The sequence below is a fragment of the Caldicoprobacter faecalis genome (assembly GCF_900115765.1).
GTDB classification, from domain to species: domain Bacteria; phylum Bacillota; class Clostridia; order Caldicoprobacterales; family Caldicoprobacteraceae; genus Caldicoprobacter; species Caldicoprobacter oshimai.
In genome coordinates, this window is record NZ_FOXR01000020.1 from 1 (window position 1) to 42,074 (window position 42,074).

The window sequence follows — 42,074 nt, forward strand, 5'->3', positions numbered from 1 at the left end:
GTCATTTCTTTTTGTGTCATGTTGAATATCTCCTCTCTCATGTATGACATTATATCAGAATAATTTCAATATGACATTATCACAGAATAACAACAAACGTTCGATTTTTTTATTGACATTAAAGCCGATCACTGTTAATATAATACTAGAAACACCGAATAATATCGTTAAATCTCGCAATAATGTATCCATTTTTGAGTTTCAGTGTCTAAACTGCCTGATCCTTTGATACAGCTTTCACAGTGGTTTGCATTGACTGACAGCAAGTGCTCACTGATAGCAAACGTTGGAGGAAATGGACAAAACGGAAATCCGGTTAGCTAGGGCCAATGGGGTTTAAACAGCCTAAAAAGCTACGCGAGAGGGAGGGATAAGGGATGCCTAAAGTTGGCATTGTAATGGGAAGCATATCCGATCTGGAAGTGGTAAAGGGCGCCAAAAAGGTTTTGGAAGGCTTTGGAGTGGAAGTGGAGATGCGGGTGCTTTCGGCTCACCGCACGCCCGTCGAAGCTGCCCGGTATGCTCAGGATGCAGAGAAAAATGGCATAGAAGTATTGATCGCCGCCGCCGGCAAAGCAGCGCACCTGCCGGGGGTTTTAGCGGCTTATACCACTCTACCGGTTATCGGTTTGCCCATCAAGTCTTCTACCCTCGATGGGTTAGATTCGCTACTGTCCATAGTGCAGATGCCATCGGGAGTGCCCGTGGCAACCGTGGCCATCAACGGGAGTGAGAATGCTGCTCTGCTGGCTGTGCAAATGCTGGCTTTGCGCTATAAGCACTTGGCAGATAAGCTAAGGGAGCATAAACAGCGTATGGCCCAGCAGGTGCTTGAGCAGGATAAAAAGCTTCAGGAGGAGGTTATATCATGAAAAAATTACAGCAGCTTTATGAAGGCAAGGCCAAAAAGGTGTATGCCACAGATGACCCCAACTATGTCATTGTAGAGTACAAGGATGATGCCACAGCTTTTAATGGCTTGAAGAGGGGCACTATTGCCGGCAAAGGCGTTGTCAACAACAAGGTGTCCAACCACCTGTTTCAGCTTCTTGAAAAGCACGGAATTCCCACCCATTATGTACAGGAGCTGAACGATAGAGAAACTTTAGTTAAAAAGGTTCAGATAATCCCTGTGGAGGTCATTGTGCGAAACATAGCTGCTGGCAGCTTGTCAAAGCGTTTGGGGATTCCCGAGGGTACAAGACTAAAGACCACCGTTCTTGAGTACTGCTATAAGAATGATGAACTGGGAGATCCAATGGTGAACGAGTATCACATCTATGCCATGGAACTGGCTACCAAAGAGGAGGTGGCCAGGATTGCCGATATGTCGCTTCGAGTAAATCAAATCCTGTCTGATTATCTGAAATACGTCAACGTGGAGCTCATCGATTTTAAGCTGGAGTTTGGGCGCTTCAACGGTGAAGTCATACTGGCCGATGAGATATCGCCCGACACCTGCCGCTTCTGGGATACCCGTACAGGTGAGAAGCTCGATAAGGACAGGTTCAGACGAGATATGGGCAAAGTTGAGGAGGCATACCAGGAAATACTCAATCGGCTTATGGGCAAATCTGCTGAATTAAACGCCAGTGGCATAAATTGTGTATGAGGTTATTTTTCAGTTTGATGATGTTCAATTACATTGCAGTAGTGATACTTGATTAGAGGGATGATGAGGAATGTATCCCAGGGATCCATTTTTAGCAGATAAGTTAAACGAGGAATGCGGGGTTTTTGGCATATTTGATCAGGATGGGCTGGCTGTCGAGGAGATAACCTATTACGGGCTTTATGCCCTGCAGCACAGGGGACAGGAAAGCGCCGGCATTGCGGTGGCCGATGGCCACACTATACGTTATCACAAGGGGAGAGGATTGGTCCCCGAGGTATTCGACGAGGACACGCTGGACACGTTGAAAGGCGGCAAGATCGCCATAGGGCATGTACGCTATCCAACTTGCGGTGATACCAGTTTGTACAACGCCCAGCCACTGGTCATTAAGTATAAAAAGGGATTTCTGGCTTTGGCGCACAATGGGAATTTAGTAAATGCCAATGCACTCCGTACCGAGCTGGAGGAGGCGGGTGCGGTTTTTCAAACCTCGGTGGACAGCGAAGTCATAGCAAACCTCATTGCCAGGCATATCGACGAAGGGCTGGAGACTGCTATACAGAATACCATGTCAAAGCTGAGAGGGGCGTATGCCCTGCTTTTGATGACAGAGGATAAGCTCATTGCAGTCAGGGACCTTTACGGCATGAGGCCTTTGGCCCTGGGAAGGATCGGTCATTCCTATGTGGTGGCATCTGAATCATGTGCTTTTGATGCGGTGGATGCCGAGTTTATACGGGATGTGAAGCCGGGGGAAATAATAATCATCTCGCAGGATGGGCTCAGAAGCATACAGACACCTGTGCCGCTAAAATCTGGGCTGTGCGTGTTTGAATTCATCTATTTTGCCAGGACTGACAGCACCATAGACGGGGTCAGCGTGTATACGGCCAGAAAGGAAGCGGGCAAGATACTGGCAGCCGAACACCCAGCCGACGCCGACCTGGTAATAGGGGTGCCCGATTCGGGAACCACTGCCGCCCTTGGATATGCCGAGGCCTCGGGCATTCCGTTTGGAGAGGGACTTATCAAAAATCGGTATGTGGGCCGAACCTTTATAAAGCCCAGCCAGGCTATACGCGAGCAGGGGGTCAGGATAAAGCTCAATGCTTTGAGAAAGATCGTCAAGGGCAAGCGGATAGTTATGATAGACGATTCCATAGTGAGGGGTACCACCAGCAAGAAGATAGTGGAGATGCTCAGGTTGGCGGGCGCCAGAGAGGTTCACATGCGCATCAGCTCGCCACCGGTTCGCTTCCCATGCTATTTCGGCATCGATACGCCCACAAAGGAGCACCTTATTGGTGCCAGGTACAGCGTTGAAGAGATATGCCGTATAATAGGCGCCGATTCGCTGGGATATTTGAGCATTGAGGGGCTGCTCAAGACGGTGGAGGGCAGCGGTTGCGATTTCTGCCTGGGGTGCTTCAGCGGCGAATATCCAATAGCTGTAGAGGGAAAAGCCGAATAACGGCAGCGCTGGTCAGGCTGTGGGTGATGGCTCAAAGCGCTGCCTTGTGCGGGATGTTTTATAATATAATTTACAAAAGGGATGAACACCAATAATATAAAAGATGGACGGTACAAACCTGTCTTTGACTAGAGGTATGCCATCGTTATGATGATGAACAAAAATAAAGATGAACGGCCAGCGCTAGAGAAAGGGGTAAGGGCATATGGGCTATACTTACAAGGATGCGGGCGTTGACGTAGAGGCAGGATATACAGCTGTTAGGCTTATGAAGGAATTTGTGAAAAGGACATATGATAAAAACGTCATAGGCGATATAGGCGGCTTTGGAGGCCTGTATTCCCTGGATTTGGAGGGCATGAAGCAGCCTGTGCTGGTGGCCGGAACCGATGGTGTAGGTACCAAGCTGCAGCTTGCTTTTATAATGGATAAACACGATACCATCGGCCAGGACTGCGTGGCCATGTGCGTAAACGACGTGGTGTGTCAGGGAGCCAGGCCTTTATTCTTTCTTGATTATATAGCGACGGGCAGGCTTAAGCCTGAGAAAGTAGCGCATATAGTAAAGGGCGTTGCAGATGGATGCATTGAAGCGGGGTGTGCCCTCATAGGCGGTGAAACGGCCGAGATGCCCGGGTTTTATAAGGAGGAAGAATATGATATAGCCGGCTTTGCGGTGGGAATAGTGGATCGGGCAAAGATAATAGACGGGTCCACTATCAGGGAAGGCGATGTGCTTGTAGGTCTGGCTTCCTCGGGCGTACATAGCAATGGCTATTCCCTGGTTAGAAAGCTGGTGCTAGAAGCCAAAAACCGCCTTGGGGAGCGGTATGACGTGCTGGGGTGTACGGTGGGAGAGGAGCTCCTCAAGCCCACCCGGATATACGTAAAGGGTATTCTCAACGTGCTCAAGCGGTATCGGGTAAAGGGAATTGCCAATATAACGGGAGGAGGGTTTATTGAGAACATACCCAGAGTTTTGCCTGAGGGCCTTGTGGCCGAAATTCAGGTAGGGAGCTGGCCTGTACTGCCAATCTTTGAGCTCATCAAGCGGTGGGGCGACATAGAAGACAGGGAGATGTTCAATACTTTTAACATGGGAATAGGCATGGTGCTGGTATGTAGCCCTGAAGAGGTGGATGGCATCATTGGCCAGCTGAAAGGCGATGGTTACCCTTCCTATGTGATCGGAAGGGTCGGGAGAGGAACCGGCGGGGTGGTGTTTATCCGGTGACCCGTATAGGAGTGTTGATTTCTGGAGGTGGCACAAATCTTCAGGCGCTGATCGATGCCATTGAGGCTGGCCGTATACCGGATGCGAGAATTGTAGTGGTCATATCCAATCGTAAGACGGCTTATGGCCTGGAAAGGGCGAGAGCCCATGGCATTCCCGCCGAATGCGTACTGAAGAAGGACTTTGAAAGTGAGGAGGCTTTCAACGGGGCGATTTTGGAGCGGCTTAAATTTTACAGGGTGGATTTGGTTGTGCTGGCCGGGTATTTGAGCATTCTATCTCCGGAGGTTGTGCGGGCTTATCCGAATCGCATCATCAATATACATCCGTCCCTGATTCCCGCTTTTTGTGGGAAGGGATTTTATGGAGAGAGGGTGCATCGCGCGGTTTTAGATTACGGAGTAAAAGTAACAGGCGCAACGGTGCATTTTGTGGATGAAGGCACCGATACGGGGCCGATAATACTTCAGCGTCCCGTTGAGGTGAGGGATGACGATGATGTGCACTCGCTGACCGCAAGGGTACTGGAGGTGGAGCACCAGCTTCTGCCAGAAGCGGTCAGGCTGTTTGTGGAAGGAAGGCTTGTGGTGGAGGGACGCAAGGTCAGGATTTTGGGAGGGAGTGAACGAGAGCATGAGAAGGCGTGCTATAATCAGCGTATCGGACAAAACCGGCATTGTAGAGTTTGCCAGGGCGTTAAGCAGTATGGAGGTGGAGATAGTATCCACCGGAGGGACGGCTAAGACGCTGGCCGAGGCTGGTATTCCTGTAATAAACGTAAGCGATGTTACTGGCTTTCCTGAGTGCCTGGATGGAAGGGTGAAAACGCTGCATCCCGCAATTCATGCCGGGGTGCTTGCCATCAGAAAGAATGAGCAGCACATGAGGCAGCTTAAGTCCCTTGGCATCCAGCCCATCGATTTTGTGGTGATAAACCTGTATCCTTTCAAGCAGACAATACTTAAAGGAAATGTACAGCTTGAAGAGGCCATAGAGAACATAGATATCGGTGGCCCTACCTTGCTCAGGGCTGCTGCCAAGAATTATCAGGATGTGACGGTGATTGTGGACCCTGCTGATTACAGCATGGTGCTGGGCGAACTGGCAAAGTATGGTGAAGTGTCGCAAGAGACCAAGTTTAAGCTGGCGGTTAAAGTGTTTGAGCACACCGCACATTACGACGCGCTTATTGCCGGCTATTTGAGAAAGCAGATTAAGGACGCTGGTTTCCCTGAGCTGCTCACTCTTACCTATGAAAAGGTGCAGGATTTGCGTTACGGGGAAAACCCCCATCAGAAGGCGGTGTTTTACAGGGAAGTGCTGCCGGTACCTGGCAGCCTAACGGGGGCCAAGCAGCTCCATGGCAAAGAGCTTTCTTTCAACAACATCAGCGATACTAACGGGGCTTTGGACCTCTTGCGGGAGTTTGATGAACCCACCGTGGTGGCTGTCAAACACGCCAATCCCTGTGGGGTGGCCAGCGCTCCAACCATATATGAGGCATATATGAAGGCATATGAGGCTGATCCCATATCCATCTTCGGTGGGATTGTGGTAGCCAATCGCGAAATAGACGCGCAAACCGCAGCTGAGATAAACAAGATATTCATAGAGATTGTGGTGGCGCCTTCCTATACCGATGAAGCTCTCGAAATATTAAAGAGGAAAAAGAACATTCGTATACTGCAACTTGAGGATATTTCAGCCAGGCCGCCGAAAGGAATTTGGGATACCAGGAAGGTGCTGGGCGGTTTGCTGGTGCAGGATATGGATACAGAGCTTTTGCCCGATATGTCCCAGCTTAAGGTGGTAACCGAGAAAAAGCCCACAGATGCCGAGATGGAAGACCTGATATTTGCCTGGAAGGTGGTAAAGCACACCAGGTCCAACGGCATTGCTATAGCCAAGAACAAGCAGTCGCTGGGCATAGGGCCGGGTCAGGTCAACCGCATCTGGGCAGTGGAGCAGGCCATACAGAGAAGCGGGGATAAGGTAAAGGGTGCGGTTCTGGCATCCGACGCGTTTTTCCCGTTCCCGGATTGCGTGGAGGCTGCCGCAAAGGCCGGCATTTCAGCCATAATTCAGCCGGGCGGTTCGATCAGGGATCAGGAGTCCATAGATGCCTGCAACAGGTATGGAATTGCCATGATATTTACCGGCATGAGGCATTTCAAACACTGATTGTGATGCGATGTGCAGGCTACTGGCGTACTATGTAATACAGAAGCTGCAGTGCCCAAATACAGGGTTAGATATAATGATGGTAATGATGGGGTGAATCGAATGAAGGTACTGGTTGTGGGAGGTGGCGGGCGCGAGCATGCCCTGGTGTGGAAAATAAGCCAAAGCTCCAGGGTTTCCAGGATTTACTGCGCACCGGGCAATGGCGGTATATCGGAGCTTGCGGAGTGCGTCAATATACCTGCCACCGATGTGGAGGGAATAGTGCGCTTTGCAAAGCAAAACAATATAGACTTAACCGTTGTGGCGCCCGATGACCCTCTGGCAATGGGGATGGTGGATGCGCTGCAGGCCGAAGGCCTCAGGGCATTTGGCCCCACCAGGGATGCTGCCATGATAGAGAGCAGCAAGGTATTTGCCAAGAATCTGATGCACAAGTACGGCATCCCTACTGCAAAGTACAAAGTTTTCGATAATTATGACCAAGCGGTCAAATACGTGGAGCAAATAGAATATCCCGCTGTTATAAAAGCTGAGGGGCTGGCCCTGGGCAAAGGCGTTATAATTGCCAAGGACGTTTATGAGGCAAAAGGCGCATTAAGGGCCATGATGGTGGACAAGGTATTTGGCCAAGCTGGCCTGCGGGTGGTCATTGAAGAGCATTTGACTGGCCCGGAGGTTTCGGTTTTGACCTTTACTGATGGGAGGACCGTCATACCCATGGTCAGCGCCCAGGACCACAAGAGGGCATACGACGGAGACCAGGGCCCAAATACGGGTGGTATGGGGGCTTTTTCGCCCAGCCGCGTATATGCGCCTGAGGTAGCAAAAGAAGTGGAGGACTGCATAATCAGGCCCACTATCAGGGCTATGGCTGAGGAGAGAAGGCTATTCAAAGGGGTGCTGTATTTTGGTTTGATGCTTACCGAGCAGGGCCCCAAAGTACTGGAATACAATGCAAGGTTTGGCGATCCCGAAACACAGGTGGTGCTGCCGCGCCTTAAGACCGATATAGTGGATATATTTGAAGCGGTGATCGATGAACGGCTTGATGAGATAAACATCGAATGGGAGGACAATGCGGCCGTCTGTGTGGTTTTGGTATCGGGAGGTTATCCCAAATCGTATAAAACGGGATATGAGATTTCGGGCATTGAGGAGGTATTGAAGGAACCTGGTATTATGGTATTCCATGCCGGGACCAAGAAGATAGGCGGGAAATACTATACCAGCGGGGGCAGGGTGCTGGGCGTAACGGCCATCGCAAAGGACCTGGATACGGCCATACAGAAAGTTTATCAAAATGTAGAGAAGATACGCTTTGAGAATATGCATTATCGCAGGGATATAGGAGGAAAACGTAACTAATGCTCAAAAATGAAGAATATTTTTATTTGGTTGATTACGGAGGTTTGGTTATGGAAGTTGGCTATGTGCAGGTATACACCGGGGAGGGGAAAGGTAAGACCACTGCTGCGTTGGGACAGGGGCTAAGGGCTGTGGGCAGGGGGCTTAAAGTTGTGATGGTGCAGTTCCTCAAGGGGATCGAATCGGGAGAGCTGGAAGCGGCAAGGAGGCTTGAGCCCGAATTCACCATTATGCGGTTTGCCGAGACCAAGAAGTTTTTCTGGCAGCTTACCGATGAGGAAAAAGCGCAGCTTAAGGAGAAGACTCAGGAGGAGATGCAAAAGCTTGAACAATTGATGGAAGAGGGCTCATGCGATGTGCTAATACTTGATGAGATTATGGCGGCCATACACAATGGGCTGGTGGGCGTAGAGCAGGTATGCCGGCTTATAGACAATAAGCCCAAAGGGATGGAGCTTATCTTGACCGGCCGTGACGTGCCCCGTGAAATTGCCGACAGGGCTGACCTGATAACTGAGATGCGCAATGTCAAGCATTATATGGATAAAGGCGTTCCGGCAAGAAAGGGAATTGAGTATTAGTGCTCTATTAGAGCTGTTTTAGAATTATGTCTGTTTAACAAAAAACAAATTAAAATGGCATAAAATAAAAACAAATAAAAGCGCTCCTTAAATCCACAATGTATCAGGGAGCGCTTTTTATTTGTTTTAAAGTTTTCATATTCTTGAGATGGTCTGTGCTCAAATTTTTACGGCGTACTAGCTTAAGAGGCCGCACACCTTAAAGCTTGAATACCGTGCCACCTTACTACAGTTCAAATGCCTCCATGAGCGCTTCCAGAGCCTTCTTTTCGTCCAGTTGATGGATTATATAAGAAATTTTGGTTTCAGAGGTGGTTATGGCCATAATTTTGATGTTTTGCTGTGCCATGATGCTGAACACCTTTGCGGCTATACCAGGTTGCTGCGCCATCCCCGGTCCTTCAACCGATAGCTTTACTATGCCCTCATACGTGTTAAGGCTTATAGTGGGGAGCAAGGTCTCAAGGTCGTTGACCACCTCTATGGCTTTTCCTACGTCTTTGCGGGGCACCGTAAAGGATATGCTGAGCTGACCGTTAACGGGAGTGGTGTGGCTTATCATGTCTATATTTATATCTTGCTGAGCAATGCTCTGGAATATCTTAGCAATGGCTGCTGTGTCGTCAGGTATGTTATTTATGGTGATTAAAGCCTGCTGGTTGTCGGAGTTGATGTTTGTGACAGCCGCCTGTTCGTTTAGCATATCCTTCATGCCATACAGGCCGGGAGATTTTCTCACTATGTATTTGCAGGCGCGCAGTGCGCCCAGGGCAAATATTTGCCTTGAATAGGCGGTATGGGTAATCTCCAGCACTTCGTCGCTGCCTGCAAACAGTACTGTGTGCTGGCCGGGTATGGTACCTCCTCTGACGGCATGTATTCCTATTTCTGACTTGGAGCGCCTTTGGTTTTTGGAGTGCCTTCCATAAATATAATTCTTTGAATTGAGCAGGGTCTGGTTTATGGCGTCGGCTAAGGCGTATGCGGTGCCGCTGGGTGAATCGACTTTTTGGTTATGATGTTTCTCGATAATTTCGATGTCAAATTCATCGCCCAGGGTGGATGCGGCTTTTTGCGCCAGCTCCAGCATAACGTTAACCCCTAAAGACATGTTGGCCGAGCGAAAAATTGGAATGCTTCGGGAAGCCTGCTCTATAAGCTTTATATCGTCTTGCGAAAAACCTGTGGTTGCAATCACTGCTGCTATTTTACGCTCGTTTGCAAAGGCCAGCAGGTCGGCAAGAGCCGCTGGGGTGGAAAAATCCACAATTACATCGGCCGTTTCTTTGCATTGGCTCAGAGAGCCATAGGTGGGGAATGGGTTTTGTTTGCTGTCAGGGAATTTATCTATACCGGCTACAACCTGGATGTCAGGGTCGGCGGCTGCAGCCGAAGCAACCGCCTGACCCATTTTTCCATTGCAACCGTGAATGATGATTCTTATCATTGGTGTATTTTCACTCCATTTCTCTAATTGGATTTGATTTTATTTGAGCTTGGAAATCCGACTTTGAAAACCTATTTTTCCTAGTAAAATCAGCAGCTTAGAGACAAAAATGATGGATTGTAAGCAAAATCTCAGGCGAAATTCTGTATTTTAATGACTGGCTCTTATGGGCAAGCTTTTATGTTAGCGAGGCTATGCTGTCAAGCCTACTGCTGTATGGTAAGGCCGTACTCCACCATCCTCTTTTTGAGGATTTCCAGGTTTTGTTCCGACATATCGGTCAAAGGCATTCTGAGCTTACCGGCATTCATTCCCATGAGGTTCAAAGCGGTCTTTACCGGTATGGGGTTGACCTCTAAAAACAAGGCTTCGATCAAAGGGTTCAGCTTAAATTGAAGCTTTCGACTTCCTTCAATGTCTCCGTTTAGGAACTTGGCTACCATTTCATGGGTATCCCGGGGAGCTATATTTGCCACCACCGATATGACACCTTTTCCTCCAAGTGCCAGTATGGGCACTACGATGTTGTCATCTCCCGAGTATATGTCTATCTTATCACCGCATAGCCTAGCCATTTCGGTTACCTGGGCTATGTTGCCGCTGGCTTCCTTTATGCCGACTATATTGTCTATCTTTGAAAGCTCTTTTAAGGTTGAAGGGGCTACGTTGAGGCCCGTTCTGCCCGGCACGTTGTATATTATGATGGGGATATGGACGGCATCGGCTATGGCTGCGTAGTGCTGGATCAGGCCTTTCTGCGTGGTCTTATTGTAATAGGGGGTTACGATGAGCAGCGCATCGGCACCCAATCTCTCGGCCTCTTTTGAGTCCTCGATGACGGTGGCGGTGTTATAACCACCCGTCCCGGCGATGACCGGAACCCTTTTTGCCACCTTTTCAACGGTGAAGCCTATGACAGAATACTTTTCATCCCTGGTCATGGTGGGCGGCTCTCCGGTGGTACCGCACACCAGTATGGCGTCGGTACCTTCCCGTATTTGGAACTCTATGAGGTTGGCTAAGGATTCAAAGTTGACGCCCTCATCTGTAAAGGGTGTAACCAAGGCAACGCACGACCCGGTAAATACGCTCACTATTAATCACTCCCTGATATTTTTTACTAAAATTTCCTTACCTGGCAAGCTGACCATTTTCCCAGTATTCGACAACCTTTTGTGCTATTTGTACGGCGTTGGTAGCTGCTCCCTTTCGTATATTATCTGCTACTACCCATAAGTTTACACCGCTGGGTACGCTTTCATCCCTTCTTATGCGCCCCACAAACACTTCGTCCTTGTTTTCTGCGTAAATGGGCATGGGGTACTGGTTGTTCTTCGGGTCATCCACTACAATGACGCCAGGCGATTTTGCTAAAAGCTCTCTCAGTTCGTCGAGGTCGAAATCCTTTTCAAACTCGACGTTTATGGATTCGCTGTGCCCGTAAAATACCGGTACACGCACCGTAGTTGCGGTGATTCTGAGGCTGTAATCTCCCAGGATTTTTTTGGTTTCCTGGATCATCTTCATCTCTTCCTTGGTGTAGCCGTTATCCAGGAATACGTCTATATGTGGAATGCAGTTGGCAAATATGGGATGAGGGAACTTCTGCAGGGTCTTTTCGCCGCGTATTCCGTTTTGCAGGTCCAAATAGCCCTCCATGCCAGCGCCCGACACCGCCTGGTATGTGGAATATACGATTCTCTTTATTTTATAGTGGTCGTGCAGCGGCTTGAGCACCACAACGGCTTGAATGGTGGAACAGTTAGGGTTGGCGATTATCCCTTTGTGCTTGAGTATTTCCTGTGGGTTGACTTCGGGGACCACCAGCGGTACATCTTCTTCCATCCTCCAGGCGCTGCTGTTGTCGATGACCACGGCACCTCTGGATGCGGCTATCGGCGCAAACTTTTTGCTGACGGTTGCACCGGCTGAAAACAGGGCTATGTCGATGTTTTTGCCATCAAAGCTGGTCTCGGTCAGCTCTTCCACAACGTGGTCCTCTCCCATGAATTTTATACGAGTTCCTGCTGAACGCGCCGATGCAAATAGATAACAATTGGCTATCGGGAATTGCCTCTCCTCTAAGACCTCTAAAAATTTGCGCCCTACCATCCCGGTTGCTCCGACAATGGCTATGTTGTACTTTTGCATGGCTTTCTCCTCCTCACATTTTATAAGATGCATAATTTTTGTGCTTTTATCTTGCAGAGTTTACCTCATTATCCATCATATGTCGTTACAGGTTATGGTGCCTCATTAAATTCCGCCTTATATATAATCACGAATAAAGCGGCTGATGGATGACCAGCCGCTTTCGTATCACAAATACAACCTTTTTGCAGATGAGTTAAACCCTGCAAAACGCTTGCGATTCGAAAGCAGTTAGCGCTCCATCATTGGCTTCCAATGATGACAGTCCCAGGGCTCTTAACCCAGGGCCCAGGAGGTGGATGGCGGGGACATACCACATCCTTCGGCACCTTCCCCTTTCGACAGCTTTCATCGAACCCCGTATTCTCCAGCTGCTTACTCTTGAAAGGTGCGCCTCTAAACTGCTTCGCATATATTCATTTTCTAAAATCATATCATTTATAGCTTTAATTGTCAAACGTTTTTTGCTATTTTCCTCGAATAGGTGTAAAGATATTTACCACCACGAACAGGTGTTCGAAAATGTCAAAAATGAAAAACTTATAAGGCCGTGTAAAATTTCAGTAGGTAGTAGCAGGAGAATAGGGGTGTAATAGAGAAAAAGAGACCTCACCGGGAAAATAAACAAAACCACTTAGACGAAGTTTTAGGCTGGCCTTCTCGAGCGAAGGTTACTCCAAAGCTAAAGGAGCTACTTATCAAACTGGGTAGTGAGTTATCCTTTGGCCGGGCGGCGGAGATACTGGGATATTTAGCACCTGGGGTAAGCGTCATGAAGATATGGCAGACTTTTCAACAAGTGGGCGAGTGTTTAAGGGAGGGATAATTAATTCACTTGGTGCGAAGCGACTAGGTACCATAGAAGGGCAGATACAACACAACATAGCCCGGCGTATGATACGGGAACTTATCCGGCCAGCCTTTGGGCTCTTGTGAGATAGTTGGATGCTTTTTAGCTTTGGAAGGTGAAGAGGTAGAACCACGGCCAGTATAGCCTTTTAAGGGGTGAAGGGCTAGGAGGGGGTGTATTATTACCTTTGTGGAGGGATGGAGATAGGAGTTTTCTTTTACCGTTTTACCAGGTCAATTCCAGGGTTTGCTGTGGGTAAGATAGTAGCTAAAACTTATATGGCAAAGCTGTTCTATCAAATGGTGGGTTCTCATAGGAAAAAATTTTTCTAAAGGTACCTACTAAATCTTGACACGAACTGCTTTCCCATACTTCTTGATTTTTCCATACATATATGCTAGGATAAATTTAAAAGATGTGAGGGCATTAGTCATCCGTGAAATGGGCATAACTTGAGTGCCAAATTTCTCATTAAGTGTTCACATCAATAGATGTATAATGGTTCACATATTTACTAATTAAAATTGGGAATAGGGGGAAGTGGATTATGGAAAATTTTACATTTTTAAGCCCTACAAAGATCATATTTGGTAGGGGTGTAGAAGATCAGGTAGGAGAAGAGACTAAGGTTTACAGCAAGAAGGTTCTTTTGCACTATGGCGGGGGGACCATCAAACGCATAGGGCTTTATGACAGGGTGGTTAAATCTCTCAGGGATGCTGGCGTAGAATTTATTGAGCTGGGCGGGGTACAGCCCAATCCGCGTCTTAGCTTGGTGAAACAGGGGATCGAGCTTTGCAGGAAGCATAACATCGATTTCATCCTGGCAGTGGGGGGTGGCAGCGTCATCGATTCGGCCAAAGCCATCGCCGTTGGCGTACCCTATGAAGGCGATGTGTGGGATTTCTATAGCGGCAAGGCAGTGCCAGAAAAGGCGCTTCCGGTTGGCGTGGTACTTACCATCCCAGCGGCAGGTAGCGAGGCTAGTAAGAGCTCGGTAATTACCAATGAGGATGGGTGGTACAAGCGGGGATTAAACGTTGAGATAATACGTCCCAAGTTTGCCATAATGAATCCCGAGATTACCTTTACGCTTCCGCCCTATCAGACGGCCTGCGGCGCTGCTGACATCATGGCCCATGTGATGGAGCGGTATTTTACCCATCAAAAGGATGTCGATTTCACCGATAGGCTGTGCGAGGCCACCCTTAAGACTATAATTAAGAACGTGCCCATAGCGCTTGAGGAACCGGAGAATTATGAGGCCAGGGCTGAGATAATGTGGGCAAGCACCATTGCGCACAATGACCTTTTGAGCACCGGCAGGATTGGCGACTGGGCGTCCCATGCAATAGAGCATGAGCTGAGCGGGATATACGATGTGCCTCATGGAGCTGGGTTGGCCGTGGTATTTCCTGCCTGGATGAAATACGTCTATAAGGAGGATGTGGACAGGTTCGTGCAGTTTGCAACCAGGGTTTGGGACGTAGAGATGGACTTTGCAAATCCTGAGAGGACAGCTCTGGAGGGGATACACCGTCTTACCCAGTTCTTCAAAAAGATTGGCCTGCCAGTGACGCTGGAAGAGCTGGGTATACCGGATGACAGGCTGGAGGAAATGGCCGATAAGTGCACCAACAATGGCACAAAACAGATAGGCAACTTCAGGAAACTGGGTAGGGAAGACGTGCTCAACATACTCAAAATGGCCCGTAAATAGGGATAAAAGGCTACATTAAAGCAATTTTTATAAAACAGGCAAGATCCAGACTATGTGCAATCCCTCTTCATCATAAAGATGGAGAGGGATTGCTTTAAATTGCAGTTTTGTAGTGGAGGAATCCGTAATGCATATAGATGCAGAAATTTATCAGCTTAAAGACAGGTTGACCCAATACAGGAGGCATTTGCATAAGTATCCTGAGCTTGGGTTCGAGGTGACAGCTACCCGGGATTATATTTTATCCCAGCTTGAAAAGTGGGGCTTTGACGAGATAAGGATACTGGCCGGCAGCGGCATAAAAGCCGTCATGAAGGGCGGGGATGGAGGCACAACCCTGGCTTTCAGGGCGGATATGGATGCCCTACCTTTGCAGGAGGAGACGGGTGTCGAGTTCGCTTCGGTTAACTGCGAAAGAATGCATGCCTGTGGCCATGATGGGCACATGGCTATTCTGCTCGGGCTTGCTGAATGGCTGAGCTTGCACAAAGGGGAATTGAAAGGCAACGTCGTCCTCATCTTCCAGCCGGCTGAGGAGACAGTGGGGGGCGCTCTACCTATGATCAAGGAGGGGGTGCTGGAAAGCCCAAAGGTAGATGCCATTTTTGGTTTTCACCTGCTGCCCGATATTCCTCAGGGCAAGATAGGGCTTAGGGCCGGGCCTGTGATGGCTCAGACCTGTGAATTCATGGTAGAGATTATTGGCAAAAGCGCTCACGGGGCAATGCCCCATCGTGGGGTTGATGCGCTGTTGGCGGCCTGTTATTTTGTGAACGCTGTACATGGACTTATAAGCCGGTGGCTCTCTCCTGATGATAAGGCGCTGTTGACCATCGGGAAGCTTCATGCTGGGGAGAAAAGGAATATAATTGCAGGTAAGGCAACCATAGAAGGAATCATACGCACGTTTGACGAAGGAGTTTATGAACGCATAAAGGAAAACATTCAGGGGCTTTTAAGTGGCCTTGAGCTCTCACACCAGGTAAAGGCGCAGTATCGTGAAGATGTATACTATCCTGTAGTGAATAACGATGCTAACCTGGTAAGCCAGCTGAAGGAGTGCCTTCCGCCCGATGCGATTGTGGACGTACATCCTTTGATGATAGCCGAGGATTTTTCGTATTATCAGCAGAAAGTGCCTGGTGTATACATCTTCCTTGGCTGCAGGAATGAAAGCAAAGGCTTTACCGCTCCGCTCCATAGCAGCAAGTTTAACTTCGATGAGGAAGCGTTGCTGTACGGGTTGCAGGTCTATCATGACATTCTAAAGGGGTTTGGTGTTGTCCGTTAGGGTTTAGGTAGCTATCTCCTGCTATCTGCAGTGATAAAATTCTTCTATTGAATAAATAAGAGTTTATTGTTAGAATTAAAATGCAGGAAGTTTAATAAATAATATAAAACAATAAGAAGGGATTGTTGATATGTTTGGCGGTTTTTTTGAAAGGATGTATTATGGTAATCCCCATAAACCCGATTTGAAGTATGAAAATCTCAGGGAAAAGCCCATTAAGCTATTTTTTACCGTTTTGCAGGTGCGGTTCTGGAATCTCATTAAGCTGAATTTGCTGTATTCGATTTTTTGGCTTCCAGCGTTTATTTGGACGTATATTCAGTTGCAGGTTACTGCACAGACCGGGGAACCCATAAGCGTATTTTACTTCTTGGTACTGATTCCCTGTCTCCTTTTTGCTGGGCCTGCGACGGCGGGTGTCACTTATGTGCTCAGAAACTGGGCGAGGGATGACCATGCCTGGGTTTTCAGCGATTTTAAAGATGCGTGGAAGATGAACTGGAAAGAAAGCTTGATCGTCATGTTCATCAATGGGCTTGCGCTGATGATATTCTATGTAAATTTGACTTTTTACCGCGCAATGGCGGCACAGAATATCTTGTTCCTCATGTTGTATTACTTTATGTTGATGATCGGGCTTATTTACGCCATGATGAATATCTATATCTTCCCGATGCTGGTCACTTACAAGTTAAAGGTAAGGCAGATATTCAAGAATGCACTGCTTTTTACCTTGGCAAAACTCCCTCATACTTTTATAATCTTTGTGTTGATGGTGGCTTTGTTTATAGCCAGCGCCTGGTATATATTTCCTGTATTTTTTGTGGGATTGACTTTCCCCATGTTCATAGGTGTTTCATTGGCCAACTGGGTGTTTTATAAGTACATGGACAGACCCGCCAATAACGCGGCCGAGAGTGATGCCGATAGAGAGAAGCAAGATGAGCAGTGACGGCCGTGAAAGGGATGTACGGCTGCCCGTGGTTATGATGGGGGGAACAGAGTATTAAATCGAATTGAGAAGGGGTAGATGGATATTTACAACGGTTTTGCTTATATTTACGATGCATTGATGCAAGATGTAAATTACCCAAGGTGGGTTGACTATATTGAGCTGTTATTTAAACACTACGGCGTAAAGCCACGGCAAATAGTGGATCTGGCGTGTGGCACGGGTAATGTCACCATCCTTTTGAAAGAGAGGGGCTATGAGGTCATAGGCATTGATCAGTCGGAGGATATGCTGTTCGTTGCACGGGAGAAGGCGCGTAACAGAGGGATGAACATCCCTTTTATATTTCAAGATATGCGCTATATCAGCCTTCATCATCCTGTGGATGCCATGACGTGCATTTGTGACGGCATCAATTATATCCCTTCAGAAGAGGAGCTTGATCTGGTATTTGAAGGCGTATACAGGTATTTAAACCCTCAGGGAATTTTCATATTCGACATCAGTTCCTACTATAAGCTTTCTTCGATATTGGGAAATAATACGTTTGTGAGGACCGCTGAGAATATAAGCTATATATGGCAGAACTATTTTGATAGGCGCTCTAGGATATGCGAGATTGAGCTGTCATTTTTTGTTAAAGAAGGGGAATATTACAGGAGATTTGATGAGATTCACTACCAGCGCGCTTATGAGGTGGATGAGATCGTCGAGCGCCTTAAAAAGAACGGCTTTGAAGAGATAGGGGTATATCAGCCTTTTACGCTGAAGCCACCAAAGAAGAGGGCTGAGCGTATTTTTTTTGCAGCTAAAAAGGTATGAGCTGCAGTGTAAGGATTGGTAAAACTCACAAAACACTACTATACTAAAGGAGAAAAAGGAGGTCGCGGATGAAAGATTACGTAATCAGGGTTACAGCTGCCAACGGATTTATTCGCGGCTTTGCTGCTAGGACCACCGATTTGGTACAGGAAGCCCAAAGGCTTCATGGGTTGTCTCCCATAGCCAGCGCTGCATTGGGACGTGCCATGACCGCTGCCGTTATGTTGGGCATCGACATGAAAGGCAAAAGGGATACCCTTTCGCTCATCGTAAAAGGGGATGGCCCGTTGGGCAGCGTTGTGGTGGTGGCAACTTCCGGCGGTGATGTAAAGGGGTATGTTGCAAATCCCAAGCTGGATTTACCGCTTAATGTTCACAATAAACTGGATGTGGCAGCTGCTGTAGGTAAAAATGGCAGGATAACTGTTATAAAGGATCTGGGATTGAAAGAACCGTATATAGGACAAGCCAAACTGATATCGGGTGAGATAGCCGAAGATGTGGCTTATTATCTCACGGTGTCGGAGCAGCAGCCTTCAGCGGTGGCGCTGGGCGTGCTTGTCAATCCCGATTATACCGTAAAGGCTGCTGGCGGTTTTATCGTACAGGCCATGCCGGGGGCGCCGGAGGATGTTATCGCTGCCATTGAAAAGAGGATTAACAATAGCCCCCCCATCTCCCGCCAGTTTGATGAAGGCAAGACCCCCGAAGAGGTGCTTGAAAATATCTTGGGTGAGCATGGGATGAAGATAAATGCTGTAGTGGATGCACGGTTCAAATGCGATTGCAACAGGGAACGCCTTAAGGGCATTTTGATGGGCATGGAAGAGAAAGAGCTTATCGATATTATAGAGAATGATAAGAGGGCTGAAGTGGTATGCCATTACTGCAATAAAAAATACATCTTCGAACAAGAAGAGCTAAAAGAGCTGTTAGAACAGAGAAGAAAAGGTCAACAACCCACCGCTTAAAGAAGCGGGGGCTTGCGAAAGGCCCCGGTTGACTAGCCTCAGCCACCAGCAAAAAGCTGACGGGGCTACGTTAGACAGGTCATGACACCCCGGGGTGCTGCTCAAGCTCCGGGCTCTGTCGTACAGGTTTAAACAGTCCTGAGGGGTAGGGGCAGTGACCTGTACATGACAAGCCTGTCTAACATTGGCGATGAGCACCTAACTCCGCAAGGAGGCTTACCGCATATGGTGTATGTAATCTCAAAGGCAGGGTTGGGATAATAGCGGGTTTAAGGGGTAGTGAATATTTTGCTATAAGAAGTCTTTCAGGGGAGAAGATACGCGATAGTGCAAAGCATAGCAAGTTAAGGTTTATAGAAAGGGCGAAGACGTTAATGTTAGAAAGGAGGAAAGAGCGTATTTCTCTCCATCTTGAAGAAGATGGAGTCTCCTGTGCTCGGTTATGATGAAGAAAACCCGGATAATGAGCAGTAATCCGAAATCTCGATGCAAAAAACTAGCTGGCTGTATAGAGCTTTTCGGGATTATATGCTATAATAATTCCCAAGAATTATGTTGAGTAAGGAGCGGAATATGGCGGGAGGATTATCTGCAAGGACCAAAAGGAAGGTCATTCCTTTTGAACAGAATGGGCAGTTTTATTACAGAAAAGCCAGAAAATACGTTGAAAGCAATAATTATATAGACGCGCTAAGCTTTTATCGCAAGGCTGTTGAAAAAGACCCTGACAATCTGGAATACAGGTTGGATTTGGCCCAGGTCTTTACCGAAATGGGCTACTATGAAGAGTCCAATCAGATATTGCTCTATATACTGCAAAGGGATGAGAACAAAGCCGATTGTTATTTCTGCCTAGGGTGTAATTTTTTAGGGCTGCAGGAGTATGAAAGGGCAAAGGAGTGTTTCGAAAAATACCTCCAGCTGGACCCTGACGGGATCTATTCCGAGGATGCCGAAGATTTGCTGGATATACTTCAAAGCCACGAAATTTATTTTGACAACGATTTGGAGATTATGCTGAATCCAGGCAGGGAGCGGCTCTATAAGCTGGCTAACAAGGGTAAAAACTTTTTGGATATGGGGGATTACAAGAGGGCTATACGCTGTTTGGAAAGCGTGATAAAAAAGGATCCCTCGTTGATATTTGCAAGAAACAATTTAGCTCTGGCTTATTTCTGCGTGGGACGATTGGATGACGCTATTCGTGTCTGTCAAGATGTGCTGAAGGAGTATCCGCAGAACATCCATGCCAACTGCAATATAGCTATATTTTACCATGAGAAGGGATTGGAGGAAGAGAGCGAAAAGCACCTGCAGACCATACTGGGCATAGAGACCAATGACCCCGAAGAGATTCACAAGATCGCTGTGACGCTGTGCGAGTTGAAAAGGCATAATGAGGCTAATAGGCTGCTTAAGCGATTGTTACAATACAAGCCGTATGACATAAAGATACTCCACTATATCGCGGTTTCTTATTTTAATACTCAGAGGTATAAGGAGGCGCTGAAATACTGGAGCAAGATCGACAAGATAGCGCCCAACAATACCATAAGCAGCTTTTATAAGAGGTTAACACGGGCTATAATGACAAACGAAAGGGAATTCAGCGAGATATCCTATCATTTTCAGGTTCCGTATGAAGAGATCATATATCGTATAAAGAAGATTAACGACTTGCTTAAACTTCCACATAAGGACTTGAAGAAGAGATGGAACAGCAGTGATGAATTGTTGGGTTTGCTGAAATGGGGGCTGGAGCTCAACGATCCTTCAATAAAGAGGGCTATTTTGAGCGTCATCGCCTCGTTTAAGGATGAAAAGGCTGAAAGCTTCTTGAGGGAGTTTATACTGAAGAAAAGCGTGGATGATGAGCTGAAGAGGGAAGCGGTTATGCTGCTTAAGCAGATGGGCGCTCCTGAGCCATATATAGCCTATCTGGACGATAATATAGTGCAGATCAAGATAGACGTCGTGGCTAAAAATCCTCCTGGTGACCTCCCTCAGGTCTTTCGTGATGTGGTAAACATGGCAGTTGAGATGATGAAGGAGCGTTATCAGGAAGGCTTTGAGGTCCAGGTGCGTGAAATATGGAATAATTTTGTTTCGGCGATGTTGCCCTATGGTTTGCCCAGGATAAGGAAGCCGGAAGCGTGGGCTGCAGCGCTGGAACTATATTATTGTTTAACTTCTGGCTTTGCTGTGGATAAGATGGAACTAGCCCATCGCTACGGCGCTGCATATTCTACCGTATTGAATGCTTGCAGGCGCATCAGCCTTACATTGCTGGAAAACGAGTACAACAGGGTCACCCCTTATCTGCAATAAAAAAGGCTGCTGAAATCATTTCAGCAGCCTTTTTTATATTAAACACTATGAAGGGGTACGTCAGTTGCTTTGGCTATAGGCTGTTAATTCTGCGTGTTTTCATCAGTGGTTTCGGTTGCCTCGCTGTCGCTGGAGGATTCCTGGTCGGTTTCCTGTGTCTCTTCAGTGGTCTCCTCGCTGTCAGAAGCTTCTTCGTTTTCTACGCTTTCTTCGCTATCAGCAGATTCGTCATCTTCATTTGCTGTTTCTTCTGTTGATTTATCAGAGGTTTCTTCAGTTGCTTTGTCAGAGCTCTCTTCAGTGGTTGTAGTTTCCTGGCCAGTACCCTCCTGCGAATCTGTGGATTTGCTCTGGCAGCCTGTGAATACCACTGCTGTGATTAAGAACAGAGCCGTTAGTAAGACCGCTGCCCACTTTTTCAAGATGTTTCCCTCCCTTCGAGATATTTATGTAACGTTGGCCAACGCATGGCATATTATAGTAAGAAAGTATGAACAAAGTGTGAACAAATTGTAAATACCTTATGAATTTTTTGGAGAATTTTACCCTTTTAAAATGGGACATAAAATGGTATCATGAATTGGTGGGGAGAGGAGGAATTGGCGTGCAGTGGGATGTAGTGGTAAAACGCGTTGAAGGCCATCAAGCGGTGGTATCATTCCAAGACGGGGAAGAGGTTGTCATACCGCTGAAATACTTGCCGCTTCAGTGTCGCGTTGGTGATGTGCTCAAAATTGAAGTGTATTTTAACCCCTTTGAGACATTGGAGCGTTTATTCAATGGGCCTGAAAGCGTATAAAGCATATGGGGCGTTAAATCCAAAATAAGGCATGACAGCTCTGCCTTCCGAATATTCATACTTATAGAAGGTTTCATTGTGTGAATGTTTGGAAGGTGGAGTTGGGCATTGAGCAGATATAGCCGTGTCATGTTGGGCGTAAGAATTGCTTTTGCATACGTGGGCACCGTGATAGGAGCCGGCTTTGCATCCGGCCAGGAAATATTGCAGTTTTTTACCATGTATGGGAAGTATTCTGTGTTTTCCATCCTGCTGGCCACTTTTTTGTTTGTATGGGTGGGAATAAGCGTTTTGAAGATGGGCTTTGAGCTGAGGTCTAGGTCGTTTCGGGATACCATGAAGCTAGTTTTCGGAAGGGTATCCCCTTTCGTCAACGCGTATATGATGCTGGCGATAATGACGATCGCAGCGGCCATGCTGGCCGGAGCAGGCGCGCTGTTTGAAGAATATGTCTGCATCCCTTTTTATATAGGGGTAGGCATAACGGCCCTTGTGGTGTGGGTGATCGTGGCTTTTGGGTTGAAAGGTATCTTTGCAATAAATACCTGGATCATCCCCGTCATAGTGATCTTTAACGTTTCTGTGTTTGTATACAGCCTCCAGGTTGATGGCTACGCAGTCGATGCTGCCCCAGGGTTTGATGTGACGGTTTTCGATATCGTCAAAGCCGGCATATCGTATGCTTCTTTCAATATTGTGCTGGCGGTGGGAGTCCTGACCTCCGCAGGCTCTGGGGTGGATGACCCACGGGTTCTGAAGATGGGAGGCGTTTTGGGAGGCGTCATATTGGGGGCAATGCTCCTTATGAGCAACTATTCTTTGATGCGATATGAGCCTGAGATTTACGAGTTTGAAGTTCCCATGCTGTACATAGTACACCGGATGGGGCCTTTTTTTTGTGCGGCTTTTGCGGTGGTGATGTGGGGAGCCATACTTACCACTCTTGTGGCCAACGTGTTTTCGGTGGCGTGTGCGGTCAATGACATTTTTAAATTGCCTGTGCGCATAGCTCTGTTGCTTACTATTGTAGCCTGTGCTGTGCTGTCTTTTATAGGTTTTTCACGCATTGTGGCTTTTATTTACCCCTTACTGGGGGTTATAGGATTTATTGTAATCTCGGTGATGTTGTTTTTGACCAAAAAATGAGGACCAGCCGGAAAAGCTGCTCATCTTTTTTCTTCATCCTTGTCCTGTTTGTACAACGCTTTGAGCTTGGACAGGAGAAGCTTTTTGTCGTTCCATTCGGGGTGCATGAGCACCCATTCATAGGCCTGCTGCAGGGCTTTGCCGATGTCCCGCGGGTCATCCGCACCAATTCCTATGGCCATTACGTCATGGCCGTTGATGGCTAGCTGCGAAAGGTTTAAAGCGTCCCCCCTTGCTAAAATCTCACGGGCCGTTGATGTAAGCGCAGCTATCCTTTCTGATTGTTCTTTTTGCCCTGCAGCTAAAAGATAGGCGCGCTTGAGGTCAAAAAGATTGAAGGCGTCCTGGACGCCCAGGTTGCCCATGAGCTTCCTTATCTGATAGGCCGCTTCGGCCGTATTGCTACTGAATTGCACCGGAAAGCTGGATACCAGCTGCGTCACCCTATGCACGGTTTTGTTGTCATAGCGCAATCGTCTCAGGGAGCGCTCCACCGATTTGACCTTGTCTGGCAGCTCGGGAGCGTAGCCCTTTATCGTTTGATCCGGTGTGCTGTCCGGTCGTGCAATCATGCAGCAGTACAGCGCAGCAAGCCGCAGCACGCCATCGGCCCTGCACAGCTTTACCGCTTTGAAGGCTAGCTGCCCTGTATGGGACAAGTACTGGCTGAATTCTGGGAGTATCACTTCAAATGTGCCGGTTTCGTAAAGCAGCACAAGAGACTCAAACGGGTCGGGAGCAACCATTATTTTGTTGAGCTCATCGCGGATTCTCTCGGCGGATATCCTGGAGAGCAGGTGATGGTGAGCGCAGGCTGCCTTAAAGGTATTCTCCTCCAGTCTAAAGCCCAGTTCGGCGCAAAACCTGATTCCTCGCATTATACGCAGCGGGTCTTCCGCAAAGCGGCGTTCTGGTTGGCCCACTGTCCTTATAAGCTTTCGCGACAGGTCCCCAAGCCCGTCAAAGGGGTCTATCAAAGGTTCAGACAAATAGGGATTATATGCCATGGCGTTTATGGTGAAGTCGCGCCTGGATAGGTCTTCAATGATATCTGATAGAAAGGTTATTTGGGCTGGATGGCGGAAGTCGTTGTACTGTCCCTCTCCCCTGAATGTGGTCACCTCAACAGGCATATCGTTTATGATGACCGTTACGGTGCCGTATTTTTTGCCGGTGGGAATGGTGCGGGCAAACGAGAATATCCTCTCGATATCGTCAGGGTGAAAGGATGTGGCCACATCCCAGTCGTTTACGGGCCTGCCCAGGAGGGCGTCGCGAACGGCACCGCCCACAACGTACGCCTGTCCACCCTTTTCCATTATTCGGTTCAATATTATTTCGACTTCCTTGGGAAGGGATATATTGATGCTGGAGTTCATCATCAAAACAAATACCCTCTGTGGCTATTATATATTTATTTTTCAGAAATATGATTTATTATGCTAATTTCATATCAGCTCTACTTAAAATTATGATATGCCTAATATGATTAGTCAATGCCTTAAGCACCATATTTATCTTCTAACTTCTCTAACTTATCAAATATTCCCTGGACCCAGTCATTGTCATTCCAGATATCTGGGTTATCAATGACCTGCGCCTCGCCTCTTACAACTACATCAATACTATCCAAACCATTGGTATACCAGTCTAGAATCACAAGCCTTCCATCCTGATTTCCTACCAGGAATTCTGTCGGCTCTGCTGAATAACCAACTCCACTATCTATACGTGCTCCTATTTTAAAATAAATCACGGCATTATCAATATAATTAACTTCATAAACACCACATGAGACATCATCGATTAAGCTGGTTACATTAGCTTTTTTACGTATAGATTGTTCCACTTTTATTTTCCGTTCAGTATAAGCCTTGAGATTTTCATTGGATATATAAAGGTCCAGATTTATATCAGAATTATTTCTTGCTGCATAATAATAATCAGTTAGAGCGGATTGACACAAATCATACGCCATATTAAAATCCCAAAAGCCTATTTTATCGTCTTCTTTTGCATAATAGTAGGGTTCTCCATTGTCATTTTCTGCTGTTTTGGCACTCTCATTCAAGTGGTTGGTGCCAATTATATCGCCAGAGTTTTCTCCATCTGAAGGAGTATCAGGGGGAGTGGCCTCCGAGGCACTAATATGGTTTGAACCTGAGCAGCTTGTCAGTAAAATGAAAATCAATACAAGGCATAATCCGATTCTCATTCCTGGGCTGAGTTTTTTATAATGCTCTCTCATGATTTACACCTCTTTCATTTTTGGTTTTTAGTCTCCCCCAGATAGATGTCTTCAGCCTTTTTGGTACGATCCAGATTCGTTTTAGCCTCCTCATTGAATGATAGTTGTGATCAAAACCTGCCCTCGTATATATTCTTGAGCTGGCAACCGGGATAAAAGTGCTGAAATATCTGCTCAAATGAATAACCCAGAAGGGACAGGCCATAGGTGCCGTACTGGCTCATACCAACGCCGTGGCCATACCCGCCACCCGATATGGTTATCTCTTCGATCGTTCCCTCGGAGTTTCTGTGTATGTCTATGTAGGCAAAAGCGCTGGGCAGTATAGGGAAGTTATCCCTTACCGAGCCATCATAGCAGTATAGCTTTATTGGCCGGTTTGAATCAAGGTAGTTAACCGGCTGGAGCACCTTTCGTATATTGTACTCCTTTATGACTTTAAATACTCCATGGGTGGTGGTTATTTCAAGCTCCATCATGTTTCCGCCCTGGCCACGGCGGGTCACAACCAGGTTCTGCAGCTCTCCAATATCCTGCGGTATTTCCTGCTGCACGAATTCGCTTTCACCTTTTCTCGTGAGGACAAATGCGGGCTCCGAGCGCTGTACCAGCGGTAGATTGCGCTGAATGCTGGCTTCCAGTTCCTTACGCTTCATGGTGACGCTCCAGCGGAAAAACGGCGAAAAGCGGTCATAGCCGTCTAAATCCTTCTGGTTTATGAATGCCCTGAAGTTTTCTTCGTTGTGAAGGTCGGGGATGTTGCTGGGAAACTGGGGCTTAGCTATCAAATACGGTACTTCCTGCGATGGAAATCTGTTGTTTTTATCGCTCCATACCTCGTGAAAATTGGCGGTATATCCGCAGGACGTTGAGAAGAAGCGGGCGTCTATCACCTGGTCGCCGAAAAAGCCTACCAGCCCGCGGGTTTCATCCACCGCCTGTACGGCTATGGGCTGTTCCGCTATGGAGTTGTACACCTGGCTGGCTGTACTGTCATCGACGTGGGCTCCAAAGGGCGCATAGCCCTCAGATTTGAAGCATCGTATGGCATAGGATCTAGAGGCTATGGCCTGTACCTTCAAGGCCTCCAGACCAAATTTTATGGGCATTTCGCTGGGTACCACGGTGTAGAGGTATTCTTCGAGGCTCAACTCGTTTACCACGATGAGGCCATCGTTATTGTTATCGTCTAAGGCTACCTCCAGAGTCCCACGATAGGGTATGCTGCTTGATTTTTTACGCGAACTTCTGTGGTTATCCAGGATGCTAAGCCTGCCGCCCTCCATAGGGCGTATGTACCACCTGTTGGGGGAGGAGGCCAGCTTTCGGCCGTTTAGATACAGGGCCATGCCCTCGGCATCAGGTTTCAGGGTTATAACCTCGCCCGCCTTGAAGGTATGGGAGACCGGCTGTATCAATGTTTGAGCGGTAAAATCTGCATTGCAGGTGATGCTGATCTGGCTGTGAAGCACGCCATTGTCTTCTTTGTTTTTTATGAGCACGCGTATTCCGTCCCTTGGTATAAGCTGGTCCTGGGTGATAATCGTTCGTCCGATACCATCATTATCGCAAAACAGTGTTGAATCGGTACGGCCCACCAGGCCCGACATTATGCCCTGATATGAGATAGAAGTGTCTTTGATGGAATACACAGGAATATCGCCTGTAGTTGGGATCCTGCCCAGGCGGGCATCTTCGATATAACGGCCCAGGCGGGATGCCGCCAAGACTTTTGAAAGCTTTACGGGTTTGAGGGGATTTATATACACAATCTGATTTTCCACCAGTATTATCTCGGAAGGCGTTAAATTTTGAATCCTATCGGGAGGCAAGGGATTGGTGCACAGGAGGCGGTCCTGGGCTACGTAAAGCAGGACCTCCGTTGAGCGCCCGCTTGACCTGTTTTCCATTACCGGTATTGCGGCTGAAAAATGGATTACGCTGGGCAGGTATTGTATGTACCATTTACCGTTGGTTTGAGCTACCGTAAAGGGAACGCTTATACAGCCCTGTTCCAGACACAGCAAAGCCCTTACTCGATAAACGCCTTTTGCTATGGATTTTGACTCTGCTATTTTAAAATTTTTAAAGGGCGCTTGTTCAAATGCTAGCTTTAAAAAAGGATGGGCTTTGTCTATGTGCCTCTCTAGCAAATTGTAAAGCCTTTTATCGGCAGTCAATAGATAATCAAGGAATTGTTTGACTGCCCTTTCAGGAGGGGATGGATACAGCATAAATACCGCCAACAACACGGTGGCAATGAGAACGATTGATATCAATATATGGGAAAATCGAATCTTCTTCACCGGTGTAACCCCCTGTTTCCCCCTAAACTCTGGCTTTATTTTATCATATGCCGTATGTTCATAGGAAAAATTTTTAAGATTTTTATATGTGGAAATTCCACTGGCTTTCGTGTTACAATAGAGACAGACGGGGGGTTGTATATAGTGAAAAAGGTTTTGTTTGAGCTGGCGCTGTTGATAGGTTATGCTCTTGTAACATTTACAGTATATGCTGATACACCGCCTAAATATTCTGTGCGGGAATGGCATATCTCGGCGGTGGTAAACCCAGATGGTTCGATGAATGTGGAGGAGTACATAACTTACGACGTTCCGCGCAGCCATGAAGGTCCTGTGGTGCGGCATATCGACATTGCTCATTCCTCCAGCATGGAAAATTTAGAGGTCTTTTCGGTGATCCCTACCGATACAGAAGATAGCGACCAACCTGAGCTTGCGCCCTATGAATTTGTGGATGAGCCTGACCAGAATATGAGCAAGGTTTATACCACAAAGCCGGGGGACAGCCCAGAAGAGGTTCAAGAGGTCCTCATGTATCTCCCAGCTGACGGCGGTAAACACACCGTTGTTTTAAAGTATCGGCTCAATGACCTGGTGTCTTTGTATCGCGATACGGCGGTGCTTTACTGGAACCCCGTTATAAAGGGTTATGATTTGGGTGTGCGAAACATGGACATGCGCATTGCTTTGCCTCAAGGAACAAAGCCCGATGGCGTTAAGCCCTTTGTGTACGGGGCTTTAGAAGGCAGCTGCGAAGTTTTGGAGGATGGCGCAGCCGGCATAACGGCAAAAAAGTTGGGTTCAAAGGAGTTTATGGAGGTTACGCTGGTATTTCCAAAGGACGGTGTGGTGCAGGGCAGAAAGCTCATTGACAACGATGGGCTGGGAAGAATTTTGGAAGAGCAGCGCTTGAAGATGGAAGAGATGGAGCTTCTAAGGCATCAAAAAGAGCAGGAGCGAAAGCTGCGATTGGCCGCTATAGCAGGGGCAGTAGCTGGGATTGTCGGTATAGGCGTTTGCGTGTGGGTATGGATGAGAAAGCGTCGCTCAAGGTTGCCCGGCGTTTTTTCAGGGTTGGAACGAGAGGTGCATGCTGATAAACCTGATTTAAGGCACGGAGTTGTACCGAAACAACGGGCTGAAACATTTGAAACACCAACGGCTGAGCAGCAGAAAGAGATGCCCGCCGTCGATTTGCCGGCCGATTATTATACCCCTGCAGAGCTCAGCGTATTGCTGCATGGGAGAAAGATCACGCCAAGGGATATGGTAGCAACGCTGATCGATTTGGCTGTGAGAAGGTATCTGGATGTTGAGGCATCTGGTGATAAATGTTATGTCCTCTCTTTGAGGGATTTTGAGCCCACCAGCTTGAAACCTCATGAGGAGTATCTCTTAAACTGGTTTTTTAAGGATATTGGGGATGGAGAGAAAGTCTCAACGCAGGCAATATTACAGGTTGCGTCTGGTATAGGCTTCAATAACCAGTTTTATAACCGATTTATCATATGGAAGAAGCTGGTTTTGAGACAGGCTGCACGCTGGAGATTTAATAAGAGGGTAACCCCTTTTAAGCTTTACAGGAGGACTCCTTTTGGACAGCAGCACTATAAAGCGTGGATCAAATTTAAAAGAGCTTTAAAGCAATTGAGCAGCCGGGGCGATACCCTTTCGCCTGCAGATTGGGAGAGGTTTTTCGCATACGCTTTCAGCTTGGGGATAGCTCGGCAAATCGTCAAGGGGCTAAAGAAGGCCTATCCTGACGGTCTATCTTGCGATGGCGATTTGGTCGTTTTCGGCAGAGACAATTTTGTTGCGATTGATCACTGGTTTGATTTGACAAAGAGGTTTGACCTTATATGGTACAGGCTATTCAGGTCAATCCGTCAGTCTGCTGTTCAGCCTTTGGGGGTTGGACAAAACAAGAAGAAAAGCGTGTAAAGGTAGAGAAATACGATGCGGAAGATTTGACGGCCCACAGGTTGAATAAGCTGTTGATAGTTTCTATAGAAAACATAAGGTAGATTATGCTAAAATAAAACTTGGCAATAAAAAATATGGGGAGGAATAGGAGATGGGCAAAATCACATTTCCAAAGGACTTTATATGGGGTGCTGCTACTGCTTCTTATCAGATAGAAGGAGCGGTAAACCAGGATGGGCGCGGCGAGTCCATATGGGATAGGTTCAGCCATACGCCCGGCAAGGTGCTGAACGGAGACACCGGCGATGTGGCCTGTGACCACTACAACCGTTATAAGGAAGATGTGCAGCTGATGAAAGAGTTGGGCCTCAAAGGATATAGATTTTCCGTAGCCTGGCCCAGGATTTATCCGCAAGGGAAGGGGCAGGTTAACCAAAAAGGTTTGGACTTTTACAATTCGCTTGTGGATGAGCTTTTAAAGGCTGGTATAGAGCCAATTGTTACCCTGTATCACTGGGATTTACCTCAGGCGCTCCAGGATATTGGCGGTTGGGACAACAGAGATGTAACGGATTACTTCGCTGACTATGCATTCAAGATGTATGACGTCTTGGGGGATCGGGTCAAAAAATGGATTACCCACAATGAGCCGTGGGTGGTGGCTTTTGTAGGCAATGCCTTTGGTGAGCACGCACCCGGATATAAGGATTTTGCGCTTGCCGTTAGGATTACCCATCACTTGCTGTTGTCCCATGCTAAGGCGGTGCAGGCCTATCGCCAGTCGGGGAATGACGATGGTGGGCAGATAGGGATTACCCTGAACTTAACGCCTGTTTACCCTGATTCTGACAGCCCCGAGGATAGCGAAGCGGTGCAGTTCCAGGACGGATTCCAGAATCGATGGTTTTTGGACCCCGTTTTCAAAGGCGCTTATCCCGAGGACATCCTGGAATTTTATCAGGAGAAATATAATGCGCCGGTGATACGTCCAGGTGATATGGAGCTCATTGCAGACAATCACATCGATTTCCTTGGAATAAATTATTACACCAGAGCTGTGGTTAAGAAAGGGCGAGAAAGCGGTTTTGACTCGGTAGAACACGTACATCCCGAAGGTAAATATACTGAGATGGGATGGGAGGTTTACCCCGAGGGATTGTACGACCTGCTCATGAGAATTCACAGGGATTACAACGCTCCCAATATCTATATAACTGAGAATGGCGCTGCCTTCAAGGATGATAAAGTGGTGGATGGCATAGTGGATGACCAGGATAGGTTGGAATATCTGAAGAGCCATTTTGAAGCGGCCTACAGAGCCATACAGGATGGGGTAAATCTCAAGGGCTACTATGTTTGGTCGTTTATGGATAATTTTGAATGGGCTTATGGATACAGCAAACGGTTTGGCATCGTGTATGTGGATTATGAGACGCTGAAGAGAACTCCCAAAAAGAGCGCATTGTGGTACCGCGATGTAATCGCAGACAACGGGTTTTAATCAAAACCCGTTTTCTTTTTTGTTCACAAATAGTTCAAAGTTTATTCATGATTTTACCAAAAATTGTTATTATACTGTATACTGGAAATATGATATGTGGTTTTAATGGATAGTTGTTACATGTTCAATTATGGGATTTGATACATTGAAACAATGTTGCAATTCAAATAATATACGTTAAGCTAAAGGTAACTATGCAATCATTTCTGCTAAGCGTTGCAGAAACACATGTATTCCGAATTGAAGTTGGCCGCAATTTTACGCTTAATTCAAACGTAATTCAAATCCAGTTATATAAATGAGTGGAGGGATGCAAAATGAACAGAAAATGGATAAAAAGAATGATAGCAATAGCTCTAGTGGTTTTATTGCTTGTGGGTGGATATGCAGTTTATCGCAGGTTACAGGCTCCCAGAGCCAATGCCAATGCAAATTATATGGTGGCGAGGGCACAAATTGGCGATATAGAGCTCAATGTTTCTGCAAGCGGAACTGTGGTTGCGGCGGTGTCGCAGGAGGTAGTTCCGCTGGTAAGTGGAGCGGTGGAAAAGCTTGAAGTTAAAGAGGGCGACAGGGTTAAGGAAGGAGATGTGATAGCCGTTATTGATGATGAGAGCCTGCAGCAGGAGATAGAGAAGATTGAAAGCAATCTTAAGCAGCAGAACCTTTCTCTGTCAAAGTTAAAAGCCAGCTTAAGCGATTTCTATATAAAGGCACCTGCAGATGGTCGGATTAAATCGCTCAAAGCAAGGGTGGGCGAAGATGTTGGAATTACTACCAGGACGTACGGTGCTTTGGCTATTATCTCAACTGATGGAAAGATGAAAGTGACTATCAAGCCGCAGGGAAACATCTCTTTGACTGAAGGGGAAAAGGTCTTGGTCAGGTTAGATGATGGTACTGAGGTGGAGGGAACTGTGGTGGATACATCTTTAAGCCAGCCGACGGGTCCCTCAGGCCAGCAGGACAGCCAGGCTGGGCCCAGCACGGGAAGCGTACAGGTTCAGATTAACAGGGACGACCTGCCCATTGGAGCGAAGGTCACCGTTTTAAAGCGCGATGAAAATTCCGGTGAATACGTGGTCATAGGTGAGGGTACGCTGGATGTCAATCAGGGGGTTAGTGTTACCGGTAATAACGGGAAGATAAGCGTTATTTATGTCAAAGAAAACAGCGTGGTTAAGCGTGGCGACAATCTATTTAAACTTGATGATTCTGATGTTAAGGCTAATATAGAGTCGCAGAACCTTGCCATTGAACAGACTCAAAAAGAGCTGGAGAGCAAGAAAAGTCAGCTTGAGGTCAAAAGCCCCATCAATGGCATCATCACTTCTTTGACAGTGAAGGTTGGAGATCAGGTGCAGCAAGGTAAGGCAATTGCTACTATTATAGACCCTACGCAGCTCAATGTAGTGGTTGCGGTGGATGAGCTTGATATACCCAAAGTGAAAATAGGTCAAAAAGCTAAGATTAAGGTAGATGCTTTCCCGGATACGGTTTTTGAAGGAGAGGTTATAAAGATAGCTGACATAGGGCAATCCTCAGGCGGAGGAGTAACAACTTTTGATGTAACCATTTCTATAAAAGACCCCGGTGATGTTAGGATTGGGATGAGTGCAACTGCCGAAATTCAGGTGGAAAGCAAAAAAGGAGTGGTGCTTCTTCCAATAGAAGCTATTCAGGAGAGAAATGGTGAAAAATATGTGATCATAGCACCGAGCTCTTTACAAGACAAGTCCGGGAGTGAAGAGGTAACAGCGGAAAAACAAACATCTGAAGGTGCAACTGCAAGGAACAGGAATCGGGCATGGGGGAGCCTTGTAACAGGAGATGGGAGAGGTACACAATCTGGAAACTTCTTTGGTAGATCCAGTTTTCGTAAGGTAGAGGTTGGCCTTACAAATGAGACTTATGCTGAGATAATAAGCGGGGTTGAAGAAGGAGAAGAAGTGATTATTCCGCTATCCAGTACGGTCAGTACTCCAAACAATTGGCGAGGCATGTTCCCTGGCTTTGGTGGCATGAGGGATGCATTCCCGCAGGGGGGATTTAACAGATCCAGAGTTCCCGCAAACATCCGTCGATGAAGATAGATATGCGGATGGAATCAATGAGAAAGAAGGTGCTTTTGGGTACATGATACGGCTTGAAAACCTAAGCAAAATATACAGGATGGGGGATAACAGGGTTGTGGCCTTAAACAATATATCCTTATCCATCAATAAAGGCGAATTTGTTGCCATTATGGGGCCTTCGGGTTCGGGCAAATCCACCCTTATGAATATAATTGGGTGTCTGGATGTAGCCACGGAAGGAAAGTATTACCTGGATGGACGTGATATAACCTCTTATAATCAGAACCAATTGGCAGAAGTACGCAATAAAAAGTTTGGGTTTGTTTTTCAAGGGTTTAATTTACTGCCTAAGCTGACTGCCCTGGAAAATGTGGAGCTTCCGCTTATATATGCAGGCGTAGGAGCCAAAAAAAGAAAGGAAGAAGCAGTTCGTGTCTTAAAAATGATGGGGCTGGAGGAACGAATACATCATCGCCCTTCAGAGCTTTCAGGAGGACAGCAGCAACGGGTGGCAATTGCGAGAGCGCTTGTTAATCGTCCCTCGGTCATACTGGCAGATGAGCCTACCGGCAATTTGGACAGCAAATCCGGTATGGAAATTCTGCAGATATTTAAGGAGCTTCATTCTCAAGGCAATACCATTATCCTCATTACGCATGATATGAACATAGCTAAGCATGCGAGGCGAATGATCATAATACGCGACGGGCAAATTGTATCTGATGAAGAGGTGGAGATGTAATGAATTTTACACAGGCCATCAAAATGGCTTTTAGCTCGATTTTGTCAAATAAGATGCGTTCGTTTTTGACCATGTTGGGAGTAATTATTGGCGTTACCGCTGTAATTACCCTGATCGCCCTTGGGCAGGGTTCTACCCAGCGTGTATCCAGTCAAATTGAAAGTCTCGGTACCAATTTAATTACCATCAATATCACAGGTGGGAGAAACCGCGGCGTTAGTGAGGAGGATTTGGAACGCATAAAAAGCATGCCTGGCGTCAGCGAAATAGCCCCTGTATTGAGCGGTGGCGTAACGGTAAAGGCGGGCAATAAGAATACCAACTCTTCTCTTGAAGCCACTACGCCTGGTTACCAGCAAGTGAGAAATAGGCATGTTCAGCTTGGTAGGTTTTTGCTTCAAAACGATTTGGATATGCGGTTTAGAGTGGCGGTGGTAGGAGTCGATGTTGCCGATGAGCTGTTTGGGAGAAGAGATATAGTTGGCGAGAAGATTTCAATAAACGGAGTGGAATTTTCAATTGTGGGTATACTGGAAGAAAAGGGGAGTTCCATAGCCGGTTCCGATGACAACAAGGTTATAATACCACTGACTACCGGGCAGAGGCTTCTTAGGAATACGGAAGTCCGGACTTTTTATGTTTCAACGCAGTCACCTGATGTCGTAAACCAGGTGGTTGGAGAGATACAGCGCTTTTTAACCAGGAAGTTCAACGATGAAAACAGCTTCAGGGTGTTTAACCAGACGCAGTTACTCTCTACGATAAATGAGGCAACCGCAACCCTGACCATGATGCTGGGTGGCATTGCGGGGATATCGTTGCTAGTGGGTGGTATTGGCATTATGAACATAATGCTGGTATCTGTGACCGAGCGAACCCGGGAGATTGGAATAAGAAAGGCCATTGGGGCGAAGAGGAGGGATATACTCATCCAGTTTCTCATAGAATCGGCTGTGCTCAGCGGATTGGGCGGTGTACTGGGGATTATGCTGGGCTTTGTGGTGGTAGGTTTTTTGAGCAGGATTTTGAGCATTCCTGCAACAATTTCTACTGGCGTAGTGCTACTGGCGACGGGATTTTCAGTTGCGGTGGGGATTATATTTGGGTTGTATCCGGCCAGCAAAGCGGCCAGCTTAAATCCAATTGATGCACTGCGCTATGAGTGATACAATGATATGGAGATTTAAAAAAAGGGGAATTTGGCCGTTGTTGTTGGCTATAGGCCGTAATGAAGCGGGTCAATTATCATGGAATAATCAAACAAACTGTGAAAGGGTGCTGTTGTGCAATGAGAATGCTTGATATCATATTGAAAAAGCGAGATGGTGAAGAGCTTACCAAGGATGAGATCGATTTCTTTGTTCAGGAATATGTGGCAGGCAGGATGCCGGATTATCAAGCATCTGCGCTGTTGATGGCCATATATTTTCAGGGTATGACCAGCCGTGAAACCGCAGACCTTACCCTGGCCATGGCTTATTCAGGAGAGACGGTGGACCTATCGCCCATACCGGGTATAAAAGTGGATAAGCACAGCACCGGTGGGGTCGGGGATACCACTACGTTGGTAGTTGCACCTCTAGTGGCCGCCTGCGGCGTGCCTGTAGCCAAGATGTCGGGCCGGGGGCTGGGGCATACAGGTGGCACCATAGACAAGCTAGAGTCTATTCCTGGGTTTAATCCCTTTCAATCCATTGAGGATTTTATTCGTATAGTGAAAGAAGTTGGGGTGGCTGTGGTCGGGCAGACTGAGAATCTGGTACCTGCTGATAAGAAGCTATACGCGCTGCGGGATGTGACTGGGACCGTTGAACATAAGTCCCTCATTGCCAGCAGCGTTATGAGCAAAAAGATTGCTGCCGGAGCTGATGCTATAGTGCTGGATGTAAAGGCGGGCAGCGGCGCTTTTATGGAATCGGTAGAAGAGGCTTTTGAACTGGCGCAGGAAATGGTTAGCGTGGGTATTCGCGTGGGACGCAGTACCACCGCTGTTGTCACAGATATGAGCCAACCCCTGGGCATGGCTATAGGCAATGCGTTAGAGGTTAGAGAAGCTATTGAAATATTAAAGGGTGAGAGGACCGGCGCGCTTAAAGAGGTTTCATTGTTGTTGGGAGCTTACATGTTATATACAGCGGGACGCTGTCAAACTGTGAAGCAGGGCCGTGAGATGGTAGAGGAGGCCCTGGATAGCGGCAAGGGCGCGCAAAAGCTTAAGGAGATGATTCGCGCTGAAGGAGGAGATGAGCGTGTGGTGGATAATCCCTCCCTTTTGCCAGTGGCAGAAGAGGTCATCGCCATAAAAGCGCAGCGAGGGGGCTATATAAGTTCGATGGATGCGCGCAGCATAGGCCAGGCTGCTCGATTGCTTGGAGCTGGCAGGAACACTAAAGAAGACAAGATAGACCATAGAGTGGGCATTGTTTTGCACAAACGAGTGGGTGAAAGGGTAGAGAAGGGTGAGACGCTGGCGGAGTTTTATTTGACCAAGGAGGAAAATTTGCAAGAGGCTATTGATACATTCAGCAGAGGGGTAATTATCGATGAGCAGCCCCCTCAGACCAAGCCGTTGGTGTACGGCGTGGTAACACGCGAGGGCGTTGAGAGGTGGTGATGTTGCCAAACGCGGCGATAAAAACTTTTTAGGCGCAATTGATGTTCAAAAGGGAAATCCCTGTGCTGTGTAGAAAGTAATTGTAAGAGCAATTAATAAAGGAAGTAGTTTGTGTTGCATTTGTAGCGCTAAAGTAAGAAACAGTTTGATGGTTCAATTCGAGTATAAACGAATGCAACCTTTGAAGTTTTAAGGTAAAATTTGGATTATATTTTAGCGTATGGGAGGTGTAATTGTATGTTAAAAACCGCTGACCTGCCCGAAGTGATGAAAGCGGCGGTTTTGAGAAAACCTTTTGAAATTGTGATTGAAGACAGGCCTGTTCCAGACATAGGTCCCGATGAGGTGCTTATAAAGGTTATGGTGGTGGGCGTATGTGGTTCGGATGTGCACTATTATGAAACCGGCAGAATCGGCAGGTATGTGGTTGAGAAGCCAATAATACTGGGGCACGAGTGCGCCGGCATTGTTGCGGCGGTAGGGGACAACGTTACTCGCTTAAAAGTGGGTGACAGGGTAGCAGTTGAGCCAGGTGTCACCTGTGGAACCTGTGAATATTGTAAGCAAGGACGATATAATCTATGTCCTGATGTTGAATTCCTGGCTACACCGCCTTTTGATGGGGCGTTTGTTCAGTATTTCAAGCACAGACAGGATTTTGTGTTCCCTATCCCAGATCACCTGACATTTGAGGAAGCTGCTATGATTGAGCCTCTTTCAGTCGGGATACATGCTGCCACCAGAGCCAACATAAAACCTGGGGCAAAGGTTGTGGTTTTTGGATTGGGACCGGTGGGCTTGATGGCCGTGGTTGCGGCAAGGGCTTTTGGTGCCAACAATATTATAGCCGTAGACCTGGAGGAGATAAGGCTGGAAGCCGCCAAAAAGCTGGGAGCAACCCTGGTAATAAATGCTAGAGAACATGATACGCTCAAGGAGATTTTGGATTTCACAGGCGGGCGGGGAGTTGATGTGGCCATAGAGGCTGCGGGGCATCCAAAGACGCTTCAGGATGCGATGGCTTGCTTGTGTCGCGGGGGAAAACTGTTGGTTGTAGGGTTGCCCGTGCAGGACAGCATCCCAATTAATGTTCCCGAGATTGTCGATAAGGAAGTAGCCATATACGGGGTATTTAGGTATGCCAACACATATCCCAAAGGAGTCGAGATATTGTCCTCGGGTATAGCCGATGTCAAATCGTTGATCACCGGAAAGTTTACTTTGGAGCAGACCGCTCAAGCCCTCGAGGAGGCGCGGGTGAATAAAGCAAAGCATATAAAGATAATGGTTTACCCCAACGGCATATAAATGTACAAATGGGGAGTTAAATGGCCTGGGCAACTTTAATGAGGGTATGTAGAATTTATAAGAGGACCTTGTATAAGGAGATTTTAGCTTTTAATAAGATAGTGGGAAAGCGAAAAAATGGCAATCTTCTCCGGTTTGATGGGAAAGATGAAATAAAATGGAAAGCACAAAATGGTATAAGTCAAAGTATGATTTTGCTGTAAATTTAATCTGTAGAATGTTCGTTGAAATCAGTGATGCTTATTGTATGCAGTTTTTCTTATAATTTTTGCTTCAAGATTGTGGATTTCGTTTTGACCAGCAAAATAGACCTTTTTACACTAAAATCAAGGTATACAAATAAAAAGAAGGTGTCGCCATGAAAGAAGATGGCTTGATAGTGGTATTTGATGTAGGTACAACGGGGGTAAAGTGTGCTGCCTTTGAGCCGGATGGGGAGAGAGCCTGTGCACATACTGTCAATTACGATACCGTTTATCCCAAGCCGGGATGGGCCGAGCAAAACCCGGAGGATTACTGGAGGGGTATAATTAGGGGGACCAGGGCTTTGCTGGAGAAAGGGAGTATCTGCCCCTCTAAGATTTCGGTTATTGGCCTGAGCGGGCATATGAATGGATGCATTCCTGTGGATGCAAGTGGCAATGTCTTACATCCAAATATAATCCATTCGGATTGTAGGAGCCAGGCAGAGGCTTCTTATCTTAAGCGAGTATTTGATGAATGGTATTTTTACAGCATTACTGGTAACAGAATAGATCCTCATTACACCTTTACCAAGATACTATGGTTAAAGAAAAATTACCCACAAATATATGAGCAGACAGCGTATTTTTTGAATTCTAAGGACTATGTGGGATTTAAGCTGACCGGTAATTTGGGGTTTACCGATTTTTCTGATGCCTCGTTGACCTGTATGCTGAACATCAACGAAGGAAAGTGGGCAGAAGATGTTTTGAGTGAAGCAGGTGTAGATGTACATAAGCTACCTGAGCTGGTGCCTTCCTTTCACGTCCTGGGGGGCCTATCGAGGCAGGCGGCAGATATCCTGGGTTTGAGGTCTGGAACGCCAGTGGTAGTGGGCGGAGGGGACGGCGCATGCGCCACCAAAGGAGCCGGCGTGGTTAAAAAGGGGCAGGCCTATAATTACATTGGAAGTAGCGCCTGGATATCAACCATAAACGACCGACCTGTATTGGACAAAGGCGCTAGGATATTTCATTTTTATGACCTGGATGGAACAAATTATAATGTCACTGGGACGGTGCAGTGCGCCACCATTGCCTATGATTGGGCTATTGAGAATATAGGCGGTTATGAACTGGAAAAAGTCGAGGCGAGGGATAGGGTATTTGATATTATTGAGGATTTGGCGCGGCAGGCGCCCGTCGGTTCAAACGGGGTGTTTTTCGTACCCTACATGATGGGCGAGAGGACGCCGCACTGGGATGAAAATACCAGGGGTGGGTTTGTAGGTCTTACGCTGTATCATGGGAAGAGCCATCTCTTCCGCTCGGTCTATGAAGGCGTTGCTTTTGCTCTTAAGAATGTTCTGGATGTCTTTGAGGAAAACGGTTTAAAAGTGGAGGTGCTGACGCTGCTTGGAGGGGGAGCCAAGAGCAGGCTGTGGAACGAGATCATGTGCAACGTATACGGCAGGCCTATAAGGGTGCACAGCTTCCCGGGTGAAGCCACTTCTCTGGGTGCTGCCATTGCAGCGGGGGTGGGTGTTGGCATCTTTGAGAGCTTTGAGGATGCTGCCAGCATTATCAGATATCAGCGCTCGTGCCAACCGGTCCCAAGCGAGGTGCAGGCCTATCAAAGCTACTACCGGATCTATAACATGATGTACAGGCAGCTAAAACCCATATATGATGAAATAGCAACGTTGGTCGAGGATTTATAGGGAGAGATTCATTGTAAAGAGGACATTTTAATGGTTATTCATATGGGTATAGAAAAAGGCGTTTCTATATTGGGTAGGGGTAATATTCTCCATTTTTTTAAACAGTTTCATGAAATACTTTTCGTCAGTGAATCCAAGTTTATAGGCAATTTCCTTAATGCTGTTATCTGAACATAATAACATCTTCTTAGCTTTAGTAATTTTTAAGCTATTAATGTATTTAATTAAGCTTATACCTATCTTCTGTTTGAACATTCTTGAAAGATAATCAGGGTTATAATTAAACTCCCGTGCTATATCACAAACAGAAATGTTGTTTTCTATATTAATGCGAATCCATTCGAGCATTTTAATAAATTTACCATTGGTTTCATCGTCTTTTAACTTTTGAATATGGTCAGATATTGTCTGTTGAGTTAGTTCCATCATGATCAGAGTAAGTAAATAGCTTGCACCATAAGATGTATAATAGTCAGAATAGGCTACATGAAGTAACTGGTTAAAAAGAATGTTAATCCTATCAGTATTTGTATATGACGAATATATAGGAACCATAACATAATTACAATCATTGTGTATGGATGCTTCGATTTTAGGCACAAATAGTTCTTTTGTAAAAGTGGATTCATCAACAATGCTTGAATTTTTGCAGTAGAAGTGGCACCAGTAGTAAGACACACTTTCTTTGGAAATTTCGTATCCGAAATGTGTGGTGTATGGAAGTAAAATTAATACATTCCCTGGTTTTACTTCATATTTTTCTTTATCTTGTTGGATATAGGCGGTACCTTGCAAGCCAACGATTAGGACAAAGCTATCAATGTTTCTCTTACTATGACTCCAGTTAATAGGTGATACAAAATGTCCACTAGAGACATGTGTCAAAGGTTTATCTATAGGTATTTTTAAAAATTTCATTTGATTTTCACCCCGTTTCATAGAGGTGTGGTTATTTTTCTGTACTGCTGGTAGTATAACTATTATATACCAATTAGGGACACAATACAATTATGAATATTAATATTCGTAACTTCGGTAAATATTATCGAAATCTAATGCTATTGTAAAATTAATGCAAAAGTTTTGCATTAATTTTATTGTACACATATTTTGTCAGTTTTGCCCACCTATTATGTTGTTTAGTTCATTGCCAGGAATATATTGAAGATGTTAAAAAATGAGTAGAAAGATTTTTAAGTATATATTGTTAATGCTACGTTTTTCTACTTAGAGAGGGGGTACATATATCATGAGTAATAAACAAATGTGCATTATTTTTGGAAACGGCTTTGATGTCAAAGTTAAAAACGGTGCTATTGTAAGTCTCAAATATTATAATGATTTATACAATACTGAGTATATCTGGGAAGGAAAACGGTTTGGTGATATATTTGTTACTTTTAGAAAGATAGAAAGTGATTGGATTAAGGTAAATACTTCTGAGCTTGCTAAAAGTGGACAGATAGATTGTGAATTTTATGAGACTGATATGTGGTATTCAGCCAGTTATATTGTAGGAAATGGGCGTTCGAAAGACATTACTATCAATGTCGATTACTTATTATGCGATAAAGCTTTACTGTATACAATTAAAATTTTGAATAATAGTATTCAACCGGTAGAAATAGGTGATCTTGCGATACCATTTCCGATGAATTCATCATTTGCTTGGGGGAAGAATCCAACAGAATGTGTTATTCGTCATAGTTTTGTGTCAGGACATAATTCTTATATGTTTTGGACACGGTGCAACGGTGTGGGACCATATCTTGTGATGACCCCCGTAGGCAATACAAAACTTGAATATTTTGATATGTACATTGATGATATTTCTGGAAAGCGTCCACAATATCGTGCGTATATTCATTCTGCTTTCCAAGGTCAAATTGCCAAACAAAAAGGTTGTAAATGGCGTCAACCCAATACCAGCATTATTTTAGCTCCAAATGGTTTGCAAGGAGATTCAGTGTCGTATACATTTAAATTTCAATGGGCTCCGGACTATGAAGGTGTACGTAAAATTATTGTAAAAGAAGGACTAATTGATATTCAGGTAATTCCCGGAATGACAGTACCCGAGAATCTTTATGCAATGTTTTACCTTAAGACAAAATTGCCAATTCATTCAGTAGATCCGGAATTTCCTTTTATGACACAGTTGGAATATTTGGGAGAAAAAGAGCAAAATTTATATCTATATAAAGTTAAGTTTTCCAAACTTGGTGAAAATTTAATTACAGTAAGATACGGAGACAATAAATGGATGATACTTGAATTCTTTGTAACTGAGCCTATCGAAACTTTGATTGAAAAGAGAGCTGCGTTTATTACCAAGTGTCAGCATCGTGATCCCCAGAAATGGTAGATCAAGTCCAAATTTTTGTGTAAAATTCCCTCTGGCTAGAATCAGGTTAAATTATCACCACTAATCTTTAAATTTTACTGCTTCCGGCTTCTTTTAGGTCAAGGATTCGCTATCGCCGGGCTGCGCCCGTCCTTGACCTAAAAGAGCCTCCAGCAGTTTTAT

General features: G+C 46.3%; 32 protein-coding genes, 3 pseudogenes and 1 riboswitch. Of the genes and pseudogenes, 26 read left to right on the forward strand and 9 right to left on the reverse strand.

What is annotated here, in order from left to right; all coding sequences use genetic code 11:
* Nucleotides 1–377: 377 nt before the first annotated feature.
* From purE to BM241_RS08175, 8 genes and pseudogenes are all read left to right on the forward strand, one after another.
* Nucleotides 378–872, forward strand: a complete 495-nt coding sequence (gene purE, locus BM241_RS08140) for a 5-(carboxyamino)imidazole ribonucleotide mutase (RefSeq protein WP_025747503.1) — start codon at nt 378–380, stop codon at nt 870–872.
* A complete protein-coding gene (purC, locus tag BM241_RS08145; protein WP_025747502.1) occupies nt 869–1,612 on the forward strand; it encodes a phosphoribosylaminoimidazolesuccinocarboxamide synthase in 744 nt (247 codons plus the stop codon). The genes purE and purC overlap by 4 nt, the downstream gene beginning before the upstream one ends.
* 70 nt (nt 1,613–1,682) lie before the next feature.
* Nucleotides 1,683–3,086, forward strand: a complete 1,404-nt coding sequence (gene purF, locus BM241_RS08150) for an amidophosphoribosyltransferase (RefSeq protein ID WP_035146602.1) — start codon at nt 1,683–1,685, stop codon at nt 3,084–3,086.
* A 205-nt stretch (nt 3,087–3,291) separates the two neighbouring features.
* Nucleotides 3,292–4,320: a phosphoribosylformylglycinamidine cyclo-ligase gene (purM, locus tag BM241_RS08155; protein WP_092282484.1), complete on the forward strand. Its 1,029-nt coding sequence runs from the start codon at nt 3,292–3,294 to the stop codon at nt 4,318–4,320.
* Nucleotides 4,317–4,934: pseudogene (purN, locus tag BM241_RS08160) on the forward strand (phosphoribosylglycinamide formyltransferase); the annotation flags it as partial. The gene purM and the pseudogene purN, both read left to right, overlap by 4 nt.
* A 19-nt stretch (nt 4,935–4,953) precedes the next feature.
* Nucleotides 4,954–6,501, forward strand: coding sequence for a bifunctional phosphoribosylaminoimidazolecarboxamide formyltransferase/IMP cyclohydrolase (gene purH / locus BM241_RS08165; RefSeq protein ID WP_092282486.1), 1,548 nt, complete (start codon nt 4,954–4,956; stop codon nt 6,499–6,501).
* A gap of 102 nt (nt 6,502–6,603) precedes the next feature.
* The gene (gene purD / locus BM241_RS08170) at nt 6,604–7,869 is read left to right on the forward strand and encodes a phosphoribosylamine--glycine ligase (protein ID WP_092282487.1); all 1,266 of its coding nucleotides are present in this window, start codon (nt 6,604–6,606) and stop codon (nt 7,867–7,869) included.
* 50 nt (nt 7,870–7,919) lie between these two features.
* Nucleotides 7,920–8,450: a cob(I)yrinic acid a,c-diamide adenosyltransferase gene (locus tag BM241_RS08175; RefSeq protein WP_025747497.1), complete on the forward strand. Its 531-nt coding sequence runs from the start codon at nt 7,920–7,922 to the stop codon at nt 8,448–8,450.
* 226 nt (nt 8,451–8,676) lie between these two features.
* Here BM241_RS08175 and BM241_RS13145 read toward each other — a convergent pair whose 3' ends face one another.
* The 4 genes and pseudogenes from BM241_RS13145 to BM241_RS08190 form a co-directional block, all read right to left on the reverse strand.
* The gene (locus BM241_RS13145) at nt 8,677–9,162 is read right to left on the reverse strand and encodes an ACT domain-containing protein (protein WP_394328179.1); all 486 of its coding nucleotides are present in this window, start codon (nt 9,160–9,162) and stop codon (nt 8,677–8,679) included.
* Nucleotides 9,142–9,897, reverse strand: a pseudogene (gene dapB / locus BM241_RS13150) (4-hydroxy-tetrahydrodipicolinate reductase); the annotation flags it as partial. The pseudogene dapB and the gene BM241_RS13145, both read right to left, overlap by 21 nt.
* A gap of 206 nt (nt 9,898–10,103) precedes the next feature.
* A complete protein-coding gene (gene dapA / locus BM241_RS08185; protein WP_025747495.1) occupies nt 10,104–10,991 on the reverse strand; it encodes a 4-hydroxy-tetrahydrodipicolinate synthase in 888 nt (295 codons plus the stop codon).
* A 37-nt stretch (nt 10,992–11,028) separates the two neighbouring features.
* A complete protein-coding gene (locus BM241_RS08190) occupies nt 11,029–12,048 on the reverse strand; it encodes an aspartate-semialdehyde dehydrogenase (protein WP_092282489.1) in 1,020 nt (339 codons plus the stop codon).
* Nucleotides 12,049–12,272: 224 nt separating this feature from the next.
* A riboswitch (Lysine riboswitch) is annotated at nt 12,273–12,455 on the reverse strand.
* 191 nt (nt 12,456–12,646) lie between these two features.
* Between BM241_RS08190 and BM241_RS13155 the strand changes: the two are divergent.
* From BM241_RS13155 to BM241_RS08225, 7 genes and pseudogenes are all read left to right on the forward strand, one after another.
* Nucleotides 12,647–12,871 (forward strand): annotated as a pseudogene (locus tag BM241_RS13155) (ISLre2 family transposase); the annotation flags it as partial.
* Nucleotides 12,872–13,445: 574 nt separating this feature from the next.
* Nucleotides 13,446–14,618 (forward strand): iron-containing alcohol dehydrogenase, encoded by a 1,173-nt coding sequence (locus BM241_RS08200; RefSeq protein WP_092282490.1) that lies wholly within the window; start codon nt 13,446–13,448, stop codon nt 14,616–14,618.
* A 127-nt stretch (nt 14,619–14,745) separates the two neighbouring features.
* Nucleotides 14,746–15,909, forward strand: coding sequence for a M20 metallopeptidase family protein (locus BM241_RS08205; protein ID WP_092282491.1), 1,164 nt, complete (start codon nt 14,746–14,748; stop codon nt 15,907–15,909).
* A gap of 130 nt (nt 15,910–16,039) precedes the next feature.
* A complete protein-coding gene (locus tag BM241_RS08210; protein ID WP_025747490.1) occupies nt 16,040–16,861 on the forward strand; it encodes a YesL family protein in 822 nt (273 codons plus the stop codon).
* A 78-nt stretch (nt 16,862–16,939) separates the two neighbouring features.
* Nucleotides 16,940–17,683, forward strand: coding sequence for a class I SAM-dependent DNA methyltransferase (locus BM241_RS08215; RefSeq protein WP_025747489.1), 744 nt, complete (start codon nt 16,940–16,942; stop codon nt 17,681–17,683).
* Nucleotides 17,684–17,751: 68 nt separating this feature from the next.
* Nucleotides 17,752–18,654 carry an Hsp33 family molecular chaperone HslO gene (hslO, locus tag BM241_RS08220; protein WP_092282492.1) on the forward strand — a complete coding sequence of 301 codons (903 nt, stop codon included), beginning with the start codon at nt 17,752–17,754 and terminating at the stop codon, nt 18,652–18,654.
* Nucleotides 18,655–19,227: 573 nt separating this feature from the next.
* Nucleotides 19,228–20,982 carry a tetratricopeptide repeat protein gene (locus tag BM241_RS08225; RefSeq protein ID WP_177206128.1) on the forward strand — a complete coding sequence of 585 codons (1,755 nt, stop codon included), beginning with the start codon at nt 19,228–19,230 and terminating at the stop codon, nt 20,980–20,982.
* 83 nt (nt 20,983–21,065) lie between these two features.
* Here the strand turns inward: BM241_RS08225 and BM241_RS08230 are convergent, their stop codons facing one another.
* Nucleotides 21,066–21,404, reverse strand: a complete 339-nt coding sequence (locus BM241_RS08230; protein ID WP_025747486.1) for a hypothetical protein — start codon at nt 21,402–21,404, stop codon at nt 21,066–21,068.
* A gap of 182 nt (nt 21,405–21,586) precedes the next feature.
* Between BM241_RS08230 and BM241_RS08235 the strand changes: the two genes are divergently transcribed.
* Both BM241_RS08235 and BM241_RS08240 read left to right on the forward strand, forming a co-directional pair.
* Nucleotides 21,587–21,781 carry a DUF3006 domain-containing protein gene (locus BM241_RS08235; protein ID WP_169729736.1) on the forward strand — a complete coding sequence of 65 codons (195 nt, stop codon included), beginning with the start codon at nt 21,587–21,589 and terminating at the stop codon, nt 21,779–21,781.
* Nucleotides 21,782–21,889: 108 nt separating this feature from the next.
* Nucleotides 21,890–22,927: a YkvI family membrane protein gene (locus tag BM241_RS08240; protein WP_025747484.1), complete on the forward strand. Its 1,038-nt coding sequence runs from the start codon at nt 21,890–21,892 to the stop codon at nt 22,925–22,927.
* Nucleotides 22,928–22,947: 20 nt separating this feature from the next.
* Here the strand turns inward: BM241_RS08240 and BM241_RS08245 are convergent, their stop codons facing one another.
* The 3 genes from BM241_RS08245 to BM241_RS08255 all read right to left on the reverse strand — a co-directional run bounded on the left by BM241_RS08245 (nt 22,948) and on the right by BM241_RS08255 (nt 27,481).
* Complete coding sequence (locus BM241_RS08245; RefSeq protein WP_092282494.1) at nt 22,948–24,309, reverse strand: CCA tRNA nucleotidyltransferase; 1,362 nt, start codon at nt 24,307–24,309, stop codon at nt 22,948–22,950.
* 119 nt (nt 24,310–24,428) lie between these two features.
* Complete coding sequence (locus tag BM241_RS08250; protein WP_025747482.1) at nt 24,429–25,175, reverse strand: hypothetical protein; 747 nt, start codon at nt 25,173–25,175, stop codon at nt 24,429–24,431.
* A 110-nt stretch (nt 25,176–25,285) separates the two neighbouring features.
* Nucleotides 25,286–27,481: a SpoIID/LytB domain-containing protein gene (locus BM241_RS08255; protein WP_177206129.1), complete on the reverse strand. Its 2,196-nt coding sequence runs from the start codon at nt 27,479–27,481 to the stop codon at nt 25,286–25,288.
* 144 nt (nt 27,482–27,625) lie between these two features.
* Here BM241_RS08255 and BM241_RS08260 point away from each other — a divergent pair, with 144 nt between their 5' ends.
* The 8 genes from BM241_RS08260 to BM241_RS08300 all read left to right on the forward strand — a co-directional run bounded on the left by BM241_RS08260 (nt 27,626) and on the right by BM241_RS08300 (nt 39,547).
* Complete coding sequence (locus tag BM241_RS08260) at nt 27,626–29,422, forward strand: DUF2207 domain-containing protein (protein ID WP_177206130.1); 1,797 nt, start codon at nt 27,626–27,628, stop codon at nt 29,420–29,422.
* Nucleotides 29,423–29,555: 133 nt separating this feature from the next.
* Nucleotides 29,556–30,905, forward strand: coding sequence for a GH1 family beta-glucosidase (locus tag BM241_RS08265; protein ID WP_092282496.1), 1,350 nt, complete (start codon nt 29,556–29,558; stop codon nt 30,903–30,905).
* Nucleotides 30,906–31,222: 317 nt separating this feature from the next.
* A complete protein-coding gene (locus BM241_RS08270; protein ID WP_092282497.1) occupies nt 31,223–32,992 on the forward strand; it encodes a biotin/lipoyl-containing protein in 1,770 nt (589 codons plus the stop codon).
* A gap of 49 nt (nt 32,993–33,041) precedes the next feature.
* Nucleotides 33,042–33,722: an ABC transporter ATP-binding protein gene (locus tag BM241_RS08275; RefSeq protein ID WP_092282506.1), complete on the forward strand. Its 681-nt coding sequence runs from the start codon at nt 33,042–33,044 to the stop codon at nt 33,720–33,722.
* On the forward strand, nt 33,722–34,888 hold the full coding sequence (locus tag BM241_RS08280) for an ABC transporter permease (RefSeq protein WP_092282498.1): 1,167 nt from the start codon (nt 33,722–33,724) through the stop codon (nt 34,886–34,888). Before BM241_RS08275 ends, BM241_RS08280 begins: the two co-directional genes overlap by 1 nt.
* Nucleotides 34,889–35,010: 122 nt before the next feature.
* Nucleotides 35,011–36,336, forward strand: a complete 1,326-nt coding sequence (locus tag BM241_RS08285) for a pyrimidine-nucleoside phosphorylase (RefSeq protein ID WP_092282499.1) — start codon at nt 35,011–35,013, stop codon at nt 36,334–36,336.
* Nucleotides 36,337–36,573: 237 nt separating this feature from the next.
* Complete coding sequence (locus tag BM241_RS08290) at nt 36,574–37,644, forward strand: NAD(P)-dependent alcohol dehydrogenase (RefSeq protein WP_092282500.1); 1,071 nt, start codon at nt 36,574–36,576, stop codon at nt 37,642–37,644.
* A 358-nt stretch (nt 37,645–38,002) separates the two neighbouring features.
* Nucleotides 38,003–39,547 carry a xylulokinase gene (locus BM241_RS08300; RefSeq protein WP_092282502.1) on the forward strand — a complete coding sequence of 515 codons (1,545 nt, stop codon included), beginning with the start codon at nt 38,003–38,005 and terminating at the stop codon, nt 39,545–39,547.
* Nucleotides 39,548–39,574: 27 nt separating this feature from the next.
* On the opposite strand, the gene BM241_RS08305 is transcribed toward BM241_RS08300, so the two are convergent.
* A complete protein-coding gene (locus BM241_RS08305; RefSeq protein WP_177206131.1) occupies nt 39,575–40,465 on the reverse strand; it encodes an AraC family transcriptional regulator in 891 nt (296 codons plus the stop codon).
* 331 nt (nt 40,466–40,796) lie between these two features.
* Between BM241_RS08305 and BM241_RS08310 the strand changes: the two genes are divergently transcribed.
* Complete coding sequence (locus BM241_RS08310) at nt 40,797–41,912, forward strand: DUF5695 domain-containing protein (protein WP_092282504.1); 1,116 nt, start codon at nt 40,797–40,799, stop codon at nt 41,910–41,912.
* Nucleotides 41,913–42,074: the final 162 nt, after the last annotated feature.

What these genes read in the sequence shown, in the direction of transcription:
- purE (WP_025747503.1), top strand. Translation starts at nt 378, where the DNA reads ATGCCTAAAGTTGGCATTGTAATGGGAAGCATATCCGATCTGGAAGTG.
- purC (WP_025747502.1), top strand. Translation starts at nt 869, where the DNA reads ATGAAAAAATTACAGCAGCTTTATGAAGGCAAGGCCAAAAAGGTGTAT.
- purF (WP_035146602.1), top strand. Translation starts at nt 1,683, where the DNA reads ATGTATCCCAGGGATCCATTTTTAGCAGATAAGTTAAACGAGGAATGC.
- purM (WP_092282484.1), top strand. Translation starts at nt 3,292, where the DNA reads ATGGGCTATACTTACAAGGATGCGGGCGTTGACGTAGAGGCAGGATAT.
- purH (WP_092282486.1), top strand. Translation starts at nt 4,954, where the DNA reads ATGAGAAGGCGTGCTATAATCAGCGTATCGGACAAAACCGGCATTGTA.
- purD (WP_092282487.1), top strand. Translation starts at nt 6,604, where the DNA reads ATGAAGGTACTGGTTGTGGGAGGTGGCGGGCGCGAGCATGCCCTGGTG.
- BM241_RS08175 (WP_025747497.1), top strand. Translation starts at nt 7,920, where the DNA reads ATGGAAGTTGGCTATGTGCAGGTATACACCGGGGAGGGGAAAGGTAAG.
- BM241_RS13145 (WP_394328179.1), bottom strand. Translation starts at nt 9,162, where the DNA reads ATGAAGGATATGCTAAACGAACAGGCGGCTGTCACAAACATCAACTCC.
- BM241_RS08190 (WP_092282489.1), bottom strand. Translation starts at nt 12,048, where the DNA reads ATGCAAAAGTACAACATAGCCATTGTCGGAGCAACCGGGATGGTAGGG.
- BM241_RS08200 (WP_092282490.1), top strand. Translation starts at nt 13,446, where the DNA reads ATGGAAAATTTTACATTTTTAAGCCCTACAAAGATCATATTTGGTAGG.
- BM241_RS08205 (WP_092282491.1), top strand. Translation starts at nt 14,746, where the DNA reads ATGCATATAGATGCAGAAATTTATCAGCTTAAAGACAGGTTGACCCAA.
- BM241_RS08210 (WP_025747490.1), top strand. Translation starts at nt 16,040, where the DNA reads ATGTTTGGCGGTTTTTTTGAAAGGATGTATTATGGTAATCCCCATAAA.
- BM241_RS08215 (WP_025747489.1), top strand. Translation starts at nt 16,940, where the DNA reads ATGGATATTTACAACGGTTTTGCTTATATTTACGATGCATTGATGCAA.
- hslO (WP_092282492.1), top strand. Translation starts at nt 17,752, where the DNA reads ATGAAAGATTACGTAATCAGGGTTACAGCTGCCAACGGATTTATTCGC.
- BM241_RS08225 (WP_177206128.1), top strand. Translation starts at nt 19,228, where the DNA reads ATGGCGGGAGGATTATCTGCAAGGACCAAAAGGAAGGTCATTCCTTTT.
- BM241_RS08245 (WP_092282494.1), bottom strand. Translation starts at nt 24,309, where the DNA reads ATGATGAACTCCAGCATCAATATATCCCTTCCCAAGGAAGTCGAAATA.
- BM241_RS08250 (WP_025747482.1), bottom strand. Translation starts at nt 25,175, where the DNA reads ATGAGAGAGCATTATAAAAAACTCAGCCCAGGAATGAGAATCGGATTA.
- BM241_RS08265 (WP_092282496.1), top strand. Translation starts at nt 29,556, where the DNA reads ATGGGCAAAATCACATTTCCAAAGGACTTTATATGGGGTGCTGCTACT.
- BM241_RS08270 (WP_092282497.1), top strand. Translation starts at nt 31,223, where the DNA reads ATGAACAGAAAATGGATAAAAAGAATGATAGCAATAGCTCTAGTGGTT.
- BM241_RS08275 (WP_092282506.1), top strand. Translation starts at nt 33,042, where the DNA reads ATGATACGGCTTGAAAACCTAAGCAAAATATACAGGATGGGGGATAAC.
- BM241_RS08280 (WP_092282498.1), top strand. Translation starts at nt 33,722, where the DNA reads ATGAATTTTACACAGGCCATCAAAATGGCTTTTAGCTCGATTTTGTCA.
- BM241_RS08285 (WP_092282499.1), top strand. Translation starts at nt 35,011, where the DNA reads ATGAGAATGCTTGATATCATATTGAAAAAGCGAGATGGTGAAGAGCTT.
- BM241_RS08290 (WP_092282500.1), top strand. Translation starts at nt 36,574, where the DNA reads ATGTTAAAAACCGCTGACCTGCCCGAAGTGATGAAAGCGGCGGTTTTG.
- BM241_RS08300 (WP_092282502.1), top strand. Translation starts at nt 38,003, where the DNA reads ATGAAAGAAGATGGCTTGATAGTGGTATTTGATGTAGGTACAACGGGG.
- BM241_RS08305 (WP_177206131.1), bottom strand. Translation starts at nt 40,465, where the DNA reads ATGAAATTTTTAAAAATACCTATAGATAAACCTTTGACACATGTCTCT.
- BM241_RS08310 (WP_092282504.1), top strand. Translation starts at nt 40,797, where the DNA reads ATGAGTAATAAACAAATGTGCATTATTTTTGGAAACGGCTTTGATGTC.